Genomic DNA, 45,670 nt, shown 5'->3' with positions numbered 1-45,670 from the left:
CGCCATCCTGCGCCAGGACACCGCTAAGGGCTCCTTGCACACCAAGCGGCAACTGGCCGGATGGGACGACGACTTCCTCGCCGACCTCATCACCCAAATGCGATAGCCCTGCCGCAAGGGGGAGGGGTCAGGGGTGGGGGTGGTGCAGGAGGCACCGCCGAGCCTCATCCGGCACCACCCCTACCTCCTCCCCGTAAGGGGGAGGAGAACGCCGCATCCTGCGCTCGGAGAGCCTGAGGTTCGGCGACGCGATGGGCAAAGCCCCCCGGGATCGCTCACCTGTGATCGCATCCGGGACCGCCCGGGCCCCTCCCCTGCCCCGAAACCGCCCGAACACCTTGCCGAACGGCATGCGAGCCGTTCCAATCACCGGCCCTCGCGCCCCCGAGACCGATCGTCGTGCCGTCCGCTTCCCTTTCGGTCCCGCTCGTCCCGTTCCTGCTGCTGGCGGCGGTGCTGGCGCTCAAGCATGTCGTGGCCGACTTCCTGTTCCAGACCGGCGCGATCGCCCGCGGCAAGGAGCGGCGCCGGGGCTGGCTCGGGCCGCTCGCCCTGCACGCGTTGGGCCATGCCGGGCTGACACTCGCCCTCGCGCTCGTGGTGGCGCCGCGGCTGTGGTGGCTGGCGCCCGTGGATTTCGCCATTCACTTCGCCGTCGATCGCGGCAAGTCGGTGCTCGGCCATCGCCTCGAACTGAGCCGGGACGACGTGCGGTTCTGGTGGCTGATCGGCTTCGATCAGTTCCTACATCAGCTCACCAATCTCGGCCTCGCCGCCGCCTTCGTGACACTGTGACGGCCGCCGATTCACTTTTGACACGAGGGGCGAAGTTTTAACGGCTGCGCCCGTAGAACGGGAGCGGACGTGAGGGGCGACGACGTGGCCGCGTGATGACCCGAGGTGTGCGCTCTCGACCGCTGGTGGTCTCCTTCGCGCTGTTCGCGCTGGCCCTGATGGTGCCGCCCGCCACCGTCGCGGTGATCGCGACCCACTGGTACGTGACGAGCGAGCGGGAGCGCCTGAGCCACACCCTCGCGCTGATCGGCGAGGAGGTCCGCGACCGGATCGACCACGACCTCGCCCGGATGGAGGCGGTGGCCCGCACGCTCGCCGCCTCGCCCTCGATCGATGCGGGTGATCTCCCCGCCTTCCGCGCCCAGGCGCTGGCGAGCTACGACCCGGACGAGGCGACGGTGACGCTGGCCGAACTCGACGGGCGCCAACTCGTCAACACCCGCGCCCTCGACGATTCCGCGCTGCCGACCATGCCGCGGCCGGACCTGATCGCCCGCCTCGTCGCGACGCGCCGCCCGGTGATCTCGGGCCTGATGACCAGCAAGCTGACCGGGCGCCCGATCGTCAGCGTGAACGCCCCGGTGATCCGCGACGGCGTCGTCGTCAAGCTGGTCGCCCTGGTGACGCTGGCGAAGCATTTCGAGACGCTGATCCGCAACCCCCATATCGGCGACCCCTATTGGGCGGCGGTGATCGACGGCGACGGCGACATCCTCGCCCGCATCGGGGAGCCCGGCTTGGTGGGCGAGGCGGCCTCGGTCCCGCAAGACGGCGTGCTGCGGATCGAGGAGACCTCGCGCCTGTCCGACTGGCGCTTCGCCGCGGGCGTCGGACGCGACGCACTGGAGGCGCCGCTGCGGCGCTCGCTGCTCCTGCTGCTGACCTTCTCCCTGGCGCTGATCGGGCTCGGCGGCTGGTTCGCCCTGCGCATGGCCCGCCGCGTCAGTCGCGCCGCCGCGCGGCTCGCCGCCAAGGCCGAGGCGATCGGCCGGGGCGAGACCGTGGCCGCGCAGGACAGCGTGATCCGCGAGGTGCGCGTGGTCGAGCACGCGCTGGCCTCCGCCTCGCGCACGCTGCACGAGCAGCGCGCCGCCCTCGACGTCGCTCAGGGAGCGCTGGCGGCCCGCGCCGAGGCGAGCCAGAGCCGCTACCGGATGCTCGCCGACAACGTCGGCGACATCATCGTCCTGTTCGGCTCCGGCGCCTGGACCTTCGGCGAGGTCTCGCCCTCGTTCGAGCGCATGTTCGGCTACGACGCGGGCGCCCGGGCGGGCCTGACGCTGACGGGCTTCGTCCACCCGGAGGACCGGCGTATCGTCGAGGACATGCGCGCGGCGCTGGGGGCCGGCCAATCCCCGGCCACCGGGCTGTTCCGCGCCCGCCACCGCGACGGCGCGTGGCTGTGGCTCGAATGCGTGAGCAGCCGCATCGGTGGGGCGGGCCCCGGTGAGCCGCAGACCATCGCGGTGATGCGCGACGTGACCGCGCGCAAGCAGCAGGCCGACGAGTTGCGCATCGCCTGCGACATGGCCGAACTCGCGAAAGCCAAGGCCGAGAACGCCAGCCGGGCGAAGTCGGAATTTTTGGCGATGATGAGCCACGAGATCCGCACGCCGCTCGCCACCATCCGCGGCTACACCGAGCTGCTCGGGGGCAGCGGCCCCTTGAGCGCCGAGCAGGCGCGCTCCCTCGCGCTCGTCAGCGAGGCCACCGGCACGATGCTGACGGCGGTGGACGACATCCTCGACGTCGCCCGGATCGAGGCCGGCGACTTCCACCTCAAGGACGAGGACTTTTCGCTCGCCGAGGCGGTCGAGAGCGTCACCGCCTTCGTCCGGCCCGCCGCCGCCGAGAAGGGCGTGACGCTCGGCCTCAGCATCGAGCCGGGCCTGCCGCGGGCGGTGCGCGGCGATCCGCGGCGGCTGCGCCAGATCCTGCTCAACCTGCTCAACGTCAACCTGCGCGAGCGCCGCGGTGGCCTCGTCACCCTCTCGCTCTACGCGCTGCGCGGCGCCGAGAACCGGATCAGCTTCGCGCTGACCGGCAGCGGCGGCCACGCGCGCGCCGCCGAGCGCGACGGGCTGGGGCTCGCCATCGCCGGGCGCCTGATCGGCCGGATGGGCGGGCGGCTGGAGACGGTGACCTTCGCGGGCGAGGCGTCGAGCTGCCGCTTCAGCCTGCACCTGCCCGCCACCGAGACGGCCTTCGCCGCGCCCGAGCCTGCGGTTGCTCCCGCCGCCGAGCCCGAAGCCGTCGAACTTCCGGTACCCGACGGCCCGCTCGTGGGTGCAAAAATCCTGCTGGTCGAGGACCATACGATCAATCAGGAACTGACCCGCCGCATCCTGGAGCGGCAGGGCTGCCGGGTCGAGGTGGTCGACGACGGCGCGGCGGCCGTGGCGGCGGTCCAGGAGCGCGTCCACGACCTCGTCCTGATGGACGTGCAGATGCCCGGCATGGACGGGCTGACCGCGACGCGGCGCATCCGCGCCCTACCCCATCCCTGCCGCCACGTGCCGATCCTGGCGCTCACCGCCAACGTCCTGCCCGAGCAGGTCTACGCGATCCGCGAGGCCGGCATGAACGGCCACGTCGCCAAGCCGATCGACCGGAGCCAGCTCTGCGCCACCATCGCCGAGCACCTGCCCGCGGTGATGCTGGCGGAGGCGAGCGCGCCCGTCCCCGCGCCGATGCCGGTGATCGACCGGGCGGCCTACGACCGGCTCGCGGGCTCGCTCGGGACCGAGAGCGCCCGCGGCGCGCTGCGGGGCTTCGTCGCGCTGCTGGATGCCACCTTCGCCGACGCCGCCACCCTGCGGGCGGAAGCCGCCACCATCGCGGCCGGTGCCCGCCGCTTCGGCCTCACCGATCTCGCTGCCGCGCTGGACGGCCTCGGCGAGCAAGGGGACGAGGCGGCCTTGCGCCGCTGCCACGTCGCCCGCGACCTCGTCGGCCGGGCGATGGACGAAGTGGTGGGCGTGGCGCCGGTCGAGGTGTCGGCGCTGATCGCGCATTTGTAACGCGCGACATAGAGCCGTCCCTTGAGGCGTGATGGGCCGTATGGCCGGGCGCGAACAGCGCCCCGCTTGAGCGGCCTCGGCTCTGCCGAGGCGTCTAGCGGAGCGAGGTGCCAAAGCCGCGGACGCGGCTGCCGGCGCCTGAGGCCAAGCATGAAACAAGGCAATCGCTCGCAGCGATTGCCTTGGCGTGTTCGTCCGTCGCTGCTATTTCCCCGCTGCCATTCCCGACAGCCCCGCCGTGCGCCGCGCGAGCCCCGCTGAGCCGCGCCGTGCCGGAGACCCCGATGACCACCTCGCCGATCGACAACATCCGCAACTTCTCCATCGTCGCGCATATCGACCACGGCAAATCGACGCTCGCCGACCGGTTGATCCAGACCACGGGCACCGTGGCGCTGCGCGACATGAGCGAGCAGATGCTCGACTCGATGGACATCGAGAAGGAGCGCGGCATCACCATCAAGGCGCAGACCGTGCGCCTCGAATATCCGGCCCAGGACGGCAAGACCTACATCCTCAACCTGATGGACACGCCCGGCCACGTGGACTTCGCCTACGAGGTCTCGCGCTCGCTGGCCGCCTGCGAGGGCTCGCTCCTCGTCGTGGACGCCTCGCAAGGCGTCGAGGCGCAGACGCTCGCCAACGTCTATCAGGCGTTGGACGCCAACCACGAGATCGTGCCGGTCCTCAACAAGGTCGATCTGCCGGCCGCCGAGCCCGACCGGGTCAAGGAGCAGATCGAGGAGGTGATCGGGCTCGATGCCTCGCAGGCCGTGCCGATCTCGGCCAAGACCGGCCTCAACATTGAGGCGGTGCTGGAGGCCATCGTCACGCGCCTGCCCCCGCCCAAGGGCGACCGCGACGCGCCGCTGAAGGCGCTGCTCGTCGACAGCTGGTACGACGTCTATCTCGGCGTCGTCGTGCTGGTGCGCATCGTCGATGGTGTGCTGAAGAAGGGCATGACGATCCGCATGATGGGGGCGGACGCCGCCTACGGGGTCGATCGCATCGGCGTGTTCCGGCCCAAGATGTCGGACATCGGCGAACTCGGCCCCGGCGAGGTCGGCTTCCTGACGGGTTCGATCAAGGAGGTCGCCGACACCCGCGTCGGCGACACCATCACCGAGGACAAGCGCCAGACCACGCAGATGCTGGCGGGCTTCAAGGAAGTCCAGGCGGTGGTGTTCTGCGGCCTGTTCCCCGTGGACGCCGCCGACTTCGAGAGCTTGCGCGGCGCCATGGGCAAGCTCCGGCTCAACGACGCGTCGTTCTCCTACGAGATGGAGACCTCCGCCGCGCTCGGCTTCGGCTTCCGCTGCGGCTTCCTCGGGCTGCTGCATCTCGAGATCATCCAGGAGCGGCTCGAGCGCGAGTTCAACCTCGACCTGATCTCGACGGCGCCCTCCGTGGTCTATCGCCTGCTGATGCGGGACGGCGAGACCAAGGAGCTGCACAACCCCGCCGACATGCCCGATCCGATGAAGATCGAGACCGTCGAGGAGCCGTGGATTCGCGCTACCATCCTCACCCCCGACGAGTATCTCGGCGGCGTGCTGAAGCTGTGCCAGGACCGGCGCGGCATCCAGATCGACCTCAACTACGTCGGCAAGCGCGCCATGGTCGTCTACGACCTGCCGCTCAACGAGGTCGTGTTCGATTTCTACGACCGCCTGAAGTCGATCTCGAAGGGCTACGCCTCGTTCGACTACCACGTCTCCGACTACCGCGAGGGCGACCTCGTGAAGATGTCGATCCTCGTCAACGCCGAGCCGGTCGACGCCCTGTCGATGCTGGTCCACCGCACCCGCGCCGAGAGCCGCGGCCGCGCCATGTGCGAAAAACTCAAGGACCTGATCCCGCGCCACCTGTTCCAGATCCCGGTCCAGGCGGCCATCGGCGGCAAGATCATCGCCCGCGAGACCATCCGGGCGCTGTCCAAGGACGTGACCGCCAAGTGCTACGGCGGCGACATCTCGCGCAAGCGCAAGCTTCTGGACAAGCAGAAGGAAGGCAAGAAGCGCATGCGCCAGTTCGGGCGGGTCGAGATCCCGCAGGAGGCGTTCATTGCGGCTCTGAAGATGGACGATTGATCGGGCTCATCCCACCCAACCCCCTCATCCTGAGCTGCCCCTTGCCTCGGCAAGGGGCCTCGAAGGAGGGCTCCAGGGATCGCGCGCAGACTGAAGCCCTCCTTCGAGGCTCCGCTTCGCTCCGCACCTCAGGATGAGGGTGTGGGGTGGAAACGCGGAGAGCGCCTTCTCTTGCGGCGTCGCGCTCTGAATTGCTTCGCCTCGCAATGACGGAGCGGGTGTCACACACCGGCAACGCGAGGCTGTCGACGGCGCGCCGGCTGTGACCGACGGCCAAGCCTCTCTGGCAGCCCCGGTCCACACCCCGTAAACTCCGGCATCGCCCCCGCGAGGCCCCGTCCGTGTTCCGCCGCCCGGCCCCCGCCCTCCTGCTCGCCGCGCTCGCCGCCGCCCCGGCCCTGGCGCAGCCCACCGGAAAACCCGTCTTCGAAGGCGCGGGCGGCGATCCCCGCATCTCGGTCTCCCAGCCGGAATCGACCAGCCAGGCGTCCGGCGGCTACGTCCGCTCGATCGAGCCCTCGCTCGGGCCGCTCGGCGATCTGTTGGGCCTGCGCCCCATCCTGAAAGAGAAGGGCATCGAGTACAGCCTCACCTATGTCGGCGAGACGCTCGGCAACGCCTTCGGCGGGCTGCGGCAGGGGGCGATCGTGCAGGACCGGCTGAACCTGCGGCTCAATCTCGACCTGCAGAAGCTCGTCGGCTGGGACGGGGCGACGGTGCATGCCAACGCCTACTTCATCCACGGCACCGGCCTGTCGCGCTACTATGTCGGCAACCTGCTGACCACGAGCGTGATCGAGGCGCTGCCCTCGTCGCGGCTCTACGTGCTGTGGCTCGACCAGCAGCTGTTCGACGGGAAACTCGGCATCCGCATCGGCCAGCAGGCCGCCGACACCGAGTTCTTCGTCAGCCAGACCGCGACGCTGTTCGTGAACTCGACCTTCGGCTGGCCGGTCATCACCGGGCTCGATCTGCCGAGCGGCGGGCCGGCCTATCCGCTGGCCGCGCCCGCGATCCGGGCCAAATACGTGCCGGGCAACGGCTTCTCGCTCCAAGTGGGGCTCTACGACGGCGATCCGGCCGGGGCCAACCGCCCCGGACAGGACCCGGAGGCGCAGCGGCTCGACCGCACCGGCACCAATTTCCGCCTGCGCGACCCGGCGCTGATCGTGGCCGAGGCGACCTACGCCTACAACACGGAAAGCAGCGCCAAGGGCCTGCCCGGCGACATCACGCTGGGCGGCTGGCAACATTTCGGCCGGTTCGACAGCTTGCGCTTCGACAACAACGGCCTGCCGCTGGCCGATCCGCGCTCGACCGGCATCGGCCGTCCGTTGCGGGGCAATGCCGGCATCTACGCGATCTGGGACCAGACGCTCTATCGCGAGACCGGCAAGGACGACGAGGGTCTGGGATTCTTCGTGCGCGCGGCCTACTCGCCGACCCGCTCCAGCCTGATCTCGGCCTATGTCGATACGGGGCTGGCCTACAAGGGCCTGTTTCCCGGCCGCGACGACGACACGATCGGCATCAGCCTCGGCCACGCCCGCCTCTCCGACGACGCCCGCCGGGCCGACACCGACGCCATCGTCTACTCCGGCATGCCGATGCCGCGGCGGCGGGCCGAGACCGTGATCGAGGCGACCTATCAGGCCGTGGTGGTGCCGGGCTTCACCCTACAGCCGGACGTGCAGCTGATCCTGCATCCCGGCGGCGGCATCGCCGACGCGCAGGGGCGCCGGGTGCGCAATGCCGGCGTGTTCGGGCTTCGTGCGACGATCCAATACTGAAAAAATACGCAGCGCGCCTCACGCAGGGTGGTTCGTTCATCACGGTCGCGCAAGGTGGCCTAGGCCGTCATGCCCCCGTCAAGTCGCCACGGTAACGGCGCAATTCGGGAGCTTCGGTCGCGCGCAACCGAGAGGCCGAGCGAATCGGCCACGCCGACGGGCCGACCCGCGACGGGTCCAGCCGGGAAACATGGGTCGATGAGCGGATCGCACGAGGAAGAGCACCTGCCGCCCGGGAGCCTGACGCCCAAGCGCATGGCTTGGCCGGCCCAGGTGGCCATCGCGCTCGTGCTGTGCGCAGGTGCGGGCGCGGCTTTCTGGTACGGCCGGCCCAGGGAGGTGGACGCCGCGGTGCCCTCTCCCGCCGCCGTGACGGCCGCGGCGGGCGCCGACGGGCGCTTCGTGCTGAACCCGAACCAGCTCGCCACCGTCACCACTGCGCCGGTCGAGCAGCGCCTGTTCTTCGAGGACATCGCCACCGAGGGCAAGATCGGCGTCGACGAGTACCGGGCGACCCCCGTCTTCTCGCCCTATCCGGGCCGCGTCATCACCATCTTCGCCCGCTCCGGCGAGCGCGTGCGCCAGGGCGACAAGCTGTTCTCGCTCCAGGCCAACGAGATGGTTCAGGCGCAGAACGACTACTTGGCCGCGCTCAACGTGCTCAACAAGGCGCGCTCGCAGCTCTCCTATTCGGGCAACACCGAGAAGCGCCTGCGCGACCTCTACGAATCCCGCGTGACCACCTTGCGCGAACTCCAGACGGCGCAGAACGATCTCGCCACCGCGCAGAACGACGCCAAGACCGCGGAGGTCGGCCTGGAGGCCGTGCGCAACCGCCTGCGCATCTTAGGGCTTCGCGACGACGACATGACCGCGCTCCAGACCAAGGGCGCGATCAATCCCGAGACGACGATCAACGCGCCTTTGTCCGGCACCATCATCTCCCGCAAGATCGGCCCGGGCCAGTACGTCAACACCGGCGGCTCCGATCCGTCCTACATCATCGGCGACCTGTCGAAGGTCTGGATCATCGCCCAGCTGCGCGAGACCGACGCCGCCAAGGTCGATCTCGGCGAGCGCATCCGCTTCAAGGTACTGGCCTATCCGAACCAGACCTTCGAGAGCCGGATCAACTTCATCTCGTCGTCGGTCGATCCGACCAGCCGGCGCATCTACATGCGCGCCGAGGTGGACAACTCGAAGGGCCTGTTGAAGCCCGAGATGTATGCCAGCGTCCACATCATCAACGAGCGCGAGACGGTCTCGCGGGCGATCCCGCGCCACTCGGTGATCTTCGAGGGCGACAAGGCCCGCGTCTGGGTGCTGAAGCCCGACAACGCGGTCGAGAGCCGCGCGATCAAGACCGGCCTCGTCGACGGCAACGACATCGAGGTCACCGACGGCCTCTCGGTCGGCGAGCGGGTGATCGCGCGCGGCGCGCTGTTCATCGACGGGATGGTCGATCCGGGCTGAGAGGCCCGGACACGACGGACATATCCGCGGCCGCGCGAGCGGCCCCACGGCGCGAAGAGCGCCGCGCGAAGCGGCCTTGGCGTCAGCCAAGGCGTCTAGCGGAGCGAAAGCCTGAGGCCGCGGAGGCGGCCGCCGGCGACTGAGGCCGAAACGAAAAGACTGCCCGACCTCGCGCAGCGAGGCTCGGGCAAAGGGTTTGGAAACCAACGGCATGAACGGCATCGTCGCCCTGGCGCTCCGGCAGCGCCCCCTCGTGGTCCTGTTCTTCCTGCTGTTCGTGGTGGGCGGCGTGGCCGCCTTCCAGAGCCTCAACATCGAGGCCTATCCCGATCCCACGCCCCCGCTCGTCGATGTCGTGACCCAGACCGACGGCCTCTCCGCCGAGGAGATGGAGCGCTACGTCACGATCCCGATCGAGCTGATCACCTCAGGCATGCCCAACCTCAAGCAGGTGCGCACGATCTCGCTCTACGGCCTGTCCGACGTGAAGCTCCAGTTCGGCTTCGAGTTCGACTATCTCCAGGCCGAGCAGCAGGTCTTGAACCGCCTGCAACAGCTCGATCCGCTGCCGGCGGGCGCCAAGCCGACCATCTCGCCGATGAGCCCGATCGGCGAGATTTTTCGCTACAAGCTGACGGCACCGCCCGGCTACAGCGTGCTCGACCTGCGCACGCTGCAAGAGTGGACGCTGAAGAAGCGTTTCCGCACCGTGCCGGGCGTCATCGACGCCATCGGCTGGGGCGGCAAGACCAAGACCATCGAGATGTCGGTCGATCTCGACCGGCTGATGGCCTACGGCCTCACCCTCTCGGGCGTGGTCAAGACGCTCAACGACAGCAACCTCAATGTCGGCGGCAACCGGGTGGCCATCGGCGGCCAGTCGGCGGTGGTGCGCGCGGTCGGCCTCATCCGCGACATCGAGGACATCAACGGCACGGTGCTGGCCCAGGTCGGCGGCGCGCCGGTGCTGGTCAAGGACGTCGCCACCGTCACCATCGGCCACCAGCCCCGGCTCGGCATCGCCGGCATGAACGACGAGGACGACATCGTCCAGGGCATCGTCCTGATGCGCCGCGGCGAGAAGAGCACGCCGTCGATCGAGGCGGTGAAGGCGGAGGTCGCCGAGATCGAGGCCGCGGGCCTGCTGCCGCCGGGCGTCAAGATCGAGCGCATCTACGACCGCGCCGATCTGATCGCGGTGACCACCCACACCGTGCTGCACAACATGGTGGTCGGCATCCTGCTGATCCTGGCGATCCAGTGGCTGTTCCTCGGCAATCTCCGCTCGGCGCTCATCGTCGTCGCCACCATCCCCTTCGCCCTGTTCTTCGCCGTCATCATCCTCGTGGCGCGCGACGAATCGGCCAACCTCCTCTCGGTCGGCGCGCTCGATTTCGGTCTCATCGTCGACGGCACCGTCATCATGGTCGAGGCGATCTTCCGGCGGCTGTCGGGCCACGGCATCCCCGGCTATCCCCCGCCCGATCTCGGCGAGAAGGACGGGCGCATCGCGCTCGCTGCCAGCGACGTGTCGCGCTCGATCTTCTTCGCCGCCGCGATCATCGTCACCGGCTTCCTGCCGCTGTTCACGCTGACGGGCGTCGAGGGCCACATCTTCGGGCCGATGGCGACCACCTACGCCTACGCGCTGTTAGGGGGCCTCATCGCCACCTTCACGGTCACGCCCGCGCTCGCCTCCTACCTGCTGCCCGCCCACGTGAAGGAGACCGAGACGCTGCTGGTGCGCGTGCTCGACCGGCTCTACCGCCCGGCGGTGCGCGCCGCGCTCGGCGCCCGGCTCGTCACGGTGGCCGTCGTCGCGCTGATCGCGGTCGGCGTCGGCGTCGCCGCGCGCAACCTCGGCTCCGAGTTCCTGCCGAAGTTGGAGGAGGGCAACCTCTGGGTCCGCGCGACCATGCCGGCGACGATCTCGCTGCGCGAGAGCAACGGCTACGTCAACGAGATGCGCAAGATCATCGCCCAGATCCCGGAGGTCGAGCGCGTCGTCTCCCAGCACGGCCGCCCCGACGACGGCACGGATGCCGCAGGCTTCTTCAACGCCGAGTTCTTCGCGCCGATGAAGCCGCTGGAGCAGTGGCGCCCCGGCATCGACAAGGACAAGCTCACCGAGGAGATGCTGCAAAAGCTCCAGGCGGCCTTCCCCGGCGTCGATTTCAACCTGTCGCAGTATCTCCAGGACAACGTCGCCGAGGCGGTCTCAGGGATCAAGGGCGAGAACTCGTTCAAGGTATTCGGCACCGATCTCGTCAAGCTCACCGAGACGGCCAAACAGGTCGAGAAGGTGCTCGGGACGATCCACGGCGTCGAGGATCTGGCGGTGTTCAAGTCGCTCGGCCAGCCGACCATCGAGATCGACGTGGACCGCATCCGCGCCGCCCGCTACGGCCTGACGCCGGGCGACATCAACACCACCGTCCGCACCGCCATCGGCGGCGACGCCGCGGGCGACCTCTACGATCCGGGCTCCGAGCGGCACTATCCGATCGTGGTGCGCCTCGCCCCGCAATACCGCCAGAGCATCGAGGCGATCGCCAACCTGCGCATCGCCGGGCAGAACCCGAACGGCGGCGCGCCGATCCAATTCCCCTTGAGCGCGGTGGCGAGCGTGCAGCTCGTCTCCGGCCCGGCCTACATCTACCGCGAGGGCCAGGAGCGCTATCTGCCGATCAAGTTCTCGGTCCGCGGGCGCGACCTCGGCAGCACCATCGAGGAAGCGCAACGCCGCGTCGCCGCGGAGGTGCAGTTGCCGCCGGGCTACCGGCTGGAGCTGGTCGGCGAGTTCAACAACATGAAGGGCGCCATCGCCCGCCTCTCGGTCACCGTGCCGGTGGCGATCGGGCTGATCGCGATCCTGCTGTTCATGAATTTCTCCTCCGTGATCGATTCGCTGCTCGCGCTGAGCGTGATCCCGATGGCGATGGCCGGCGGCATCGTCGCGCTGTCGATCACCGGTACCTCGTTCTCGGTCTCGGCGGCGATCGGCTTCATCGCGCTGCTCGGCATCGCCGTGATGGACGGCATCATCGTGCTCACCCACTACAACGGCCTCGTCGCGGCCGGCGTCGAGCGCGTGCCCGCGATGCTGCGCACCTGCTACACGCAGATGCGCCCCGTGGTGATGACCTGCGTGGTGGCGGGCGTCGGCCTCCTGCCCGCGGCGTTCTCGCAAGGCGTCGGGTCGCAGGTGCAGAAGCCGCTGGCCCTGGTGGTGGTCGGCGGCATGTGCCTCGCCCCGCTGCTGATTCTCTTGGTGCTGCCGGTGCTGATCCTGACGTTCTCCCGCCGCCAGCCGGGCCGGCCGGTGGCGGCGGAGGGCGCACCGACGCCCGCGCCCGCGCCCGCGCCCGCGCCGGCTTCGGCGCATTGAGGCGGAAGAGGTCTCCTACGCCATCCGGTCCTTCGCTTCGAAGGCCGCGGCTCCCCCTCTCCCCGCACGCGGGGAGAGGGTCGCGACGACCATGGACCTCGGGTCTACCCGAGTTCCGCACCCAGAAACCCAAGTCGGGCAGGCCCGACTTGGGGCGTCGTCGCGACAAGCGGTAGCGGGGGTGAGGGGGCTTGCCCGGAAGAGGCTGATCCTGAAGCGCCCCCTCACCTTCGGCTGCCGCCTCGCTTCGGCGACGACAAGGTCGCCGAAGCCCTCTCCCCGCACAGCGGGGCGAGGGGATGCGCGGCCATCGTTGCGGGGACCAACTCGGCGACGGCGAGCTGTAGCGAGGCCCCTCACCCCCGCCGCGTCGAACCCCGCAGCACCGCCCGTCCGCTCAGCACCACCTTGCGCACCGGCTGGTCCGGGCTCTCGATGCGTTCGAACAGCAGGCGCATCGCCTGGGCGCCGATTTCGGCGACCGGTTGCTCGATCACGGTGAGGCCGGGCTCGACCAGATCGGTCCAGGGCTCGTTGTCGAAGCCGGCGAGCGCGAGGTCGCGGGGGACGCCGAGCCCGAGCCCGCGGGCGGCGCGCACCGCGCCCATCAGGATCAGGCCGTTCGACAGGATCAGCGCCTCCGGCCGGTCCGGCTGGCCGAGCCAGCGGGCGGCCTCCGCCTCCGCCGCCGCGGCGTTCGGCGCCACCGAACGGACGAGCGGCGCGAGGCCGTGGCGGGTCATCGCGGCCTCGTAGCCGGCCTGACGCTCGCGGGCGGTGGAGCTGGTCGAGCCGAACAGACCGCCGATCCGTGAGAAACCTTGGGCCGCCAAGTGGTCGACCAGCGCACCGGCCGCGGCAAAATTATCGAGGACGACGCTGTCGTGCGCGCCGGGCAGGCCGGAGCGGTCGATGAACACGGTGGGAAAGCCGAGGCTTTCCGCAGTCAGCGCGTCGGCGGTCGTCTTGGTGGGCGCGAAGATCACGCCGGTGACGCGCTCCTCCTCCATCAGGCGGAGATACAAGGCCTCGCGGGCCGGGTCCTCGTCGGTGTTGCACAGGATCACCCGCATCCCGGCGGCGTAGGCCGCATCCTCCACCGCGCGGCTGACGGCGGTGAAGAACGGGTTGCGGATGTCGGCCACGATCAGGCCGATCGTCTGCGCCGCCTTGGACCGCAGGCGCCGGGCCGAGAGGTTCGGCCGGTAGCCGGTGGCGCGCACCGCCGCCTCGACCTGCTCGCGCACCGCCTCGCTCACCGGCCCGCGCCCGAGCGCGCGCGACACGGTCGCCGTCGAGACGCCCGCCGCGCGGGCCACGTCGCGGATGCCGACACTCATGGGGCAGGAAACGTTTTCAGCTGCATGGCGCCCTTAGTGCCAGCGACGCGCGCCCACAGCAAGCACCGCGCCTGCACTTTTTCGCCGGGTCCGCTTGACGAATGTTGTGAAAACGTTTTCATAGGCACAACAACGCCGGAGACCAGCGAGTCGAGGGCGCGCCAGGGAGGAGAGCACGCCATGCTCGCGCCGACGCCGAACTTTTCCGCTCCCCGCACCGGCCCGCGGCTGCTCGTGCGCCTGAACGCGGCGCCCGCGAGCAAGGAGGCGGCGATCCGCGAGGCGGCTTCGCTCCTGACGGCGGCGGGCTGCATCGAGACCGCCTACGGCGCGAGCATGCTGCGCCGCGAGGGCGTGTCGAACACCTATCTCGGCCACGGCGTCGTCATCCCGCACGGCATGGTCGATGATCGGCACATGGTGCGCGAGAGCGGGCTCGCCGTGCTGCAGGTGCCCGGCGGCATCGAGTGGCACGACGGTCAGATCGCCCATCTCGTCGTCGCCATCGCGGCGCAGTCCGACACCCACATCACGGTGCTACGCCGCCTCACCCGCCTGATTCAGGACGAGGGCCGGCTGGAGCGCCTGCGCTCCACCGCGAGCGAGGCTGAGATCGCACGCGCACTCACCGAGGATTCGGCCGCCCCCGCCAGCACGGGACCTGCCACCGACCTGCGCCAGCGCTTCGACTGGACGGTGGATTACCCGACCGGCCTGCACGCCCGCCCCGCCTCCCACTGGGTCGAGACGGCCCGCTCGTGCCCGGCCCGCATCCAGGTGCGCCATGGGGACCAAGTCGCCGACGCCAAGAACCTGATCGCGCTGCTGCAACTGGGCCTGCGCTGCGGCGACGAGGTGACGATCTCGGCGGAAGGCGACGACGAGGCGGCGGCGCTCGCCAAAATCTGCGCCGCGGTGACGGGCCTCAGCGCCGGCGAGAAGGCGGCCGCCCAGCGCGCGGCAGAAGCCGCGGCCAAGGCCGCCGGGCCGGTGGCGGGCTGGAACCCCGCCGACAAGCCGAAGACGATGGCCGGCATCGGCGCGAGCCCCGGCCTCACCATCGGCCCGGTCCACGTGCTCGCCGCGGCGGAAGTGGTGGTGCCGGACGAGCCCGAGCCCCTGACCTCGGGCGCCGACCGCCTGCACCGGGCGCTCGCGACCACCGGCGATCAGCTTCGCGCGCTCGCCGACGACACCGAGCGGCGGCTGGGCAAGGCGGATGCCGGCATCTTCAAGGCGCAGGGCGAACTCATCGCCGACACCGACCTGATCACGCTGGCCTGCCAGCTCATGGTCGAGGGCCACGGCGTGGCCTTCGCCTGGAACGCCGCCGTCGAGCGGATGGCGGGCCGGCTCTCGGCGCTCGGCAACCCGGTGCTCGCCGCCCGCGCCGCCGACCTGCGCGACGTCGGCCGCCGGGTGCTGGCGCAGATCGATCCGGCCTTGAAGAGCGGCCACGATCTGCCGGACGTGCCCTGCATCCTGATCGCCCCCGATCTCGCCCCCTCCGACACCGCCGGGCTCGACCCCACCCGCGTCATCGGGCTCGCCACCGCGCAGGGCGGGCCGACCTCGCACACCGCGATCCTGGCCCGGACGCTGGGCATCCCGGCGATGGTCGCGGGCGGGCCCGGCCTCTTGGGTGTCGAGAACCACACCCGCGCGATCCTCGACGGGACGACGGGCCGCCTCTACCTCGACCCCAGCGAGGCCGACATCGCCTCCGCCGAGAGCTGGCGCGCCCGGCAGCAGAGCCAAGCGGAAGCTGAGGCGCGGGAGCGGGCGCAGCCGGCGCAGACCCGCGACGGTCACCGCATCGCGGTCGGCGGCAACGTCAACAACCCGGATCAGGTGCCCCTCGCCCTCGACCAGGGCGCCGAGGGCGTCGGCCTGATGCGCACCGAGTTCCTGTTTCTGGAACGCGGCGACACGCCGAGCGAGGACGACCAGGTCGAGACCTATTCGGCGATGCTGAAGGCGCTCGGCGGGCGCCCGCTGATCGTGCGGACGCTCGACATCGGCGGCGACAAGCAGGTCGCCCACCTCCACCTGCCGCGGGAGGAAAACCCCTTCCTCGGCGTGCGCGGCGCCCGCCTGCTCTTGCGCCGGCCCGACCTGATGGAGCCGCAGCTGCGCGCCCTCTACCGCGCGGCCAAGGACCATGTCCCCGCGGACGCCCCCAAGGGCAAGGAGGCCCCGCTCTCGATCATGATGCCGATGATCACCTCGGTCCCCGAGGTGATCCGGCTGCGCGAAATCTGCGAAAGAATTCGAAAAGAGATCGGCGCCCCGGAGGTGCCGCTCGGCATCATGATCGAGGTGCCGGCCGCCGCGATCCAGGCCGACGCGATGGCCCGCCACTGTGACTTCTTCTCCATCGGCACCAACGACCTGACGCAATACGCGCTCGCCATCGACCGCCAGAACACCGACCTCGCGCCGGAAGCCGATTCGCTCCATCCGGCGGTGCTGCGGCTGATCCACATGACCTGCGAGGGCGCCGCGCGCCACGGGCGCTTCGTCGGCGTCTGCGGCGGCATCGCGGGCGATCCGTTCGGGGCCTGCCTGCTCGCGGGCCTCGGCGTCGACGAGCTGTCGATGACGCCCCGCGACCTGCCCGGCGTGAAGGCGCGGCTACGCGCCTCCGACATGGCCGAGCTGAAGGCCCTGGCGCTCCGCGCCTGCGAGCAGGAGGACGCGGCCTCGGTGCGCGCCCTCGACACCACCGTCGCGACGGGAGCCTGAGCGATGATCGCCACCCTCACCCTCAACCCGGCGATCGACCAGACCGTGACACTCGACGCGCTGAACCCCGGCTCGGTCCACCGCGCCCGCTCGGTCTGGTCGGATGCCGGCGGCAAGGGCGTCAACGTCGCCTGCTGCCTCGCCGATTGGGGTCTCCCGGTCTCCGCCACCGGCGTGCTCGGCCAGGACAACGCTGCCCCCTTCGAGCAGGTGCTCGCGGCCAAAGGCATCGACGACCGCTTCGTCTGGATCCCGGGGCAGACCCGCACCAATCTCAAGCTCTTGGACGCCGGCACGGCTGAGACCACCGACATCAACCTGCCCGGCCTCGAGTTCGGGCCGTCGACGCTGGAGGCGGTGCGCGCCGTCCTCTCCGAACTGGCGCAGGACGGCAGCCTCGTGGTGCTGGCGGGTAGCCTGCCGCGCTCAGCTCCCCCCGACACCTACGCCCGGCTGACGGGGGAGCTGCGCGCCCGCGGCGCCCGCGTGGTGCTCGACGCCTCCGGGCCGGCCCTGGCCGCAGCGCTCGCCGCCGGCCCCGGCGCCCTGCCCCAAGCGATCAAGCCCAACCGCCACGAGCTAGAGGAATGGGCCGGCCAGTCGCTGACCGACCCCGCCGCCCTGCTCGACGCCGCCCGCCGCTTGCAGGCGTCGGGGATCGCGCTGGTCTGCGTCTCGCTCGGCGAAGACGGGGCGCTGTTCGTCTCAGGGGACGGCGCGCTGCGGGCCCTGCCGCCCGCGACCGAGATCGCGAGCACCGTCGGCGCGGGCGACGCGCTGGTCGCCGGCCTCGTCGCCGGCCTGCACGACGGCCTGCCGCTCCCCGACCTCGCCCGCCGGGCCCTGGCCTTCGCGGCGGGCAAGCTCAGCCGCACGGGGGCGAACCTGCCGGGGCGGGAGGCGGTGGAAGCCATCGCCCAGAGCATCCGCGTGGAATCGCTGACCTAAAAAACCCTCCCCCCACGGATATCGGGCTTGCCCGATATCCGCATCCAAGGTGCCCAAGTCGGGCAAGCCCGACTTGGGTTGGGGGGAGGGTGCCCGCGGAGCGGGCGGGAGAGGGGAACCACGGTTCCGGAGATTTCGCGTCGAACGCGGCCAAGCAGAACCGTCGCTCCCCTCTCCCGACCCCCTTCGGGGGCCACCCTCCCTCGCAGAGGGGGGAGGGGGACGCGGCGGCACCCGAACAGCCCGAACAACAACCCATTTCACAGGAGGAACCCATGGCACAGCTCCTGGCGGTGGTGGGAGGCGGTGACCTCTCGACCCACGCCGTCCTCGCGGCCGAGGCCCTGCGCAAGGCGGCCGGGCGGCGCAACGCGGCGCTCGCCCTCGAAATCCGTGGCAAGGGCGGCGGCAACCCGATCCCCGAGGCGGCCATCCGCGAGGCGAAGGCCGTACTCCTCGTCGGCGAGGGCGATCTCGGCGAGGGCCGATTCGGCGCGCTGACCCGCGCGCGCGCGGCCATCGACGACGTGCTCACCGACGTGAACGCCGTGCTCGACCGGCTGCTCGCCGGCACCGCCAGCGCCCCGGCCGCCGCTTCCGCGAGCGCGATACCAACTCCCAAAAGAATCGTGGCGATCACGTCCTGCCCCACCGGCATCGCCCACACCTTCATGGCGGCGGAGGGTCTGCAGGCCTCGGCGCAGGCGCTCGGCCACGACATCCGCGTCGAGACGCAAGGGTCGGTCGGCGCCCGCGACGCCCTGACCGCAGTTGAGATCGCGGCGGCCGACGTGGTGATCATCGCCGCCGACACCGGGGTGGACCGCGCGCGCTTTGCCGGAAAACGGCTCTACGCCACCAACACCAAGGCGGCGATCCGCGACGGCAAGGGTTTGATCGCCACCGCGCTCGCCGAGGCGCAGCTTCAGGCCGCGGGCACGACCGACGCGAAGGCGGACGGCCCCGCCCGCCCGGCGGCGGCGGAGAAGAAGGCCGGCGCCTACAAGCACCTGATGACCGGCGTGTCGTTCATGCTGCCCTTCGTGGTGGCGGGCGGGCTGCTGATCGCGCTGGCCTTCGCGTTCGGCGGCATCGACGCGATGAAGCCGGAGAATGCCGGCACGCTCGGCTTCGCGCTGGGCGAGATCGGCGCCAAGGCGGCCTTCGCGCTGATCGTCCCGGCGCTCGCCGGCTACATCGCCTATTCCATCGCCGACCGCCCCGGCATCGCGCCGGGCATGATCGGCGGCATGCTCGCCGCCAACCTCCAGGCCGGCTTTCTCGGCGGCATCGCCGCGGGTTTCATCGCCGGCTACGTCACCGCCTTCCTCAACCGGCACATCCGCCTGCACCGCAATCTGGAGGGGCTCAAGCCCGTCCTGATCCTGCCACTTCTCGCGACCACCATCACCGGCCTGCTCATGGTCTACGTCGTCGGCGTGCCGGTGGCGGCCGTGCTCGCCGCGCTCACCGACTGGCTCAAGGGGATGCAGGGCGCGAGCGCGCTGGTGCTCGGCCTCGTCCTCGGCGGCATGATGGCGGTCGATATGGGCGGGCCGATCAACAAGGCCGCCTACGCCTCCGCCGCGGCTTTGCTCTCGTCGGGCGTCGACGCCCCGATGGCCGCGGTGATGCTCGGCGGCATGACGCCCCCGCTCGGCATCGCGCTGGCCACCCGCCTGTTTCCCAATCGCTTCTCGAAGCCCGAGCGCGAGGCCGGCGGCGCGGCCGCCGTGCTCGGCGCGGCCTTCATCACGGAAGGCGCGATCCCCTTCGCGGCGGCCGATCCGTTGCGGGTGATCCCCTCCATGGTGGCGGGCTCGGCGGTGGCCGGCGCCCTCGCGCTCACCTCCGGCGTGACCCTCAAGGTGCCCCATGGCGGCCTGTTCGTCCTGCCGATCCCGAACGCCGTGACGAACCTGCCCGGCGCGCTGATCGCGCTGGTCGCCGGCACCGTGGTGACGGGGCTGCTGGTCGGGCTGCTGAAGAAGCGAGCGAGCTGAACGCCCTCTCCTCCCCCTTGCGGGGAGGAGCCGGAGGTGGGGGTGGTTCAGGAGGAACCGCAGCGGTGCCTTCTGAACCACCCCCACCCCTAACCCCTCCCCGCAAGGGGGAGGGGAATGCCGCTCAACCCTGATGCGGCATCCGGGCCACGCCCGCCGGCAAAATCAACATAGGTTGAAAAAACCGGCGAATACTTCTTTCCCGAAGTCCATCGCCAGGCAAAATTCGAGCATCCGGCGCAGATCGGAAGCTCCATCGAGCTAAATTCAAGAAATCGTTTACACCGGGGGACGATATGAAGGCGGTCGCAGTAGCAGGGGCGATGCTCGGCCTGTGCATGGTGCTTGGCACGCAGGCTCACGCACAGAATGCACCGCCCGAACCGGGCCTCGCGCCGCCAGTAGTCGCTGCGGCGCCCGCCGCGATCCGGCGCCCGGTGGTTCGCCGCGTCGTCCGCCGGGCCCCGTCGCGAAGAATCTTCGGCAACGACGGCACCGCCGCGGCGGCGGCCGACGTGCTCGGCCAGAGCGCCACGCCGCCGACCCTGCCGCCGGGTACGTTCGATCTCGGCAACGGCCTGACCTTCCTGGCGAACTACACGGGCCAAGCCGCGGGCAACCCCGTCGGCGGCATCCGCCAGGGCACGGCCTATGCCGGCCAGTTGTTCTTCGGCATCGACGCCGACCTCAACCGGCTCGCCGGGATCGCGGGCGGCTCGGTCCACGTCGCGGTCACCAACCGCCACGGCCGTTCGCTCTCGCAGGACCTGATCGGCAACAACACCAGCGTGCAGGAAATCTACGGCGGCGGCCAGACCACCCGGCTCACGCTGCTGTCGTACCAGCAGAAGCTGTTCGACAACCGCCTCGACATCGAGGTCGGGCGCTTGGTCGCCAACATCGCCTTCCTCAATTCGCCGATCTACTGCAATTTTCAGACGAACTCGGCCTGCGGCAACCCGACCTTCGTGTTCAAGACCTCGAACTTCACCTTCTGGCCGGTGGCGAGCTGGGGCGGGCATGCCAAGGCGTGGCTCACCGACAAGGTGTTCTTCCATGCCGGAATCTACGAGGTGAACCCGCTGCACCAGCAGCCCGGCGACAACGGCCTCGATTTCTCGACCAAGGGCGCGACCGGCGCGATCCTGCCGTTCGAACTCGGCTACTCCACCACGTTCGCCAACGACACGCTGCCGCGCAACTACGGCATCGGCGGCTGGGTCGATCGCTCGGATTACGCGGACCCGGTGCGTGACGTGGCGGGCGGTCGCGCGGTGCTGACCGGGCTCGATCCGCGCACCCGGTTCGGGCGATCCGGCGTCTACGCCCGCTTCGACCAGATGGTGTGGCGCCCCGACCCGACGGCGATCCAGGGCCTGACCCTGTTCGGCGTCGCCATGACCGGCACCGGCGGCCGTCTCATCGAGGATTATTTTCTGGAGATCGGCGCGCTCCAGACCGGCACCTTCGCAGGCCGGCCCTACGACACGGTCGGCTTCGTCATCAACACGCAGAAATTCTCGCCGCTGGCGCTGTCGAGCATCTATGCGGCGCAGGCCTCGCTCGGCATCGACCGCAAGATTCCCGAGCATCAGATCATGATGGAGCTGAACTACGGCATCCAGGTCTCGCCCGCGATCCGGCTGACGCCGAACCTGCAATACATCGTCAACCCGGACCAGACCCGGTTCCCCTACCGCACCAAGAACATCCCCGACGCGTTCGTGATCGGCGCCAAGCTCTCGGTCGATCTGTTCACGCTGGCCGGCCTCGGCCGTGGGCCGGGGAGCCCGTGAGAACTGAAGCCTTCAGCGCAATCCGGCCGATCCACCCTACCCCCTCATCCTGAGGCGCGGAGCGAAGCGTAGCCTCGAAGGAGGGCTCCAGCTTGCGCGCGATCCCTGGAGCCCTCCTTCGAGGCCCGCTTTCGCGGGCACCTCAGGATGAGGGCGTGGAGTGAGATGCGCCAGGTAGATCCAGCCGCCGGATGGACGTGACGGCCCCGAAGCTCTTCTCGGCGATCCGTGCCACCGCCACCGCCAGCGGCTCGACAGCGACCGCCATATGATGACCGTTGGCGTGGATGAGCCGATCCGCGTCGAGCATCATCCCGACATGGCCCTTCCAGAACACGAGGTCGCCGCGGCGCAGACCGTCGAGGCCGGGGGGGAGCGCGGTGCCGAGCGCCCGCTCCTGCTGGTCGGCGTCGCGCGGGCAGGCGAGCCCCGCGCGCTCCAGGCAGAGCTGGACGAGACCGGAGCAGTCGAGCCCGAGGCTGGTGCGCCCGCCCCAGAGATAGGGGGTGCCGACGAGCCGCTCGGCGACGGTCGCCGCGTCCGGCTCGGCGTGGTCCAGCGGCACCGCGTGGTCGGCGAAGACGTAGCCGCCGCCCGAGAGGCGCCAGTACTCGCCCTCGCGATCCTCGGCCGCGAAGGCGGCGCCGAGGCTCAAGTGTGCGACGTGCGGGCGCTTCAGGTCGGGGGCGGGGTAGACGAAGGTGCGCAAAGCCGCGACGCGGTGGGTCGGGGCCGGGTCGGCGGGGCCGAGGGCGGCTTCAGGCAGGTAGCCGACATAGCCGTCGCGGGCGATCTGGGCGAAGGCGAAGTCTTGGCTCACGTCGTAGACCGTCACGGCGTCGCCCATCACGGCTTCCGTGTCGAGCCCGGCCTGCGGCTCCGGCCGGCGGCGCAAGGGGGCGGAGGGCACGGCGATCCGCGCGGGCCGGCCCTCGACGAAGCGCGCCGCTTCGACCTGCCCCCGCAGGCGGATGTCGGCGAGGTCGGGCCGGGCGGGGGTGAGGCGGGGGTCGAGCGTCATCGCTCCGGTTGACCCCACGATCCGGGCGGGATTTCGGCATCCGCCCCCATGAGACGCCGCGCTTGCCGCTCTGCGGCATATCGACCGGAAGCGCGCGATGTCCGGCCTGTGCATCGAATGTGCTGGCGCACGGCGACACTCGGCGCGCATCCTGCATGCCTCGCAGCCGGAGCGTCCGCCGGGCAGCCATGCGGCCGGCGGACCGTCACGCCCGAGCTTGTTGCAATGCACAAACCGAGCGGACCGTCCTAAGATCGGCGCATGAACACCGCGAGTCGTGCCGTGAAGAAGACGCCCAAGAGCTTCCAGGACCTGCCGCCGATCCGGGTGCGCCGCGAGCCGCCGACGGTGGCCGAGGCGGTCGCCGCCGCGCAGGACCTGACCGACGACATCGAGCAGCAGGTCGAGATCGCCGCCGGGCTGATCGGGCTGCCCTCCGACGAGGTGCGCCCGCACGTGGTCGCCGCCGCCAAGGCCGCTGCCGCGCGCCCGGCGCGGATGCCGGAGCGCGTCGAGCAGCGGATCATGGCACCCGTGAGCCCCAACCGCGCTCCGCCCCGCGCGGTCATCGTCGAGCGCCGCAGCCGCCCAGCCGTGGTGGTCGAGCGCCGCGGACGCCCGCTCGAACCGCGGCGCTGACGGCCGCTTCCATCCCATCCAAATCCCTCATCCTGAGGTGCTGCGCTTCGCTCCGCACCTCAGGATGAGGGGGTTGGGTGGGAAACTCCCTGCGCCCCCGTGAATCAGGCGTGGGTCCATGTCGCCGCCGCCCTTCCCAAACCCGGGCGGCCGGGTGTAGACGCAGGGCTTAACGATCATCCATGACGCCCGATCCCCTCGGGCGCCCCTCGAAGGAGGCGGCGCGCGGGGGTGCGAGCGCGCGCGAAAGGTTGAAAAGGCGCTCCATGCCGAAACGCACCGACATCTCCTCCATCCTCATCATCGGTGCGGGGCCGATCATCATCGGGCAGGCCTGCGAGTTCGACTATTCCGGTACCCAGGCCTGCAAGGCGCTCCGCGAGGAGGGCTACCGGATCGTCCTGGTGAACTCGAACCCGGCGACGATCATGACCGACCCGGAGATGGCCGACGCCACCTATGTCGAGCCGATCACCCCGGAGGTCGTGGCCAAGATCATCGAGAAGGAGCGGCCCGACGCGCTGCTGCCCACGATGGGCGGCCAGACCGCGCTGAACTGCGCCCTCTCGCTCAAGCGCATGGGCGTGCTGGAAAAGTTCGGCGTGCAGATGATCGGCGCCACGGCCGAGGCCATCGACAAGGCCGAGGACCGCAACCTCTTCCGCGACGCGATGACGAAGATCGGCCTTGAGACGCCGAAATCGGAACTCGCCAACGCGTCGGCCGCCAAGAAGGCGGACCGCGAAAAGTACCTCGCCGAGAAGGCCCGCATCGAGGCCGCCAACGCCGAGCCCGCCGCCCGCGAGGCCGCGCTCGCCGAGTTCGAGCGCGCCTGGGCCGGGGCCGAGGGCGACCGGCGCCGCCGCTACATCGAGCACGCGCTGGGTCAGGCGCTCATCGCGCTCGCCGAAGTCGGCCTGCCGGCGATCATCCGGCCGTCCTTCACCATGGGCGGCACGGGCGGCGGCATCGCCTACAACCGCGAGGAATTCCTGGAGATCGTCGAGCGCGGCATCGACGCCTCGCCGACCAACGAGGTGCTGATCGAGGAGAGCGTGCTTGGCTGGAAGGAGTACGAGATGGAGGTCGTCCGCGATAAGGCGGACAACTGCATCATCGTCTGCTCCATCGAGAACGTCGATCCGATGGGCGTCCACACCGGCGATTCGATCACGGTGGCGCCCGCGCTGACGCTGACCGACAAGGAATATCAGGTGATGCGCGACGCATCGCTGGCGGTTCTGCGCGAGATCGGCGTCGAGACCGGCGGCTCGAACGTGCAGTTCGCCATCGACCCGGCCACCGGCCGGATGATCGTCATCGAGATGAACCCGCGCGTCTCGCGCTCCTCGGCGCTGGCCTCGAAAGCGACCGGCTTCCCGATCGCCAAGGTCGCGGCCAAGCTAGCCGTCGGCTACACCCTCGACGAGATCGCCAACGACATCACCGGCGGGGCGACCCCGGCCTCGTTCGAGCCGACGATCGACTACGTCGTCACCAAGATCCCCCGCTTCGCCTTCGAGAAATTCCCCGGCGCGGAGCCGACGCTGACCACCGCGATGAAGTCGGTCGGCGAGGCCATGGCCATCGGTCGCTGCTTCGCGGAATCGCTGCAGAAGGCGCTGCGCTCGCTGGAGACGGGGCTCACCGGCCTCGACGACATCGAGATCGAGGGCCTGGGCAAGGGCGACGACCACAACGCGATCAAGGCCGCGCTCGGCACGCCGACGCCGGACCGCCTGCTCAAGGTCGCCCAGGCGATGCGCCTCGGGGTCGGCCACGAGGAGATTCACGCCTCCTGCAAGATCGATCCGTGGTTCCTCGAACAGCTTCAGGCCATCGTCGATCTGGAGAACCGGGTGAAGGCCCACGGCCTGCCCAAGACCCCCGGCGCCTTCCGCCAGCTCAAGGCCGCGGGCTTCTCCGACGCGCGGCTCGCCGTGCTCGCCGACACCGACGAGGACGCGGTGCGCACCGCCCGCCGGGGCCTCGGAGTGCGGCCGGTGTTCAAGCGGATCGACACCTGCGCCGCCGAGTTCAAGGCGCCGACCGCCTATATGTACTCGACCTACGTCGCCCCCTTCGCCGGCACGGTCGCGGACGAGGCGTACCCGTCGGACAAGAAGAAAGTCATCATTCTGGGCGGCGGCCCGAACCGGATCGGCCAGGGCATCGAGTTCGACTATTGCTGCTGCCACGCCTGCTTCGCGCTGACGGAAGCCGGCTACGAGACCATCATGGTCAACTGCAACCCGGAGACGGTCTCGACCGACTACGACACCTCCGACCGACTGTATTTCGAGCCGCTGACCGCGGAGGACGTGCTGGAGATCGTCGAGACCGAGCGGCAGGCGGGCACGCTCCACGGCGTGATCGTGCAGTTCGGCGGCCAGACCCCGCTCAAGCTCGCCCGCGCGCTGGAGGCGGCCGGCGTGCCGATCCTCGGCACCTCGCCCGACGCCATCGACCTCGCCGAGGACCGCGACCAGTTCAAGCGCCTGCTGGACAAGCTCGGCCTCAAGCAGCCCAAGAACGGCATCGCCTACTCGGTCGAGCAGAGCCGGCTGGTGGCGGCCGAACTGGGGCTCCCCTTCGTGGTGCGGCCTTCCTACGTGCTGGGCGGGCGCGCCATGGCGATCATCCGCGACGAGGCGCAGTTCGCCGAGTACCTGCTCGGCACCCTGCCGAGCCTGATCCCGTCCGACATCAAGACGCGCTACCCCAACGACAAGACGGGGCAGATCAACACGGTGCTGGGCAAGAACCCGCTGCTGTTCGACCGCTACCTGTCGGACGCGACCGAGGTCGATGTCGATGCGGTCTGCGACGGGCAGTCGGTGTTCATCGCCGGCATCATGGAGCACATCGAGGAGGCGGGCATCCATTCGGGCGATTCCGCCTGCTCGCTGCCCCCGCGCACGCTCTCGCCGGAGCTGATCGAGGAACTGGAGCGCCAGACCAAGGCGATGGCGCTGGCCCTCAAGGTCGGCGGCCTGATGAACGTGCAGTACGCGATCAAGGACGGCGCGATCTACGTGCTGGAGGTGAACCCGCGCGCCTCGCGCACCGTGCCTTTTGTGGCCAAGGTGATCGGCGAGCCCATCGCCAAGATCGCGGCCCGGATCATGGCGGGCGAGCGCCTCGACAGCTTCGGCCTCAAGCCGAAGAAGCTCGACCACATCGCGGTCAAGGAAGCGGTGTTCCCCTTCGCCCGCTTCCCCGGCGTGGACGTGCTGCTCGGGCCGGAGATGCGCTCGACCGGCGAGGTGATCGGGCTGGATGCCGGCTTCGGCGTGGCCTTCGCCAAGAGCCAGCTCGGCTCCGGCACCGCGGTGCCGCGCACCGGCACGGTGTTCATCTCGGTGCGCGACGACGACAAGCCGCGGGTGCTGCCGACCATCCGGCTCCTGTCGGAACTCGGCTTCTCGATCCTGGCGACCGGGGGCACGCAGCGGTATCTGGCCGACGAGGGCATCCCCACGGGCCGCATCAACAAGGTGCTGGAGGGCCGGCCCCACATCGTCGATGCGATCAAGAACGGTGAGATCGCGCTCGTCATCAACACCACCGAGGGGGCGGGCGCCCTGTCCGACTCGCGCTCGCTCCGGCGGGCGGCCCTCTTGCATAAAGTGCCGTACTACACCACTCTGGCCGGCGCGATGGCGGCCGCGGAGGGCATCAGAGCCTATCTCGAAGGCGATCTTCGGGTGCGGGCCTTGCAGGAATACTTCGCGGCCTAAATACCTCCGGCGCGCGAGGTGCCCGGCGGACAGGGCGCCTCGCGGCCAGAACAGCCAGCCGATTTCCGGCCCGGAAGGAGTTCACGCTCCCGCCGGGCCTCTTCATTGTGGCGCGAGACCATGAGCATCGACAAGGTTCCGATTACGATCCGTGGCTACGCGGCTCTCGAGGAGGAGCTGAAGCACCGCCAGCAGGTGGAGCGGCAGCGCATCATCCAGGCGATCTCCGAGGCCCGGGCGCTCGGCGACCTGTCCGAGAACGCCGAGTACCATGCCGCCAAGGAGGCCCAGTCCCACAACGAGGGCCGGGTGCTCGAACTGGAGAGCATGATCGCGCGGGCCGAGGTCATCGACACCGCGAAGCTGTCGGGCGCCAAGATCAAGTTCGGCGCGCGCGTCAAACTCCTCGACGAGGACACCGAGGAGGAGAAGACCTACCAGATCGTCGGCGAGCCCGAGGCGGACGTGCGCGAGGGCCGCGTCTCGATCTCCTCGCCGATCGCCCGCGCGCTGATCGGCAAGGGCGTCGGCGACACCGTCGAGGTGACGACGCCGGGCGGCGGCAAGTCCTACGAGGTCGTCGCCGTCGAGTGGGGCGCCTGACACCCATGAAAACCCTCCTGCGCATCCCCGGTCTCGCGGCCCTGATGGGCCTCGCCCTCATCGCGGGGCCGGCCGTCGCGCAGGATTTCGGCCGTCTCGGCGGCGTCTCCGTCGATGTGCGCCCGCTCGCGGCGCAAGGCGGCGGCTTGCAGACGGAGGCGTTGCGCGCCGACCTGACCGCGGCGCTCCGACAGGCCTTCGGCGACCGGATCGTGCGCGGCGCCCCGACCCTGGTAGTGCGGGTGAGCGGCCTCTCGCTCAACCCCTATGCCGGGGCGCAGGGTGCGAGCCGCGGCAGCTTGGGCGGCGGCGGCGTGACCGACTATCTCGACGGCGAGGCGCTGCTGGTCGGCCGCGACGGCGCGATCCTGGCCCGCCATCCCCAGCTCTCGGCCCTGCCGGCGAGTTCGGGGGGCGCGTGGTACGATCCGGCCTCCGAGCGGCGCCGGGTGGCGGCGCTGGCCGAGCATTACGCGGCGTGGCTGCGCCGCCAACTCCCGGCTCAGTAAGCCGGACATCGGTTCTTGAGGACGTGCGTGGCGTGAGCGGGAGCGTGGCGGGGGACGGATCTGTGCCGCCCGAGATCGGGCGCGCCCGCGCCTGGATCGTGACCGACGGCAAGGCCGGCGACGAGAACCAGTGCATCGGCGTCGGCCAAGCGCTCGGCCTCGACGCCGAGATCCGGCGCATCCCCCGCGGCCGCCCCCTGACCTGGACCGCGCCCTGGGGCCCGATCGACCCGCGCGACGCGCCGGGCCGCACCGGCGGTCTGCTCGAAGGGTCGCTGCCCGACATCCTGATCGCCTCGGGCCGGCGCGCCGTGCCCTATCTGCGGGCGGTGCGGCGCGCCTCGCAGGGGCGCACCTTCACGGCCTTCCTCAAGGACCCGCGCACGGGGCACGACACCGCCGACTTCATCTGGGTGCCCGACTACGACGATCTGCGCGGCCCCAACGTGTTCACGACGCTGACCGCCCCGCACCCGGTCTCCCGCGCCCGCCTCGACGCCGCCCGCGCCCAGCCCGACCCGCGGCTCGCCGTCCTGCCCTGGCCGCGCATCGCCGTGCTGATCGGCGGCGACAGCCGGCACCTGAGCTACCGCAAGTCCGACACCCGCCGCCTCGTGCGCGACCTCACCAAGCTCGCCGACGGCGGCTGCACCCTGATGATGACAGTCTCGCGCCGCACGCCGCCCGAACTCAGCGCCGCGCTGGCCGACCTGATCCGCCGCAAGGGCGGCTTCCTCTGGGACGGCACGGGGGCGAACCCCTATGTCGGCATGCTGGCGATCGCCGACCACATCGTCGTCACCTCGGATTCGGCCAACATGGTCGGCGAGGCGGCGAGCACCGGCGTGCCCCTCCTGCTGTTCGATCTGCCGCGTACCTATATCCGGCATCGGCGGATGTTCGCCGGGCTCGCCATGGCGGGCGCGCTCAAACCCTTCATCGGCCGGCTGGAGGCGCTGCGCTACGCACCGATCGACGCGACCCCGGAGATCGCCGAGGCGATGGCCAAGGCCTACGCGGCGCACCGCGAGCGGCTCGATCCGGCCCGGAAAGCCGCGCCGAAGGCGACCGTGGCAAAGGGCTCGTTCTAGGCCGAGTGCTTCGCGGCGGCCGCGACTTCGGAAAGATCATCTTATGCGCGCCGTGGCAGAGTGCGCGCGAATCGACAGGACGACGGCGCCCCGCGGGAGCGGCCGGACATCAGGAGACGGCGAGATGGCCCATACGCATGCGAGACTCGTAATCATCGGCTCAGGCCCGGCCGGCTACACCGCCGCGATCTACGCCGCCCGCGCCATGGTCGAGCCGCTGCTGATCTCCGGCTTCCAGCCCGGCGGCCAGCTCATGATCACCACCGACGTCGAGAACTATCCGGGCTTCGCCGAGGCCATCCAGGGCCCGTGGCTGATGGAGCAGATGCGGCTTCAGGCCGAGCATGTCGGCACCAGGATCGTCTCCGAGTACATCACGAGCGTCGACCTCAAGTCCCGCCCGTTCCGGCTGGAGGCCGATTCCGGCGAGACCTACACCTGCGACGCGCTCATCATCGCCACCGGCGCCCAGGCGAAGTGGCTCGGCCTGCCCTCGGAAGCCAAGTTCCAGGGCTTCGGCGTCTCGGCCTGCGCCACCTGCGACGGCTTCTTCTTCCGCGGCAAGGACGTGACGGTCGTCGGCGGCGGCAACACCGCCGTCGAGGAGGCCCTGTATCTGGCCAACCTCGCCAAGTCCGTGACGGTGATCCACCGCCGCGGCGAGTTCCGCGCCGAGCGCATCCTGCAGGAGCGTCTGTTCAAGCACGCCAACGTCTCGGTGAAGTGGCATCACGCGGTCGAGGAGATCTGCGGCTCGGCCACGCCCCCTTCCGTCACGCATCTGCGGCTGAAGGACCTGCGCTCGGGCGAGATCGTCGAGCATCCGACCGACGGCCTGTTCGTCGCCATCGGCCACCAGCCCGCCACCGGCATCTTCGAGGGCCAGCTGCCGATGCGCCACGGCGGCTACATCACGGTCACGCCGGGCACGACCGCGACCGAGATCCCCGGCGTCTACGCGGCGGGCGACGTCACCGACGACGTCTACCGTCAGGCGATCACCGCAGCCGGCATGGGCTGCATGGCGGCACTCGAGGCCGAGAAATATCTGGCTGCGCTCGACATCGGCGAGAGCCCGGCCAAGGCAGCCGCCGAGTAAAGCTCGGCTGGGGATAAGGGCGGGCGCGGGCGCGTCCCGCCCACTTCCCTGTTGACGATCCTCGGGCGCAACCAAATCGCAAGCTTGCCGTCCTAGCCTGAACCATGCAGGAAACGTACGGTTTTGCGAGGAGCCCTTCGCTCAGCGAATGGCGGCTCGAGCATCGGCCCGAAAGGTGGTTTGCGGCTTTCGGAAAAAGCCGATGCGGCACAGGAATCTAGAGCATTGGCCCGGATCCGATATCCGGGCCAGATGGGTCGATGTCGTGCAACGCCCGAAGGTCGCGGCCTCCCGTGACGGGCTGATCGCGACGGGCGGGAGTGACGGCCTTGGATTGGGACAAGATCCGGATTTTCCTCAACGTCGCGGAGGCCGGCAGCTTCACGCGGGCGGGCGACGACATCGGCCTCAGCCAGTCGGCGGTGAGCCGCCAGATCAGCGCGCTGGAGCGCGAGCTGAAGGCGCCGCTGTTCCACCGCCACGCCCGCGGCTTGATCCTGACCGAGCAGGGCGACCTCTTGTTCCGCGCCGCCCGCGACATGAAGCTCCGGCTCGAGAACACCCGCGCCCGCCTCGTCGAGACCAGCGAGCGCCCATCCGGGGATTTGCGCGTCACCACCACCGTCGGCCTCGGCTCGTCCTGGCTCGCGGGACGCATCTCCGAATTCCTCGACCTCTACCCGGATGTCCGGGTCGAGTTGGTGCTGACCAACGAGGAACTCGATCTCGCCATGCGCGAGGCCGACATCGCCATCCGCATGCGCCGCCCGGCCCAGCCGGACCTGATCCAGCGGCGGCTGTTCACGGTGCATTACCACGCCTTCGCCAGCCCCGATTACGTCAAGCGCTTCGGCGAGCCCAAGACCATCGCCGACCTCGACGAGCACCGCCTCGTCTCCTTCGGCGGCAACGAGCCGTCCTATCTGCTCGCCACCCACTACCTCTCCAGCATCGGCCGCGAGGGCGACGAGCGCCGCCCGGTCCACTTCACGGTCAACAACATCACGGCGCTCCACAAGGCGATGGAAGCCGGCATCGGCGTCGGCATCCTGCCCGACTACGCCGTCGAGGGCGAAGAGGGCCTCGTGCAGGTGCTGCGCGAGGTCGAGATGCCGACCATGGAGAGCTATCTGGTCTATGCCGAGGAGATGCGGACCGTGGCGCGGGTGCAGGCCTTTCGCGATTTTCTGGTGAACAAGGCCCAGCGCTGGACGTACTGAGGATTCTTCCGAGTCGCCCTCGCCCGTCATCGTCCCCTCCCTCGTCATTCCGGGGCTCGCCGAAGGCGAGAACCCGGAATCCACGACTGGCCGCGACGGTTCGACTTCGGCCGGGCCTCCCGCATCACGGGTGGATTCCGGGTTCCGCTGCGCGGCCCCGGAATGACGGGGGGTGAGGGACGCCGACGTGCCCGCCGCGCCCGGTTTTGAATACACGCCCTTGTCGCGGCGGCGCGCCCTCGTCTAAGACCGGCCCTCCCGCCGGGGACTCACAAAAGACCCGGCCGACGCCTTCACGGCTGGCATGACCGCGATTCACTGCCTCAACGGGCCGAACCTCAATCTGCTGGGCACGCGCGAGCCGGGCATCTACGGCGCGGCGACGCTCGCCGACATCGAGCGCGATCTGCATGAGCGCGCGATCCGCCTCGATATCGCCCTCACCTTCCGTCAGACGAATCACGAGGGCGAACTCGTGTCGTTCGTGCAGGAGGCGGGCCGTGCCGGAGCCGGGGTGCTCATCAACGCCGCCGCCTACACGCACACGTCGATCGCGCTGCGCGACGCCATCACGGGCACCGGCGTGACCGCGGTCGAGATCCATCTCTCGAACGTCCATGCCCGCGAGGCGTTTCGCCACGTCTCCCTGATCGCGCCGGTCTGTGCCGGCGTGATCGCGGGTTTCGGTCCTTACAGCTACCTGGCGGGGCTCGACGCCCTCGCCCATCTCCTGCGCGGCCGCACCCCGTCCGCCCCCTGACTGCAGAACCAAGAGCCGATGGCCAAAAACGAACCCTTCGATCCCGATCTGGTGCGCGAACTCGCCAAGATGGTCGCCGAGACCGATCTGACCGAGATCGAGGTGGAGAAGGGCGACCTGCGCATCCGCGTCGCCCGCAAGATCGAGACGGTCGCGGTCCAAGTGGCCCCGCCCGCCCCCGCCATGGCCGCGGCGGCGCCCGCGCCCGCGGCGATTCCCGCCGCTCTGGCCCCGGCCCCGGCCAAGGCCGGCGCGGGCCATCCCGGCGCCGTACCCTCGCCGATGGTCGGCACCGCCTACCTGCGGCCCTCGCCCGAGGCGAAGCCCTTCGTCGAGGTCGGCGCGCGGGTCCAGGCCGGCGACAAGCTCCTGCTCATCGAGGCGATGAAGACCTTCAACGACATCGTGGCGCCCCGCGCCGGCACCATCACCGCGATCTTCGTCGAGGACGGCATGCCCGTCGAGTACGGCGAAGCCCTTCTCGTCCTCGAGTGATGGCCGGCGGATGTTCGACAAAATCCTGATCGCCAACCGCGGCGAGATCGCCCTGCGCATCCTGCGCGCGGCCAAGGAACTCGGCATCAGCACGGTGGCCGTCCACTCGACGGCGGATGCCGACGCCATGCACGTGCGGCTCGCCGACGAGAGCGTCTGCATCGGCCCGCCGACCGCCCGCGACAGCTACCTCAACATCCCCTCGATCATCGCCGCCTGCGAGATCACGGGCGCGGACGCGGTCCATCCGGGCTACGGCTTCCTGTCCGAGAACGCGCGCTTTGCCGAGGTGCTGGCCCACCACAACATCGGCTTCATCGGCCCCAAGGCCGAGCACATCCGAGTGATGGGCGACAAGATCGAGGCCAAGCGCACGGCCAAGGCGCTGGGCATCCCCTGCGTGCCGGGCTCGGAGGGCGGCATCACCGACACCGACGAGGCCAAGCGGGTCGCCGCCGAGATCGGCTATCCGGTGCTGGTGAAGGCGGCCTCCGGCGGCGGCGGGCGCGGCATGAAGGTCGCCCGCACCGAGGCCGACCTCGAACAGGCGCTCACCATGGCCCGCACCGAGGCCAAGGCGGCCTTCGGCGACGACGCGGTCTATCTCGAAAAGTACCTGACCAAGCCCCGCCACATCGAGGTGCAGATCCTCGGCGACGGCCGCGGCGGCGCCGTGCATCTGGCCGAGCGCGACTGCTCGCTCCAGCGCCGCCACCAGAAGGTCTGGGAAGAGGGCGGCTCGCCTGCGCTCAACGCGGAGATGCGCGCCGAGATCGGCGGCATCTGCGCCAACGCCATGCGCCAGCTCGGCTACATCGGCGCCGGCACCATCGAGTTCCTCTACGAGGACGGGCGGTTCTACTTCATCGAGATGAACACCCGCATCCAAGTGGAGCACCCCGTCACCGAGATGATCACCGGGATCGATCTCGTCAACGAGCAGATCCGGGTCGCGGCCGGCGGCGGGCTGTCGGTCGCCCAGGAGGACATCCGGGTCGAGGGCCACGCCATCGAGTGCCGGATCAACGCCGAGCACCCGGCGACCTTCCGCCCCTCGCCCGGGCTGATCACCTACTTCCATCCGCCCGGCGGCCTCGGCGTGCGCGTCGATTCGGCGGCCTTCCAGGGCTACCGCATCCCGCCGAACTACGATTCGCTGATCGGCAAGCTGATCGTGCACGGGCGCACCCGCAACGAGTGCCTGATGCGCCTGCGCCGCGCCCTCGACGAATTCGTCGTCGACGGCATCGACACCACCCTGCCGCTGTTCCGCACGCTGGTGCGCAACACCGACGTCCAGAACGGTGATTACGACATCCACTGGCTCGAAGGGTTCCTGGAGCGCGAGGGCTTGGCGGAGGCCGACCCGAAGCGCTGATCGATCCAGCCGAGGAGACGAGAGCCGGCCCCATCCCAGGGCCGGCTTTTTCATGGCCCCCACCGTCATTCCGGGGCTCGCCAAAGGCGAGAACCCGGAATCCACCCGTGATGCGCGGCTTACGGTGTGCGTCGCGGCCAGTCGTGGATTCCGGGTTCGCTTCGCGCCCCGGAATGACGGCGGTGGAGGATGGGGCTGGCGTTCGGACGCGGCCGGAGCGACAACCTTCCCGATGCACGACAGGACTTCCGTGGACATCACGCCCGACATCCTGCTCAAGGCCTACGCGGCGGGCATCTTCCCGATGGCGGAGGATGCCGACGACCCGACGATCTACTGGGTCGAGCCGCGGGCGCGCGGCGTCCTGCCCCTCGACCGGTTCCATGTCCCCAAGCGCCTCGCCCGCACCGTCCGCTCCGACGTGTTCGAGGTCGCGACCGACCGCGATTTCGAGGCGGTGATCGACGGCTGCGCCGCGCCGCGCCGCGACACCGACCGCACGTGGATCAACGGCCGCATCCGCGACCTCTACGGCGCCCTCTACGACCGCGGCGCCTGCCACACGATCGAGGTCTATCAGGCGGGCCGGCTCGTGGGCGGGCTCTACGGCGTCTGCCTCGGCGCCGCGTTCTTCGGCGAGAGCATGTTCCACGAGGCCCGCGACGCCTCGAAGGTCGCCCTCGTCCACCTCGTAGCGCGCCTGCGCCGCGGCGGCTTTCGGCTGGCCGACACGCAGTTCCTCACCGACCATCTCAGCCAGTTCGGCGTCGAGGAGGTGCCCCGCCACGTCTACAAGCGCCGGCTCACCGAGGCCGCCGCCGACCGGGCCGATTGGGGCGACCCGGCGCGGGTGTTTTCGGGCCAGGAGGCTCTGGCCGATCTCGGACTCGGGCGCGACGCGCCGGGCTGATCAGCGACCGCGTGCATCGAGGGCGAGCAGCCGCTCCGCCAGGGCGACGACGGCCGGACGGTTTTCGCGAAGCTTCGCGCCGAACAACCCGTCGAGCGCCAGCACCGCCATCCCGTGCACCAGCGCCCAGCACCGCAGGGCCTCGTCCGCCGCGTGCTCCGCGGGCACTTGCGTCGCGACGCGGGCGGCGAGCACGCCGAAGGCAGCGGACGACGCCTGCGCCAGCGCTTCCGGCGGCGCGGCCGAGCAACTGCGGAACATCAGCCGGAACAGTCCGGGATTGGCTGCGGCGAAGCCGACGTAGGCGACGCCCTGGGCGATCAGCGCGGCCTGCCCCGCCCGGCTATCGGCTGCCGCCGTCTCAACGACACCGGATCCAGCGCGGGTCCCCTCCCCCTTGTGGGGAGGGGTTCGGGGTGGGGGTGGTGCAGGAGGCACCGCCTTCGCCTCATCCTGAACCACCCCCACCTCCGGCTCCTCCCCACAAGGGGGAGGAGAGACCCTGCGATCCGCCGCCTCCAGATCAACCCGCAGCCGCTCGAACCCCACCGTCGCGACCGCGGCCAGCAGCGCGTCCTTGTCGGAAAAGTGCCGGTAGGGCGCCATCGCCGAGACGCCGGCCCGGCGCGCCGCCTCCCGCAGGCCGAGCGAGGCCGGGTCGCCCCCCTCCTCCAGGATCGCGAGCCCGGCCGCGACCAGGGCCTCGCGCAGCTCGCCGTGATGATAGCCGGCCTTCGCCGGCCGCGATGTTGACACTGTACGCGCCGCCTTTATGGTGACGGTGTAAACATGGAGGTGGTGCCATGCGGGCGGATGCGGCGCAAGAGACGCGACTCGACCGGGAATCGGTCGATCTCTCCGGCTATCCCGATCTCGTCGTGGTCTATCTCGGCTTCCGGGTCGGCACGTGGCGGGGCCTGCTGGCTTTGTTCGGCATCGGCCGCGGGCTCATGGGCATCCAGCGGGAGATGCCCGAGGGCCTCTTGGTCCACGAGAACCTCGTGTTCGGCCTCAACCATGTCGGCATGCGCCAGTACTGGCGCGATCTGGAGAGCCTGGAGACCTTCACCCGCTCCGACCCGCACCGGACGTGGTGGCGGACGTTCGGGCGCGACCGCTCCGGCGGCACCGCCTTCTGGCACGAGGCCTACCGCTTCTCGGGCGGGATGGAGGCGATCTATGTCGGCCTGCCGAACCCCATCGGGCTCGCGCGCTTCGCCGGCTCCCGCAAGCCCGATGGGCCGTTCATGAGTTCGCGGCAGCGGCTCGCAGGTTAGAGCATCAGTCCAAGAGGTGGGAACCGGCTCTCGGAAAAGCCGATGTGGCCCTCTTGCAGGGTTCCACCCTGCACCCGCGAAAGGGCTCGCCCTTTCGAAACCCGTTACCGGAACAGCGCGTCGAAGAAGTTCTGCGGCTCGCGCGGCGGCGGGGGGGCCGGGGCCGGGCCCTCGTTGTTCGGGAAGAACTTTCGCGAGGGCTTCTGCTTCGGCTGGACCGGCACGCCGCGCGGCCCCTCGACATCGACCTGGCCGGCCTGGTTGACCTGCTGGGCGGTCTTCGTCGGGTCGCCGCCCTTCTTGCGGCCGGGCTTCTCCTGGCGGGAGGCGAGCGCGGGCACGTCCTCCTGCTCCTTGGCCTCGGCGATCACGTCGGTGCCGCCCTTACAATCGGTCAGCCACACGTCGTAGATCGGGTGCTCGATGGCGTGCAGCCCCGGGCTCGACGCGAACATCCAGCCGGTGAAGATGCGCCGGTACTTGCTGTCGAGCGTCACCTCGTCGACTTCGAGGAAGGCGGTGGTCTTGGGCGTCTCGGTCGGGGGGCGCGAGTAGCACACCCGCGGCGTCATCTGCAGCGCGCCGAACTGCACCGTCTCGTCGATGGCGACCTCGAACGTCACGATCCGCCCGGTGATCTTGTCGAGCCCGGAGAACACCGCGGTCGGGTTCTTGATCTTGTCGGCCGAGGCCGGCAGCGCGGCGACGCACAAGGCACAAGCGGCGAGCGCGGTCCGGCGCAACGATGGGGTCGAGATGCGGCTCAAGGCGCCCTCTTGAGACAAGGCCCGCATCGTGCGGACGGCATGGTCCGCCGTAAACACCGGAAGGGTGGTGGAAAAAGGGCGGCCCGAGCGACGGAGGCCGCCCGTCCCGCCTCTCGACGCCGCCCACGTGTTGGCAGATTTGGCGAAATCGAGGGATCAGCCCACGTCGGCGTCAAGCCCGGTCACCATCTCGCACGACCGCTTCGTGGGGTAGTGCTTCTTCCTGTGTTCCATTTCGTAAAACAGCGTCCCGTGGATGCCTCGCACGGACGGCTTGTCGACCGGCCGTTGCCAGATCGCGGCGAACATCGCATCGAGGCGTGCACCATCAGCGCGGGCGACCACATCCTCAATGAATTCCACGTCCTGGAATTCGCCCGGAAAGATCGCCTTGAACTCTTCGTCCGTGGCGGAAAATATGTCGTAGCTGCAATTCAACGCGCCATCGATGATTTGAATGTTCTTCATGTCGAATGGCTTCCGAGCCCGTCATGATCCGCCGTCGAGGATAGAGCATCGGCCCGAAAGGTGGGAACCGGCTTTCGGAAAAAGCCGATGCGGCACAAGAATTGAGAGCATCGTCCGCACGCGCTCGCGAAACGCATCGTTTCGCGGCCGGCAGACGATCCGGGGTAACGGCGACGCCTGTAAGAGGCTCAGTTCCGCACCGGTTTGGCGCCGATCGCCATGCGGAAGATCGTCGTCGGGAACGCGATTTTGTTGGTGCCGCCGTTCATCGCCTTGCTGCGGTTCATCTGCGCGGCGGGAATCCACAGCCCCCCTTCCTCGTCGATCCACATCGCGTCGCCCCACACCAGCCGCGGGTCCTGCACCAGCGTGCTCTGCGTGCCGTCGGGCGCGAACTTGAGGATGCGCAGATTGTCGGTGTCGGAGGCGTAGATGTTGCCGTCGCCGTCGATCGCCGTGCCGCCGGTCGAGACCGTGGCGGCGAAGAGCTCGACGTGTTGGCCGCGCTCGGCGTCGCTCACGTTCCTGTCGTCGAGCCACTTGGTCTCGATCCGGTAGAGCGGCCCGGTGCAGGCTTGGTAGTAGAAAAACTTGCCGTCCGGCGAGACTTCGAGCTGGTCGGCGTGGATCGCGATCGGCTGGTCCTTCTCGCTCAACAGCACCTTGTTCTCGCCGGTGAGCGGGCGCTGGGACACCGTGGAGGGATGCCCGTCGAGGACGCGCCGCAGCGAGCGATCGTCGAGGTCGAGCACGATCAGGCCGGGCTGGCCGGCATCGGTGAGATAGACCTTGCGGCCGTTGAAGCGGAAATCGTCGATGAAGCTCTTTTGCGTCGTCGCGGCTTCGAGGGGCCACACCTTGCGGACCTTGTTGGCGGACAGATCGATCTGCACCAGCTTCGGCCCGCCGGGCAGCGGCGCCCCGCCGAGTTCGGCCGCGCCCTTGTCCACCACCCACAGGTCGCCGTCGGGCCCGATGCGGATCGCGTTGGCGCCGACGAACGCCTTCGATGCGTCGTCGCCGGTCTTCCAGCCGTTCCACGCGGTGTCCGGATAGGCCTGCGGCTTGCCGTCGATCCACTCGCCGAGCTGGAGGCCCTTGTCCTTCTGCTGGCGCTGGAACGGCGAGAACAGCCGCCCGTCCTTTGTCCGGGTGATGCCGTTGAAGACGAGGGTTTCGGATTTCAGCACCGGCGTCAGCTCGGCCGGGGCCTGCGTGTCCGCCTCCTGCGCCTGCGCCACGCCTGCGCCGAGGCACAGCAGCGCCGCCATCGTGATCGCCCGCATCGAAAACTCCTCCACCTGGGTCGTGGAGGGAAAGGCCGGAGCCCCGGATCGGTTCAGTTCAGGGCTGGCTCCGGGCGATCACGGAATCGCTCACTCGCCGGGAGTCCACGGCACGTAGTCGCCGGTCGCGGCGGGGCGGGCGCCCCAGGAGAGCTGCGAGCCCTTCGGCCGGTAGGCCGCGGCCGTGCCGGTCAGGTTCTCCTCGTGGGGCTTCTGCCACTCGCGCGGGCGGTAATCCTCCTCGCTCGGGGGCACGTCGCCGTTGTGGCACAGCCATGCGCGCCAGCCGGGGGGCACGCGGGAGGCGTCGGCGTAGCCGTTATAGACCACCCAGCGCCGCTCCGGGCCGACCGAGCGGTCGATCAGGGGCCCCTGCGCCTTGTAGTACTTGTTGCCGAGTTCGTCCGTGCCGACGAACTGCCCGCTGCGCGCGGTGACGAGGGCGAGCGACACGGTCTGCCCGTTCCACCAAGTGAAGATGCGCAGCAGCGTGTCCTTGAGGGCCATGGTTCCTCCCGGCGCGCGGGCCGGCTCGTTCACGGATGCGCGCGTTATGCGGCAGGCCGGACGCGGCGTCCAGCCGGACCCCGCATCTGTCGCATTTTCGGCACGCCGCCCGGAGTTCCGAACGGCCGTTTACCATGCCGTCGGCCGGGCCGGCGCGGTTGCCTGTGAATCCAAAATAATTCGCGGCGGATTCCGGCAGGCCGAAACGGCACTTAGCGGAACGGCCGCGATATCCACAGGATTATCCCCGGAACCACTACATCTAGCGCGGAACACGGGTAGCCGGCACTAGTTATTGACGTCAGAGGCAGCCGGGCCTTAAGGTTCGGGCATCGCTTCGGACGGGTCGGCGCCGGGTTAAAAAGCCCGGCTCGCGCACCGATCGAACGGTTTCGTGCGAGGGTCACGCGGCCGGAGCGGACATCCTGCTTTCCATCCTGACACGGTGCGCACCTCCCGCACCGGGCGCTTCCACGCGTCTCATGGGGAAATGATTCATGCGGTTCGAGCGGCGTTACACCACGGCCGGCCAGTCTCCCTACGCTGCCATCGCGTTCCGCGAGGCGGTGAGCGAAATCCGCAACCCCGACGGCTCGGTGGTCTTCCGGCTCGCCGGCATCTCGGTGCCCGAGAGCTGGAGCCAGGTCGCCGCCGACGTGCTGGCCCAGAAGTATTTCCGGAAGGCCGGCGTCCCGGGCCGCCTGAAGAAGATCGAGGAGAACAGCGTTCCCTCGTTCCTGTGGCGCTCGGTGCCGGATGAAGCCGCGCTCGCCGAACTGCCCGAGGACGAGCGCTTCGTCTCCGAGATTTCGTCCACCCAGGTGTTCGACCGGCTCGCCGGCTGCTGGACCTATTGGGGCTGGAAGGGCGGCTACTTCTCGTCGGAAGAGGACGCCTCGGCGTTCCAGGACGAGCTGCGCTTCATGCTGGCCAAGCAGATGGTGGCGCCGAACTCGCCGCAATGGTTCAACACCGGCCTGCACTGGGCCTACGGCATCGATGGCCCGAGCCAGGGCCACTATTACTGCGACTACCGCACGGGCGAACTCACCAAGTCCGCCTCGTCCTACGAGCACCCGCAGCCGCATGCCTGTTTCATCCAGGGCGTGCAGGACGACCTCGTCAACGAGGGCGGCATCATGGACCTGTGGGTGCGCGAGGCGCGCCTGTTCAAGTACGGCTCCGGCACCGGCTCCAACTTCTCGATGCTGCGCGCCGAGAACGAGAAGCTCGGCGGCGGCGGCAAGTCGTCGGGCCTGATGTCGTTCCTCAAGATCGGTGACCGGGCCGCGGGCGCGATCAAGTCCGGCGGCACCACGCGGCGCGCCGCCAAGATGGTGATCGTCGATATCGATCACCCGGACATCGAGGCCTTCATCGACTGGAAGGTGAAGGAGGAGCAGAAGGTCGCCGCGCTCGTCACCGGCTCCAAGGTCGTCTCCAAGCACCTCACCGCGGTGATGAAGGCCTGCACCCAGTGCGAGGCGGAGGGCGACGCATGCTTCGACGCCGAGCGCAACCCGGCGCTCAAGCGCGAGATCAAGGCCGCCCGCAAGGCGATGGTGCCGGACGCCTACATCAAGCGCGTCGTGCAGTTCGCCAAGCAGGGTTTCACCAAGATCGAGTTCCCAGTCTACGACACCGACTGGGATTCCGAGGCCTACCTCACCGTCGCCGGCCAGAACTCGAACAACTCGGTCTCCCTGACCGACGAGTTCTTGCGCGCCGTCGAGGCCGACGAGGATTGGGCGCTCACCGCCCGCACCACCGGCAAGGTCTCCAAGACCGTCAAGGCCCGTGAGCTGTGGGAAAAGATCGGCGAGGCCGCCTGGGCGTCCGCCGATCCGGGCCTGCACTTCAACACCACGATGAACGACTGGCACACCTGCCCGACCGGCGGCCGGATCCGGGCCTCGAACCCGTGCTCCGAGTACATGTTCCTCGACGACACCGCCTGCAATCTGGCGTCCGCCAACCTGCTGACGATGTACGACCGCGCCACGAAGCACTTCGACGTGGAGGCGTTCGAGCACCTCAACCGCCTCTGGACGGTGGTGCTCGAAATCTCGGTGATGATGGCGCAGTTCCCCTCCAAGGAAATCGCCGAGCTGTCCTACAAGTACCGCACGCTCGGCCTCGGCTACGCCAATATCGGCGGCCTGCTGATGACCATGGGCCTGCCCTACGATTCCGATAAGGGCCGGGCGCTCGCCGGGGCGCTCACCGCGATCATGACGGGCGTGGCCTACGCCACCTCCGCCGAGATGGCGAAGGAACTCGGCACCTTCTCGGAATACCCCGAGAACTCGGCCCACATGCTGCGGGTGATCCGCAACCACCGCCGCGCGGCCCACGGCGAGGCCCAGGGCTACGAGGGCCTCAACGTCGCCCCCGTGCCGCTCGACCACGCCAACATCCCGCAGGCCGATCTCGGCGCCCACGCCAAGGCGGCCTGGGACCGGGCGCTGTCGCTCGGCGAGCAGCACGGCTACCGCAACGCGCAGGCCACCGTGATCGCCCCGACCGGCACGATCGGCCTCGTGATGGACTGCGACACCACCGGCATCGAGCCCGACTTCGCGCTGGTGAAGTTCAAGAAGCTCGCGGGCGGCGGCTACTTCAAGATCATCAACCAAGCCGCGCCCGACGCCCTGCGGGCGCTCGGCTACCGCGAGGCCGAGATCGCCGAGATCGAGGCCTACGCGGTCGGCCACGGCTCGATGGGTCAGGCCCCGGCGATCAATCCCGGCAGCCTCCGGGCCAAGGGTTTTACGGATGAGAAGATCGCGGCGGTGGAAGCCGGGCTGAAGTCCGCCTTCGACATCAAGTTCGTGTTCAACCGCTGGACGCTCGGCGACGACTTCTTGAAGGACACCCTCAAGGTGCCCGCCGAGAAGCTGGCTGACCCGACCTTCGAGCTGCTGCCGTTCCTCGGCTTCACTCGCAAAGACATCGAGGCCGCCAACACCCATGTCTGCGGGGCGATGACGCTGGAAGGCGCGCCGTTCCTCAAGCGTGAGCACTACGCGGTGTTCGATTGCGCCAACCCGTGCGGACGCACCGGCAAGCGCTACCTCTCGGTCGAGAGCCACATCCGCATGATGGCGGCGGCGCAGCCCTTCATCTCGGGGGCGATCTCCAAGACCATCAACATGCCCAACGACGCCACGGTGGACGATTGCAAGTCGGCCTACCTGATGTCCTGGCGCTTGGCCCTCAAGGCGAACGCCCTCTACCGCGACGGCTCCAAGCTGTCGCAGCCGCTCAACGCCGCGCTCATCGCCGACGAGGAGGACGAGGCCGAGGACGCGGTCGAGGCCATCATCCAGGCCCCGGCCGCCGCCAAGGCGTCGATCGCCGCCGAAAAGATCGTCGAGCGCGTCATCGAGCGCATCGAGCGCATCCGCTCGCGGGAGAAGATGCCGGACCGGCGGAAGGGCTACACCCAGAAGGCGGTCGTCGGCGGGCACAAGGTCTATCTGCGCACCGGCGAGTACGAGGATGGGCGGCTCGGCGAGATCTTCATCGACATGCACAAGGAGGGCGCGACCTTCCGGAGCCTGATGAACAACTTCGCCATCGCGATCTCGCTCGGCCTGCAATACGGCGTGCCGCTGGAGGAATACGTCGAAGCCTTCACCTTCACCCGGTTCGAGCCGGCGGGCTTCGTGCAGGGCAACGACGCGATCAAGAACGCCACGTCGCTGCTCGACTACGTGTTCCGCGAACTCGCCGTGTCGTATCTCGGCCGCACGGACCTCGCCCACGTCAACCCGTCCGAGATCGGCGGCACGGTGCTCGGCGGCGGCGAGGGCGACACCACCCGCGAGTCGGGCAAGCCCGCCCCGGCGGCCTCCGCGGTCGTCTCCCGCGGCCTGCTGCGCGGCTCGGCCGACCGGCTCACCCTGATCCAGGGCGGCCCGTCCGGCGCGACGGTGGGCGTCGCGGCGCCCTCGACCGGCCAGACGGCTCCGGCCGCCGGCGCGGTCCACGCGGTGCGGGGTGCCACCGCGCTCAAGGCGGAGCCGCAGGCTCTGGGCAGCATCGAGACCCTGCCCTTCGCCAAGCCGGAAGCGAAGGCGGAGCGCAGCGTCGCGGATCGCCGCGCCGAGGCGAAGATGAAGGGCTATGTCGGCGAGGCCTGCCCGGAATGCGCGAACTTCACGCTGGTCCGCAACGGCACCTGCCTGAAATGCGACACCTGCGGCGGCACCACCGGCTGCTCGTGAGGCGCCGGCCGCGCTCTCGTTGTCGAGGAAGGCGTAAGGTGAGCAGCGCTTGGAGTAAGAGTCGCTGACATCGCTCTGAGGCTGGACGGTCGTCTTGGATATCGAACCCAGGACGACCGTCCAGCTTCTTGTGCCACATCGTCTCTTTCCGAAAGCCGGAAACCACCTTTCGGGACGATGCTCAAGCTCACCGGCGAATTTCCGACCTAGAGGGCACCTGATCGTCGCTGTGTCTGTGGGCGTTCGGGACAGAAGCAACAAGGAGGGCGCCCGATCGGCGCCCTCCCCCTACTGAAAAGAACAAAACAAGCACAGTCGAGGCATTAAATCCTGACGGTCGAGTCCGTCCGGGGTTTCGGTTCTGGCGATGTACTGCGAGTCTTGTGGGGATGATCCACGACTACCGCTCGCGCAGGCTCTCCTGCTTGAAGCGGACCAGCGGCGACAGGAGATAGCTGATCACGGTGCGCCGTCCGGTCTTGATCTCGGCGGTGACCGCCATGCCCGGCTCCAGGGCGATCGGCCCGTCCTCGGTGGCGACCTGATCGTCGGCGAGCGTCACGTGGGCGAGGTAGGTCGGCTGGCGCGCCTGCCGACTCTTCTCGTCCCCGCCCTCCTCGGCGCCGCCGCGGGGGCCGCGGCCCTCGTCCTGCGGCGCGATCGCGTCGTGGCTGACGTCCGAGACCGTGCCGTGCAGGAGCCCGTAGCGGGTGAAGGTGAAGGTCTCGACCTTGACCTCGACCGGCTGGCCTTTCCGCACGAAGCCGACATCCTTGTTGGGGAGCGCCGCCTCGATCTCGATGCCGGTGCCTTTGGGCACCACCACCATCAGGGGCTGGGCCGGGGTGACGATGCCGCCGAGCGTGTTGAGCGCGAGTTGCTGCACCGTGCCGTCGACGGGCGCGCGCAGGGTGCGCAGCTCGCGTCGCAAAGTAGCCTTGCGGATCTCCTGGCCGTGCTCGCTCGCCGAGAGTTCGGCCTTGGCGAGATCGGTCAGCAGGCCCTTGCGGTAGCCGGCGACCGCTTCCGCCTTCTGGCGCTCGAGGGCGGCGAGCCCTTGCGCGTTCTCCTCGCGCTTCTGCTTCTGCGCCTCCAACTCGTGCTGGCTCTCCACCACCTGCTGCTGGATCTGCAGGTAGGTCAGGCGCGAGCCGTACTGGTTGGCCAAGAGGCTCTGGCGGATGTCGCGCTGCTCGGTCAGCAGCGGCAGGCTCGCGGTGACGCGCTCGATCGCGATGCGGATCTCGCGGCCCTCGGCCTGCTTCTGGGCGATCTGCCGGTCGAGCCCGTCGAGGCGGGCCTGATGCTCGGCCCCTTGCGCCTCCATCTGGCGGCGCGCCATCGTGGCGAGGCGCGGCTCGGTCTGCGGATCGGGGCTGAAGGCCTCGATGTCGCCCGCGAGCAGCGCCTGGAGCCGGGCGATGTCGAGCCGGTCCTGGGACAGGCCGAAGGCCGCGCGGGTCTCGTCGGAGGCGTCCGTCGTGGGGTCGAGTTCGACCAGCACGTCGCCGGCCTTCACCACCGCGCCGTCGGCGACCGCCACGCGGCGCACGACGCCGGTCTCGTAGGGCTGGATCACCTTCGACTTGCCGGTGGGGATGATGCGCCCTTGCGCGGTCGCGATGATGTCGACCTCGCCGAAGCTCGCCCAGACGATGGCGACGGTGAGGAAGCCGGCAATCGCCAGCGCCATGCCGCGCCCCAGCGGCGAGGCCGGCGTCTCGACGATCTCGAGGGCGGCCGGCAGGAACTCGGCCTCGCTGCGCCGGACCGGGCGCGGGCGGAAGGGGACGACCTCGGCGGTCGAGAGGGCCGCGTTAGACCGCCTCATAGAGGCCTCCCTGGATGCGGTGGAGGTTGGCGTAGCGCCCGCCGCGCACGACGAGTTCTTTGTGGCTGCCGTCCTCGACGAGGCGTCCGCCTTCGAGGGTGAGGATGCGGTCGGCCCGGCGCACGGTGGAGAGGCGGTGGGCGATGACGATGACGGTGCGGCCCCGCGCGATGGCGCGCATGTTGTCCTGCACGATGCGCTCGCTCTCGTAGTCGAGCGCGCTCGTCGCCTCGTCGAGGATGAGGATGCGGGGATCGCCGATCAGCGCGCGGGCGATGGCGATGCGCTGGCGCTGGCCGCCGGAGAGCGAGGCGCCGCGCTCGCCGACTAGGTCGCGGACTCATAAAATCCGAAGCCAGATGCGGACGGCGGCGAGCTTGACGCTGGCAAGGAAGTTTTCCGGGTCCTTGTCGTATCGGGTCGCGACCGCACGGAAGTGCTTAATTTTGCTG

The 45,670-nt window shown here is 69.7% G+C and carries 31 protein-coding genes and 2 pseudogenes; 23 read left to right on the top strand and 10 right to left on the bottom strand.

The features are described from left to right. Positions 1-399 precede the first annotated feature (399 nt). The 6 genes from AAHG03_RS25125 to AAHG03_RS25100 all read left to right on the top strand — a co-directional run bounded on the left by AAHG03_RS25125 (position 400) and on the right by AAHG03_RS25100 (position 12,556). The gene (locus tag AAHG03_RS25125; protein ID WP_342154207.1) at positions 400-795 is read left to right on the top strand and encodes a DUF3307 domain-containing protein; all 396 of its coding nucleotides are present in this window, start codon (positions 400-402) and stop codon (positions 793-795) included. 95 nt (positions 796-890) lie between these two features. Beyond that, on the top strand, positions 891-3,815 hold the full coding sequence (locus tag AAHG03_RS25120) for a response regulator (RefSeq protein WP_342154213.1): 2,925 nt from the start codon (positions 891-893) through the stop codon (positions 3,813-3,815). A gap of 284 nt (positions 3,816-4,099) precedes the next feature. Beyond that, positions 4,100-5,905, top strand: a complete 1,806-nt coding sequence (lepA, locus tag AAHG03_RS25115; RefSeq protein WP_342154205.1) for a translation elongation factor 4 — start codon at positions 4,100-4,102, stop codon at positions 5,903-5,905. A gap of 341 nt (positions 5,906-6,246) precedes the next feature. After that, positions 6,247-7,695, top strand: a complete 1,449-nt coding sequence (locus AAHG03_RS25110) for a carbohydrate porin (RefSeq protein ID WP_342154203.1) — start codon at positions 6,247-6,249, stop codon at positions 7,693-7,695. Between the two features lie 198 nt (positions 7,696-7,893). Then, the gene (locus tag AAHG03_RS25105) at positions 7,894-9,168 is read left to right on the top strand and encodes an efflux RND transporter periplasmic adaptor subunit (protein ID WP_342154201.1); all 1,275 of its coding nucleotides are present in this window, start codon (positions 7,894-7,896) and stop codon (positions 9,166-9,168) included. Between the two features lie 211 nt (positions 9,169-9,379). Next, a complete protein-coding gene (locus AAHG03_RS25100) occupies positions 9,380-12,556 on the top strand; it encodes an efflux RND transporter permease subunit (protein ID WP_342154199.1) in 3,177 nt (1,058 codons plus the stop codon). Positions 12,557-12,912: 356 nt separating this feature from the next. On the opposite strand, the gene AAHG03_RS25095 is transcribed toward AAHG03_RS25100, so the two are convergent. Further along, positions 12,913-13,896 (bottom strand): LacI family DNA-binding transcriptional regulator, encoded by a 984-nt coding sequence (locus AAHG03_RS25095; protein ID WP_342154197.1) that lies wholly within the window; start codon positions 13,894-13,896, stop codon positions 12,913-12,915. A 180-nt stretch (positions 13,897-14,076) separates the two neighbouring features. Here AAHG03_RS25095 and ptsP point away from each other — a divergent pair, with 180 nt between their 5' ends. The 4 genes from ptsP to AAHG03_RS25075 all read left to right on the top strand — a co-directional run bounded on the left by ptsP (position 14,077) and on the right by AAHG03_RS25075 (position 21,388). Further along, positions 14,077-16,641, top strand: coding sequence for a phosphoenolpyruvate--protein phosphotransferase (gene ptsP, locus AAHG03_RS25090; RefSeq protein WP_342154195.1), 2,565 nt, complete (start codon positions 14,077-14,079; stop codon positions 16,639-16,641). 3 nt (positions 16,642-16,644) lie between these two features. Continuing rightward, positions 16,645-17,589, top strand: coding sequence for a 1-phosphofructokinase (pfkB, locus tag AAHG03_RS25085; RefSeq protein ID WP_342154193.1), 945 nt, complete (start codon positions 16,645-16,647; stop codon positions 17,587-17,589). Between the two features lie 275 nt (positions 17,590-17,864). Next, positions 17,865-19,592, top strand: a complete 1,728-nt coding sequence (locus AAHG03_RS25080; protein ID WP_342154192.1) for a fructose-specific PTS transporter subunit EIIC — start codon at positions 17,865-17,867, stop codon at positions 19,590-19,592. A gap of 296 nt (positions 19,593-19,888) precedes the next feature. Next, entirely contained in the window at positions 19,889-21,388 is a 1,500-nt protein-coding gene (locus tag AAHG03_RS25075; protein WP_342154190.1) for a carbohydrate porin, read from the top strand. 142 nt (positions 21,389-21,530) lie between these two features. Here AAHG03_RS25075 and AAHG03_RS25070 read toward each other — a convergent pair whose 3' ends face one another. Further along, entirely contained in the window at positions 21,531-22,409 is an 879-nt protein-coding gene (locus AAHG03_RS25070) for a C40 family peptidase (protein WP_342154188.1), read from the bottom strand. Between the two features lie 261 nt (positions 22,410-22,670). Between AAHG03_RS25070 and AAHG03_RS25065 the strand changes: the two genes are divergently transcribed. The 11 genes from AAHG03_RS25065 (at position 22,671) to aat (ending at position 34,853) form a co-directional block, all read left to right on the top strand. Next, positions 22,671-23,048: a hypothetical protein gene (locus AAHG03_RS25065; protein ID WP_342154186.1), complete on the top strand. Its 378-nt coding sequence runs from the start codon at positions 22,671-22,673 to the stop codon at positions 23,046-23,048. 266 nt (positions 23,049-23,314) lie between these two features. Continuing rightward, on the top strand, positions 23,315-26,788 hold the full coding sequence (gene carB / locus AAHG03_RS25060; protein ID WP_342154184.1) for a carbamoyl-phosphate synthase large subunit: 3,474 nt from the start codon (positions 23,315-23,317) through the stop codon (positions 26,786-26,788). 126 nt (positions 26,789-26,914) lie between these two features. Next, complete coding sequence (greA, locus tag AAHG03_RS25055; protein WP_342154211.1) at positions 26,915-27,391, top strand: transcription elongation factor GreA; 477 nt, start codon at positions 26,915-26,917, stop codon at positions 27,389-27,391. 17 nt (positions 27,392-27,408) lie between these two features. Further along, positions 27,409-27,900: a hypothetical protein gene (locus tag AAHG03_RS25050; RefSeq protein ID WP_342154209.1), complete on the top strand. Its 492-nt coding sequence runs from the start codon at positions 27,409-27,411 to the stop codon at positions 27,898-27,900. Positions 27,901-27,932: 32 nt separating this feature from the next. After that, the gene (locus AAHG03_RS25045) at positions 27,933-28,991 is read left to right on the top strand and encodes a mitochondrial fission ELM1 family protein (protein ID WP_342154181.1); all 1,059 of its coding nucleotides are present in this window, start codon (positions 27,933-27,935) and stop codon (positions 28,989-28,991) included. Between the two features lie 124 nt (positions 28,992-29,115). Then, the gene (trxB, locus tag AAHG03_RS25040) at positions 29,116-30,090 is read left to right on the top strand and encodes a thioredoxin-disulfide reductase (RefSeq protein ID WP_342154178.1); all 975 of its coding nucleotides are present in this window, start codon (positions 29,116-29,118) and stop codon (positions 30,088-30,090) included. A 329-nt stretch (positions 30,091-30,419) separates the two neighbouring features. Continuing rightward, positions 30,420-31,310 carry a LysR family transcriptional regulator gene (locus AAHG03_RS25035; protein WP_342154176.1) on the top strand — a complete coding sequence of 297 codons (891 nt, stop codon included), beginning with the start codon at positions 30,420-30,422 and terminating at the stop codon, positions 31,308-31,310. A gap of 304 nt (positions 31,311-31,614) precedes the next feature. After that, positions 31,615-32,070 (top strand): type II 3-dehydroquinate dehydratase, encoded by a 456-nt coding sequence (gene aroQ, locus AAHG03_RS25030; protein ID WP_342154174.1) that lies wholly within the window; start codon positions 31,615-31,617, stop codon positions 32,068-32,070. Positions 32,071-32,088: 18 nt separating this feature from the next. Next, positions 32,089-32,565, top strand: coding sequence for an acetyl-CoA carboxylase biotin carboxyl carrier protein (gene accB / locus AAHG03_RS25025; protein ID WP_342154171.1), 477 nt, complete (start codon positions 32,089-32,091; stop codon positions 32,563-32,565). Between the two features lie 10 nt (positions 32,566-32,575). Then, a complete protein-coding gene (gene accC, locus AAHG03_RS25020; protein WP_342154169.1) occupies positions 32,576-33,943 on the top strand; it encodes an acetyl-CoA carboxylase biotin carboxylase subunit in 1,368 nt (455 codons plus the stop codon). Positions 33,944-34,175: 232 nt separating this feature from the next. Continuing rightward, positions 34,176-34,853, top strand: coding sequence for a leucyl/phenylalanyl-tRNA--protein transferase (gene aat / locus AAHG03_RS25015; protein WP_342154167.1), 678 nt, complete (start codon positions 34,176-34,178; stop codon positions 34,851-34,853). Here aat and AAHG03_RS25010 read toward each other — a convergent pair whose 3' ends face one another. Next, positions 34,854-35,609 (bottom strand): TetR/AcrR family transcriptional regulator, encoded by a 756-nt coding sequence (locus AAHG03_RS25010; RefSeq protein WP_342154165.1) that lies wholly within the window; start codon positions 35,607-35,609, stop codon positions 34,854-34,856. A 47-nt stretch (positions 35,610-35,656) separates the two neighbouring features. Between AAHG03_RS25010 and AAHG03_RS25005 the strand changes: the two genes are divergently transcribed. Continuing rightward, on the top strand, positions 35,657-36,130 hold the full coding sequence (locus AAHG03_RS25005; protein WP_342154163.1) for a monooxygenase family protein: 474 nt from the start codon (positions 35,657-35,659) through the stop codon (positions 36,128-36,130). A 104-nt stretch (positions 36,131-36,234) separates the two neighbouring features. On the opposite strand, the gene AAHG03_RS25000 is transcribed toward AAHG03_RS25005, so the two are convergent. The 4 genes from AAHG03_RS25000 to AAHG03_RS24985 all read right to left on the bottom strand — a co-directional run bounded on the left by AAHG03_RS25000 (position 36,235) and on the right by AAHG03_RS24985 (position 39,158). Continuing rightward, positions 36,235-36,897, bottom strand: coding sequence for a DUF2155 domain-containing protein (locus tag AAHG03_RS25000; RefSeq protein ID WP_342154161.1), 663 nt, complete (start codon positions 36,895-36,897; stop codon positions 36,235-36,237). Between the two features lie 156 nt (positions 36,898-37,053). After that, on the bottom strand, positions 37,054-37,365 hold the full coding sequence (locus tag AAHG03_RS24995; protein ID WP_342154159.1) for a hypothetical protein: 312 nt from the start codon (positions 37,363-37,365) through the stop codon (positions 37,054-37,056). Between the two features lie 188 nt (positions 37,366-37,553). Beyond that, positions 37,554-38,651, bottom strand: coding sequence for an SMP-30/gluconolactonase/LRE family protein (locus tag AAHG03_RS24990; protein WP_342154156.1), 1,098 nt, complete (start codon positions 38,649-38,651; stop codon positions 37,554-37,556). A 90-nt stretch (positions 38,652-38,741) separates the two neighbouring features. Next, positions 38,742-39,158 (bottom strand): NADH:ubiquinone oxidoreductase subunit NDUFA12, encoded by a 417-nt coding sequence (locus AAHG03_RS24985; protein WP_342154154.1) that lies wholly within the window; start codon positions 39,156-39,158, stop codon positions 38,742-38,744. 497 nt (positions 39,159-39,655) lie between these two features. On the opposite strand from AAHG03_RS24985, the gene AAHG03_RS24980 reads away from it, so the two are divergent. Further along, complete coding sequence (locus tag AAHG03_RS24980; protein WP_342154152.1) at positions 39,656-43,387, top strand: vitamin B12-dependent ribonucleotide reductase; 3,732 nt, start codon at positions 39,656-39,658, stop codon at positions 43,385-43,387. 400 nt (positions 43,388-43,787) lie between these two features. Here the strand turns inward: AAHG03_RS24980 and AAHG03_RS24975 are convergent, their stop codons facing one another. The 3 genes and pseudogenes from AAHG03_RS24975 to AAHG03_RS24965 all read right to left on the bottom strand — a co-directional run. After that, a complete protein-coding gene (locus AAHG03_RS24975; protein WP_342154150.1) occupies positions 43,788-45,218 on the bottom strand; it encodes an HlyD family type I secretion periplasmic adaptor subunit in 1,431 nt (476 codons plus the stop codon). Then, positions 45,205-45,549 (bottom strand): annotated as a pseudogene (locus AAHG03_RS24970) (ATP-binding cassette domain-containing protein); the annotation flags it as partial. The gene AAHG03_RS24975 and the pseudogene AAHG03_RS24970, both read right to left, overlap by 14 nt. Before the next feature lie 9 nt (positions 45,550-45,558). Then, positions 45,559-45,670: pseudogene (locus tag AAHG03_RS24965) on the bottom strand (IS5/IS1182 family transposase); the annotation flags it as partial.

The organism is Methylorubrum subtropicum (assembly GCF_038442325.1).
Classification (GTDB): domain Bacteria; phylum Pseudomonadota; class Alphaproteobacteria; order Rhizobiales; family Beijerinckiaceae; genus Methylobacterium; species Methylobacterium subtropicum.
Note: the sequence above shows the minus strand (reverse complement) of the source record. Positions and strands in the feature narration are given on the sequence as shown.

Bases quoted from the DNA above. Each gene is read 5' to 3' on its own strand.
- AAHG03_RS25120 (WP_342154213.1), top strand. From the start codon at position 891: ATGACCCGAGGTGTGCGCTCTCGACCGCTGGTGGTCTCCTTCGCGCTG.
- lepA (WP_342154205.1), top strand. From the start codon at position 4,100: ATGACCACCTCGCCGATCGACAACATCCGCAACTTCTCCATCGTCGCG.
- AAHG03_RS25105 (WP_342154201.1), top strand. From the start codon at position 7,894: ATGAGCGGATCGCACGAGGAAGAGCACCTGCCGCCCGGGAGCCTGACG.
- AAHG03_RS25100 (WP_342154199.1), top strand. From the start codon at position 9,380: ATGAACGGCATCGTCGCCCTGGCGCTCCGGCAGCGCCCCCTCGTGGTC.
- AAHG03_RS25095 (WP_342154197.1), bottom strand. From the start codon at position 13,896: ATGAGTGTCGGCATCCGCGACGTGGCCCGCGCGGCGGGCGTCTCGACG.
- ptsP (WP_342154195.1), top strand. From the start codon at position 14,077: ATGCTCGCGCCGACGCCGAACTTTTCCGCTCCCCGCACCGGCCCGCGG.
- pfkB (WP_342154193.1), top strand. From the start codon at position 16,645: ATGATCGCCACCCTCACCCTCAACCCGGCGATCGACCAGACCGTGACA.
- AAHG03_RS25080 (WP_342154192.1), top strand. From the start codon at position 17,865: ATGGCACAGCTCCTGGCGGTGGTGGGAGGCGGTGACCTCTCGACCCAC.
- AAHG03_RS25075 (WP_342154190.1), top strand. From the start codon at position 19,889: ATGAAGGCGGTCGCAGTAGCAGGGGCGATGCTCGGCCTGTGCATGGTG.
- AAHG03_RS25070 (WP_342154188.1), bottom strand. From the start codon at position 22,409: ATGACGCTCGACCCCCGCCTCACCCCCGCCCGGCCCGACCTCGCCGAC.
- AAHG03_RS25065 (WP_342154186.1), top strand. From the start codon at position 22,671: ATGAACACCGCGAGTCGTGCCGTGAAGAAGACGCCCAAGAGCTTCCAG.
- carB (WP_342154184.1), top strand. From the start codon at position 23,315: ATGCCGAAACGCACCGACATCTCCTCCATCCTCATCATCGGTGCGGGG.
- trxB (WP_342154178.1), top strand. From the start codon at position 29,116: ATGGCCCATACGCATGCGAGACTCGTAATCATCGGCTCAGGCCCGGCC.
- aroQ (WP_342154174.1), top strand. From the start codon at position 31,615: ATGACCGCGATTCACTGCCTCAACGGGCCGAACCTCAATCTGCTGGGC.
- accB (WP_342154171.1), top strand. From the start codon at position 32,089: ATGGCCAAAAACGAACCCTTCGATCCCGATCTGGTGCGCGAACTCGCC.
- accC (WP_342154169.1), top strand. From the start codon at position 32,576: ATGTTCGACAAAATCCTGATCGCCAACCGCGGCGAGATCGCCCTGCGC.
- aat (WP_342154167.1), top strand. From the start codon at position 34,176: ATGCACGACAGGACTTCCGTGGACATCACGCCCGACATCCTGCTCAAG.
- AAHG03_RS25005 (WP_342154163.1), top strand. From the start codon at position 35,657: ATGCGGGCGGATGCGGCGCAAGAGACGCGACTCGACCGGGAATCGGTC.
- AAHG03_RS24995 (WP_342154159.1), bottom strand. From the start codon at position 37,365: ATGAAGAACATTCAAATCATCGATGGCGCGTTGAATTGCAGCTACGAC.
- AAHG03_RS24990 (WP_342154156.1), bottom strand. From the start codon at position 38,651: ATGCGGGCGATCACGATGGCGGCGCTGCTGTGCCTCGGCGCAGGCGTG.
- AAHG03_RS24985 (WP_342154154.1), bottom strand. From the start codon at position 39,158: ATGGCCCTCAAGGACACGCTGCTGCGCATCTTCACTTGGTGGAACGGG.
- AAHG03_RS24980 (WP_342154152.1), top strand. From the start codon at position 39,656: ATGCGGTTCGAGCGGCGTTACACCACGGCCGGCCAGTCTCCCTACGCT.
- AAHG03_RS24975 (WP_342154150.1), bottom strand. From the start codon at position 45,218: ATGAGGCGGTCTAACGCGGCCCTCTCGACCGCCGAGGTCGTCCCCTTC.